This is a genomic window from Candidatus Villigracilis sp. (assembly GCF_057083605.1).
In genome coordinates this window covers 1-57671 of the sequence record NZ_JBXMTI010000122.1, presented here as the reverse complement: position 1 = coordinate 57671, position 57671 = coordinate 1, and the positions used below count along the sequence as shown (strand labels likewise).

The 57671-nt window shown below is 47.8% G+C and carries 53 protein-coding genes; 29 read left to right on the top strand and 24 right to left on the bottom strand.

Annotated features, from left to right (window positions below):
- Positions 1-81: 81 nt before the first annotated feature.
- The 13 genes from AC14M5_RS18495 to AC14M5_RS18435 form a co-directional block, all read right to left on the bottom strand.
- Positions 82-771, bottom strand: coding sequence for an ECF transporter S component (locus AC14M5_RS18495; protein WP_484031183.1), 690 nt, complete (start codon positions 769-771; stop codon positions 82-84).
- Positions 772-836: 65 nt separating this feature from the next.
- Positions 837-1784: a nucleoside hydrolase gene (locus AC14M5_RS18490; protein WP_484031182.1), complete on the bottom strand. Its 948-nt coding sequence runs from the start codon at positions 1782-1784 to the stop codon at positions 837-839.
- A 103-nt stretch (positions 1785-1887) separates the two neighbouring features.
- A complete protein-coding gene (locus tag AC14M5_RS18485; RefSeq protein WP_484031181.1) occupies positions 1888-2835 on the bottom strand; it encodes a nucleoside hydrolase in 948 nt (315 codons plus the stop codon).
- A gap of 38 nt (positions 2836-2873) precedes the next feature.
- Positions 2874-3812, bottom strand: coding sequence for a ribokinase (gene rbsK, locus AC14M5_RS18480; RefSeq protein ID WP_484031180.1), 939 nt, complete (start codon positions 3810-3812; stop codon positions 2874-2876).
- A gap of 20 nt (positions 3813-3832) precedes the next feature.
- Positions 3833-4882, bottom strand: coding sequence for an alpha/beta hydrolase (locus AC14M5_RS18475; RefSeq protein ID WP_484031179.1), 1050 nt, complete (start codon positions 4880-4882; stop codon positions 3833-3835).
- A 112-nt stretch (positions 4883-4994) separates the two neighbouring features.
- Complete coding sequence (locus AC14M5_RS18470) at positions 4995-5594, bottom strand: hypothetical protein (protein ID WP_484031178.1); 600 nt, start codon at positions 5592-5594, stop codon at positions 4995-4997.
- Between the two features lie 10 nt (positions 5595-5604).
- Positions 5605-6810, bottom strand: a complete 1206-nt coding sequence (recF, locus tag AC14M5_RS18465; RefSeq protein WP_484031177.1) for a DNA replication/repair protein RecF — start codon at positions 6808-6810, stop codon at positions 5605-5607.
- A 77-nt stretch (positions 6811-6887) separates the two neighbouring features.
- On the bottom strand, positions 6888-7358 hold the full coding sequence (locus AC14M5_RS18460) for a GNAT family N-acetyltransferase (protein WP_484031176.1): 471 nt from the start codon (positions 7356-7358) through the stop codon (positions 6888-6890).
- 4 nt (positions 7359-7362) lie between these two features.
- Complete coding sequence (gene def / locus AC14M5_RS18455) at positions 7363-7893, bottom strand: peptide deformylase (RefSeq protein ID WP_484031175.1); 531 nt, start codon at positions 7891-7893, stop codon at positions 7363-7365.
- Between the two features lie 90 nt (positions 7894-7983).
- Positions 7984-9786: a cyclic nucleotide-binding domain-containing protein gene (locus AC14M5_RS18450; protein ID WP_484031174.1), complete on the bottom strand. Its 1803-nt coding sequence runs from the start codon at positions 9784-9786 to the stop codon at positions 7984-7986.
- Between the two features lie 12 nt (positions 9787-9798).
- On the bottom strand, positions 9799-10308 hold the full coding sequence (locus AC14M5_RS18445) for a redoxin domain-containing protein (RefSeq protein WP_484031173.1): 510 nt from the start codon (positions 10306-10308) through the stop codon (positions 9799-9801).
- Positions 10309-10353: 45 nt separating this feature from the next.
- Positions 10354-11238 (bottom strand): NAD(P)-dependent oxidoreductase, encoded by an 885-nt coding sequence (locus tag AC14M5_RS18440; RefSeq protein WP_484031172.1) that lies wholly within the window; start codon positions 11236-11238, stop codon positions 10354-10356.
- Between the two features lie 227 nt (positions 11239-11465).
- Positions 11466-12188, bottom strand: a complete 723-nt coding sequence (locus AC14M5_RS18435; protein WP_484031171.1) for an SIMPL domain-containing protein — start codon at positions 12186-12188, stop codon at positions 11466-11468.
- Positions 12189-12407: 219 nt separating this feature from the next.
- On the opposite strand from AC14M5_RS18435, the gene AC14M5_RS18430 reads away from it, so the two are divergent.
- The 11 genes from AC14M5_RS18430 (at position 12408) to AC14M5_RS18380 (ending at position 20706) form a co-directional block, all read left to right on the top strand.
- On the top strand, positions 12408-13592 hold the full coding sequence (locus tag AC14M5_RS18430) for a DNA double-strand break repair nuclease NurA (RefSeq protein ID WP_484031170.1): 1185 nt from the start codon (positions 12408-12410) through the stop codon (positions 13590-13592).
- 125 nt (positions 13593-13717) lie between these two features.
- Positions 13718-14314 (top strand): hypothetical protein, encoded by a 597-nt coding sequence (locus AC14M5_RS18425; RefSeq protein WP_484031169.1) that lies wholly within the window; start codon positions 13718-13720, stop codon positions 14312-14314.
- A gap of 107 nt (positions 14315-14421) precedes the next feature.
- Positions 14422-14718: a GIY-YIG nuclease family protein gene (locus AC14M5_RS18420; RefSeq protein ID WP_484031168.1), complete on the top strand. Its 297-nt coding sequence runs from the start codon at positions 14422-14424 to the stop codon at positions 14716-14718.
- 123 nt (positions 14719-14841) lie between these two features.
- A complete protein-coding gene (locus tag AC14M5_RS18415; protein WP_484031167.1) occupies positions 14842-16539 on the top strand; it encodes an ATP-binding protein in 1698 nt (565 codons plus the stop codon).
- Positions 16540-16568: 29 nt separating this feature from the next.
- On the top strand, positions 16569-17897 hold the full coding sequence (locus tag AC14M5_RS18410; protein ID WP_484031166.1) for a hypothetical protein: 1329 nt from the start codon (positions 16569-16571) through the stop codon (positions 17895-17897).
- 286 nt (positions 17898-18183) lie between these two features.
- A complete protein-coding gene (locus tag AC14M5_RS18405; protein WP_484031165.1) occupies positions 18184-18492 on the top strand; it encodes a nucleotidyltransferase family protein in 309 nt (102 codons plus the stop codon).
- Complete coding sequence (locus AC14M5_RS18400) at positions 18479-18823, top strand: HepT-like ribonuclease domain-containing protein (protein WP_484031164.1); 345 nt, start codon at positions 18479-18481, stop codon at positions 18821-18823. The genes AC14M5_RS18405 and AC14M5_RS18400 overlap by 14 nt, the downstream gene beginning before the upstream one ends.
- 2 nt (positions 18824-18825) lie before the next feature.
- Positions 18826-19053, top strand: a complete 228-nt coding sequence (locus AC14M5_RS18395; RefSeq protein ID WP_484031163.1) for a DUF2283 domain-containing protein — start codon at positions 18826-18828, stop codon at positions 19051-19053.
- Between the two features lie 6 nt (positions 19054-19059).
- Positions 19060-19314 (top strand): BrnA antitoxin family protein, encoded by a 255-nt coding sequence (locus AC14M5_RS18390; RefSeq protein WP_484031162.1) that lies wholly within the window; start codon positions 19060-19062, stop codon positions 19312-19314.
- A 2-nt stretch (positions 19315-19316) separates the two neighbouring features.
- Positions 19317-20144, top strand: a complete 828-nt coding sequence (locus AC14M5_RS18385) for a transposase (protein ID WP_484031161.1) — start codon at positions 19317-19319, stop codon at positions 20142-20144.
- 46 nt (positions 20145-20190) lie between these two features.
- Entirely contained in the window at positions 20191-20706 is a 516-nt protein-coding gene (locus AC14M5_RS18380; protein WP_484031160.1) for a DinB family protein, read from the top strand.
- A 407-nt stretch (positions 20707-21113) separates the two neighbouring features.
- Here the strand turns inward: AC14M5_RS18380 and AC14M5_RS18375 are convergent, their stop codons facing one another.
- The gene (locus AC14M5_RS18375; RefSeq protein WP_484031159.1) at positions 21114-22175 is read right to left on the bottom strand and encodes a glycosyltransferase family 2 protein; all 1062 of its coding nucleotides are present in this window, start codon (positions 22173-22175) and stop codon (positions 21114-21116) included.
- 133 nt (positions 22176-22308) lie between these two features.
- Between AC14M5_RS18375 and AC14M5_RS18370 the strand changes: the two genes are divergently transcribed.
- From AC14M5_RS18370 to AC14M5_RS18360, 3 genes are read left to right on the top strand one after another with little or no spacing between them, the layout of a single operon-like run.
- On the top strand, positions 22309-23550 hold the full coding sequence (locus AC14M5_RS18370) for a glycosyltransferase (RefSeq protein WP_484031158.1): 1242 nt from the start codon (positions 22309-22311) through the stop codon (positions 23548-23550).
- On the top strand, positions 23547-25616 hold the full coding sequence (locus tag AC14M5_RS18365) for a sulfatase family protein (RefSeq protein ID WP_484031157.1): 2070 nt from the start codon (positions 23547-23549) through the stop codon (positions 25614-25616). The genes AC14M5_RS18370 and AC14M5_RS18365 overlap by 4 nt, the downstream gene beginning before the upstream one ends.
- Entirely contained in the window at positions 25613-26281 is a 669-nt protein-coding gene (locus tag AC14M5_RS18360; RefSeq protein ID WP_484031156.1) for a lysoplasmalogenase, read from the top strand. The genes AC14M5_RS18365 and AC14M5_RS18360 overlap by 4 nt, the downstream gene beginning before the upstream one ends.
- Positions 26282-26412: 131 nt before the next feature.
- Here AC14M5_RS18360 and AC14M5_RS18355 read toward each other — a convergent pair whose 3' ends face one another.
- The 4 genes from AC14M5_RS18355 to AC14M5_RS18340 form a co-directional block, all read right to left on the bottom strand.
- Positions 26413-28290, bottom strand: a complete 1878-nt coding sequence (locus AC14M5_RS18355) for a PX domain-containing protein (protein WP_484031155.1) — start codon at positions 28288-28290, stop codon at positions 26413-26415.
- A 66-nt stretch (positions 28291-28356) separates the two neighbouring features.
- Complete coding sequence (locus AC14M5_RS18350; protein WP_484031154.1) at positions 28357-29295, bottom strand: hypothetical protein; 939 nt, start codon at positions 29293-29295, stop codon at positions 28357-28359.
- Between the two features lie 408 nt (positions 29296-29703).
- Positions 29704-31227: a hypothetical protein gene (locus AC14M5_RS18345; RefSeq protein ID WP_484031153.1), complete on the bottom strand. Its 1524-nt coding sequence runs from the start codon at positions 31225-31227 to the stop codon at positions 29704-29706.
- Between the two features lie 123 nt (positions 31228-31350).
- Complete coding sequence (locus AC14M5_RS18340) at positions 31351-31884, bottom strand: class I SAM-dependent methyltransferase (RefSeq protein WP_484031152.1); 534 nt, start codon at positions 31882-31884, stop codon at positions 31351-31353.
- Positions 31885-31967: 83 nt separating this feature from the next.
- Here AC14M5_RS18340 and AC14M5_RS18335 point away from each other — a divergent pair, with 83 nt between their 5' ends.
- The 13 genes from AC14M5_RS18335 (at position 31968) to radC (ending at position 46725) form a co-directional block, all read left to right on the top strand.
- Positions 31968-32402: a DMT family transporter gene (locus AC14M5_RS18335; RefSeq protein ID WP_484031151.1), complete on the top strand. Its 435-nt coding sequence runs from the start codon at positions 31968-31970 to the stop codon at positions 32400-32402.
- 37 nt (positions 32403-32439) lie between these two features.
- Complete coding sequence (gene polX, locus AC14M5_RS18330) at positions 32440-34167, top strand: DNA polymerase/3'-5' exonuclease PolX (protein WP_484031150.1); 1728 nt, start codon at positions 32440-32442, stop codon at positions 34165-34167.
- A gap of 1 nt (position 34168) precedes the next feature.
- Entirely contained in the window at positions 34169-34411 is a 243-nt protein-coding gene (locus AC14M5_RS18325) for a hypothetical protein (protein ID WP_484031149.1), read from the top strand.
- Positions 34412-34705: 294 nt separating this feature from the next.
- Entirely contained in the window at positions 34706-35695 is a 990-nt protein-coding gene (locus AC14M5_RS18320) for a ribose-phosphate diphosphokinase (RefSeq protein ID WP_484031148.1), read from the top strand.
- A gap of 118 nt (positions 35696-35813) precedes the next feature.
- Complete coding sequence (locus AC14M5_RS18315) at positions 35814-36308, top strand: ferritin (protein ID WP_484031147.1); 495 nt, start codon at positions 35814-35816, stop codon at positions 36306-36308.
- 63 nt (positions 36309-36371) lie between these two features.
- A complete protein-coding gene (gene aac(6') / locus AC14M5_RS18310; protein WP_484031146.1) occupies positions 36372-36812 on the top strand; it encodes an aminoglycoside 6'-N-acetyltransferase in 441 nt (146 codons plus the stop codon).
- 185 nt (positions 36813-36997) lie between these two features.
- A complete protein-coding gene (locus AC14M5_RS18305; RefSeq protein ID WP_484031145.1) occupies positions 36998-38881 on the top strand; it encodes a sensor histidine kinase in 1884 nt (627 codons plus the stop codon).
- A 2-nt stretch (positions 38882-38883) separates the two neighbouring features.
- Positions 38884-40101 (top strand): hypothetical protein, encoded by a 1218-nt coding sequence (locus AC14M5_RS18300; RefSeq protein WP_484031144.1) that lies wholly within the window; start codon positions 38884-38886, stop codon positions 40099-40101.
- A gap of 84 nt (positions 40102-40185) precedes the next feature.
- Positions 40186-42198 carry a sensor histidine kinase gene (locus tag AC14M5_RS18295; RefSeq protein ID WP_484031143.1) on the top strand — a complete coding sequence of 671 codons (2013 nt, stop codon included), beginning with the start codon at positions 40186-40188 and terminating at the stop codon, positions 42196-42198.
- Between the two features lie 35 nt (positions 42199-42233).
- The gene (locus AC14M5_RS18290; RefSeq protein WP_484031220.1) at positions 42234-42875 is read left to right on the top strand and encodes a response regulator; all 642 of its coding nucleotides are present in this window, start codon (positions 42234-42236) and stop codon (positions 42873-42875) included.
- Positions 42876-43155: 280 nt separating this feature from the next.
- Positions 43156-44541 (top strand): cytochrome P450, encoded by a 1386-nt coding sequence (locus tag AC14M5_RS18285; protein WP_484031142.1) that lies wholly within the window; start codon positions 43156-43158, stop codon positions 44539-44541.
- Between the two features lie 119 nt (positions 44542-44660).
- Positions 44661-45767, top strand: coding sequence for a hypothetical protein (locus AC14M5_RS18280; RefSeq protein ID WP_484031141.1), 1107 nt, complete (start codon positions 44661-44663; stop codon positions 45765-45767).
- Between the two features lie 250 nt (positions 45768-46017).
- The gene (gene radC / locus AC14M5_RS18275; RefSeq protein WP_484031140.1) at positions 46018-46725 is read left to right on the top strand and encodes a RadC family protein; all 708 of its coding nucleotides are present in this window, start codon (positions 46018-46020) and stop codon (positions 46723-46725) included.
- A gap of 47 nt (positions 46726-46772) precedes the next feature.
- On the opposite strand, the gene AC14M5_RS18270 is transcribed toward radC, so the two are convergent.
- The 6 genes from AC14M5_RS18270 to AC14M5_RS18245 form a co-directional block, all read right to left on the bottom strand.
- Complete coding sequence (locus AC14M5_RS18270) at positions 46773-47072, bottom strand: acylphosphatase (RefSeq protein WP_484031139.1); 300 nt, start codon at positions 47070-47072, stop codon at positions 46773-46775.
- The gene (locus tag AC14M5_RS18265; protein ID WP_484031138.1) at positions 47053-48282 is read right to left on the bottom strand and encodes a peptidase MA family metallohydrolase; all 1230 of its coding nucleotides are present in this window, start codon (positions 48280-48282) and stop codon (positions 47053-47055) included. The genes AC14M5_RS18270 and AC14M5_RS18265 overlap by 20 nt, the downstream gene beginning before the upstream one ends.
- Positions 48283-48286: 4 nt before the next feature.
- A complete protein-coding gene (locus AC14M5_RS18260) occupies positions 48287-49204 on the bottom strand; it encodes an AEC family transporter (protein ID WP_484031137.1) in 918 nt (305 codons plus the stop codon).
- Between the two features lie 293 nt (positions 49205-49497).
- Entirely contained in the window at positions 49498-50841 is a 1344-nt protein-coding gene (gene miaB / locus AC14M5_RS18255; RefSeq protein WP_484031136.1) for a tRNA (N6-isopentenyl adenosine(37)-C2)-methylthiotransferase MiaB, read from the bottom strand.
- 56 nt (positions 50842-50897) lie between these two features.
- Complete coding sequence (locus tag AC14M5_RS18250; protein WP_484031135.1) at positions 50898-53264, bottom strand: histidine kinase N-terminal 7TM domain-containing diguanylate cyclase; 2367 nt, start codon at positions 53262-53264, stop codon at positions 50898-50900.
- A 153-nt stretch (positions 53265-53417) separates the two neighbouring features.
- The gene (locus AC14M5_RS18245; protein WP_484031134.1) at positions 53418-55463 is read right to left on the bottom strand and encodes a tetratricopeptide repeat protein; all 2046 of its coding nucleotides are present in this window, start codon (positions 55461-55463) and stop codon (positions 53418-53420) included.
- Positions 55464-55810: 347 nt separating this feature from the next.
- Between AC14M5_RS18245 and AC14M5_RS18240 the strand changes: the two genes are divergently transcribed.
- Both AC14M5_RS18240 and AC14M5_RS18235 read left to right on the top strand, forming a co-directional pair.
- A complete protein-coding gene (locus AC14M5_RS18240) occupies positions 55811-57334 on the top strand; it encodes a glycosyltransferase family 39 protein (RefSeq protein WP_484031133.1) in 1524 nt (507 codons plus the stop codon).
- A gap of 100 nt (positions 57335-57434) precedes the next feature.
- A partial coding sequence (locus AC14M5_RS18235; protein WP_484031132.1) for a hypothetical protein occupies positions 57435-57671 on the top strand: 237 nt, incomplete at its 3' end.

The following is a 57671-nucleotide window of genomic DNA, read 5'->3' as shown; positions in this document are numbered from 1 at the left end:
GTCTCCTTCTTGTTATACGATACGGAGTCCGAAGTCTCCTGACTTCGGTGCAAAATCAGGAGATTTTGCGCTCCCGCTTTATTATCCGCCCAAAATATTGCGGAGCATGAATGCTGCGAACAAAACCAGCAGGACAACCACGCCGATGGCAATATACAATTGATTCTTGCTGGCGCCGCCTTCAACTTCCACTTGCTCTGGTTTTGGCAGCCCGCCAATCGTGCGCTTGGGCAACCCAAGGATGATCGCGAAGGCAAGCATGGAGGTGGTGATCTTATCCACAGGTTCAACCAGGAAGCCAGTGCTCAATACAGCCTGCACAACGCCTTGCCCGGTCTGGAGTAGATAGGCAGTGATAAATGAAGAGCCGCTGGCTGTGATGCCGCCATAAAGATAAACAGCGATGGGGGTTGAAACGATTGCGGCGGTCAGTGCTACCACGAAACCAGTTACAACAACTTTCCACCACGATTTAAAGAAACCCCAGCCTGCCATGCGCCCGGCCATGTAACCGATGAAGAATGCCACAGGCCACCACGGTAAAGCATTCGGGTCAATTGCAATGCCCCAGATAATATTTGACAGTGCACCCGTCAACGCGCCTGCCCAGGGGCCGCACAAAACGGCCACCAGCACGGTGCCAATCGAGTCGAGGTAGACGGGCAGCTTAAGCACGAGAACGATTTGTCCCACGGCGATGTTAATCGCAATGGCGATGGGGATGAGCACCCACGTCTGAGTATTGAAATTGTTCTTGATTTTCTCTAGCATTTTATCCTCCGAAAAAATTTGGATTGGATTGCTTTGATTATCATAACACTTATCAAATTCAAAGGTCACGAAAGGGCGCGCGCCAGTTTTTCCATCCGTTCCAAAAACAATTCCATGAAAACACGCGGGCGCACACCCAGGGCCACTTTCATGTTCGCGGGTCTTTTGTTGTAGTTATAAAAATCTGCAAAGGTCTTGCCCATCGAAACTCCGCCTGAAATATCCACATCCACATATAGTTCCTGATAATCGCAAATCTCGGGCATGAAGGTCAGCGCCAGGGTCATTGGGTCGTTGATCACACAACCCTCAATGCTTTGGTATTCATCGTGGTACTCCATGTAAAAACGGGTTGCATCCGCAATGAATTTCGTGATCTGCGAATCAATTTTCAATAACCTGTTCAAGTCATCTTTCAAGAAGATACATTGATAGGTCACATCCAGCGGCGTGAGCGTGATCGGCAACCCCGAATGAAAAACAATATGCGCGGCGTGCGGGTCTACATAAGTATTAAATTCGGCCAGCGGCGTGGTGTTGCCCTCATGTCTTAATGCGCCACCCATAATGAACACCTCTTTAACATTTTTCACAATGCGCGGTTCCTGACGAATTGCCAGGGCGACATTCGTCAGCGGGCCGATGGCCACTAACGTGACTTCACCAGGCTTGGACATGATCTGCTCGATTAGAAAATCGCTTCCATGCCCCGCCCGAGGCTGAGCCAGCGATGCTGACAATTTTGCATATCCGATGCCTTGATCTCCATGGGTCTCAGGCGCCAACAGGGACGGCTGCACGAGAGGCAGGTCACAACCTTTGTAAACAGGGATATATGCGGCTTTCGCCATTTCTAAAACCGAAAGCGCATTGGTCACAGATTGCCCCGCTGAACAATTCCCGTGGACAATGCTGATTCCATCGAGAGCAAGCTCGGGTGAGGCAAGAGCGAGCAGGATGGCAAGCGAGTCGTCGATGCCAGGGTCAGAGTCTAGGATGATGTGTTTGGGCATGGTTTCTTATATGTCGTTGCGAGGAGCGATCCTGTCCTTTGCGACGAAGCAATCTCTTTGATATGTCGGAGATTGCTTCGGGAAGAACACCCTCGCAACGACATCAAATTTTGCGACTTAGCGCTTCCATCCTCTCAAGAAATAATTCTACAAAATCACGTCCGCGCACATCCAGCGCAACTTTTATGTTTGCAGGTTTTTTCGAGACCTTCATAAAATCGGCGAATGTGTTTCCCACGGATACGCCGCCTGAAATATCCACATCCACATACTGATCTTCGAAGCTGAGTAATTCGGGCGCAATGATGGTTGCCAGTGTAAGCGGATCGTGCATGGCACAGCCATCAAAGCCTTCGTACTGTTTATAAAAATCCATATAGATGGCGGTTGCATCACGCACAAATCTTGCAATAGGCGAGTCGATCTTGTTCAATCGCTCAATATCTGCTGAAGTAAGCAGGCATTTGTAAGTTGCATCCAACGGGATCAATGTGATCGGGATTCCTGAATGAAAAACGATATGTGCGGCGTGTGGGTCTTCATGGATATTGAACTCAGCCAGCGGTGTGATATTGCCGCCTGAGCGAATTGCTCCGCCCATAATGACCAGTTCCTTCAGGTTTTCGGCAAAGCGTGGTTCCTTGCGAATGGCAAGTGCAACATTCGTTAAAGGGCCGATGGCAAACAAGCTGATCTGGTTTAGCTCGGCCATGATCTTTTCAATTAAGAAATCAATGGCGTGCTGTTCGATTGGTTTTGATTTTGACTCAGGCAAATTAGCTTTGCCAATTCCGCTTGTACCATGCACGGCTTCCCCCGATCTATGCGGCGATTTAACAAGCGGATGAGAACATCCCTGCACAACGGGAATATGGCTTGCATGTGCAAGCTCCAGCACAGACAATGCATTGCGCGTGGCTTTTTCAATCGTCACATTGCCTTGCACAGTGGTCAACGCTTCGAGTTTGATCTCAGGTGAAGCCAGCGCAAGCAGGAAGGTGAGCGCATCGTCCACGCCGGGGTCGGTATCAATGATGATTCGTTTTGTCATGTTGGTAGGTAGGGGCGGGGCGGAGATTGTTTTGCGCGTTAATCGCTTCGCTGTGCCCCTACAAAAGTCTCCACTTCCTCTTTTGTGGGCAGGGATGGCTGTGCACCGAGTTTGGTTGTCGCCAACGCACCACATGCACACCCATAACGAACTGCGGAGAGCAAACTGTCCGACTCCAGAGTTGACGCCAAAAGTTTGGATGCGAACCCGCCTATGAAGGCATCGCCCGCGGCGGTAGTATCCACCACATCAACTTGATGTGCGTCCACTTGCGTCACTTGTACACTCGTTACCAGTAATGCGCCTTTGCTTCCCAATGTCACGATGACTGTCTTCACTCCACGCTTTAAGATTTCCTGCGCGGCAAGTTCTGCCGATTTTAAGTCTATGACTTGCATGTTTGTGAGCAGGGCAAGTTCGCTTTGGTTGGGGACGAGAATATCAACATTGGCGAGCAATTCGTTTGGGATCTGGCTGGCAGGCGCGGGATTAAGGATGACCGTTGTCCCTTTGGATTTATATCGCTTTGCGGCATATAAAACGGTGTCCATTGGAATTTCGAATTGCAGGAGCAATATCCTTGCATCAGGCGCAGAGTCTACATCCTGCACATCCACTTTGCCGTTTGCACCCGCTGAAAGAACAATTCTGTTCTGGCCGTTCTGTTCCACGATGATGATCGCGGTTCCAGAGGCAACATTATCCTGTAACACGTGTGATGTGTTTACGTTATTTGAGTTTAGGTTTTCGATAAGGAATGGAGCAAAATTATCTTTCCCTACTCTTCCAACCATCGCCACGCTCACATCTTGTCTGGCTGCCGCAACAGCCTGATTGGCCCCCTTGCCGCCAGGGATGGTCAGTAAATCGCCTCCGCTAATGGTTTCACCGGGTCTTGGAAAGCGAGGTGCTTGAACAACCAAGTCTGCGTTAAGTGAACCGATTACGAGGACATCGTACTTCAGCGTCTCTGACATTTACCAATTTTACACCATCGTTATCTTGTTACGTCAAACGCAAGATCGAAGAAATTTATCATGCGCGCTGAATATTCATCCGGGCGCAGGACAGGACCGTTACAATGCGTGGCTTCATCGATTACCCAGGCTTCGGCATTGGGGCCCGCTATTTCTGCAAAACGCAAAGTATATAATTCCGCTTCACTGCCAAGGGTGGGATGCGGTGTGCCGCCGCCGATAAGCATGACCGGACGTGGTGCAATGCAGCCTATAACCTCTGTTAGTGGAGCAGGCGCTTCAGCATCCAGCTTTATAGTGTACATCCAATCCAGCATGTAATTGCCTGCGGTTAATAATGCCATAATGGAATTCTTCGGCGCGGGTAAATCCTGTGCGCGGACTGATGAATTTCCATCACCCCACGCAGCGCCGAGTTCGGGAAATAACGCAGCACTGTATACTGCAATGCTTGCGCCTGTGGAGCAGCCCGCAATGCCAATGTTTTTACCCGCATTGTGTGATGAGAGGAATTGGATTGCAGCTTTTACATCTTGTGTATCTTCCCAGCCATACGAGCGATATTCTCCTCCGCTTTCACCAGAAGCGCGTTCGTCATACATTAATACGCCATAACCCGCGTTGACCAATTGCCTGGCGTGCCAGATCATCCCTGTGCGGTTGCCGCCATAGCCGTGAAGCAGAATAATTGTCACGCCGTTTTGTGAAGGGGTGAACCAGCCTGCCAGCGTGATCCCGTCTTCGCTTTTAAAGGTAATCTCTTCCACTTCAAACCCCAAATCGGGAGGGATGTTGACTTCGCTGGGTGCAGGTGTCGTCTCTGTGTAAACCGAAAGCATGCTTCGTTCGATCATGATAAATAATGAAATCGCGAGGAATGCACCAAGCCCCACGCCGAGGATGCGAAGGATGTATTTTGTGTAATAAGTGATTTTTCCTTGCATCGTTTCCGGTAATTTAGTTTTGCCCGTTCTGTTTTTTGAATTGTGCCAAAGCCTGAAAATAATGATCGACAAGAAAAGGATAATGAATATAAATTCACCGATCATCCAATATGGGTAGATGTTCATATGTTTTCCACTTTGCGTTTATGAAATTCTTTATTCAATGGTTTTAGATACTCACCCGCCAACTGAAGAACTTCAATCGCCTTCTCTTTTGGCATCACTAAATAATATCTGTTTATTCCGAATACAGGATCTCTCTCAAATTGTATTCTTTAGTTTCGCCAAAATGGAGAATGTAGGGTATTTCTCCATCAACAAATCTGTCTAGCAATTCCACTGCTTTCTTAATAATATTTCGATAACTCTCTACTCTAACAGAATATATTACATTGGGTTTGTTCCTCCACGACGTATGAGCATGTCTCTCATGGCGCGCGTTTTGAATGTGTCTGATCTCGGTCGCAAAAATATCTATTGCAGCCTCTATTTCTTTTTGCTCAGGCCAATCATGTTTTCTAACAGCATTTGTTAATTGATACAATGACCATGCCTTCTTGTGCTTATCGATCAACTTCGACAAAGTAATTTCCATATATACGTTGAACACCCTCTGAATAAAGGCTGTTTCCTGATTTTCTTTCTTAATTTCGTATACCTCGTGAGGTATCAGCTTAGAAATATTTCTTTTAGAATAGTAAAACGTCTCCAACAACTCGTTCACCATTGTCCATAAATAGAATAACCCAAGGTCGTAATCGGTTGAGCCCGTTGTCGGAACCATAACCCATTCCCCAAGTTTTTTCTTTTTGCTAATATTGTAAAAATGCTCATCCATTTTCAACACCCTATCTCCTCGGCTGTACCACCCCGCCGCTTACATCCCAGATATCCGAACCATTCACAAATTCTGGCGTGAAAAAACTCAGGTCGGTTGTGGTGAATAGAACCTGCTGGTCTTTGTTTACATATTTCAACAAGTCGGCGCGGCGGTTCGCATCCAACTCGGCCATCACTTCATCGAGCAAAATGACCGGCCATTCACCTGTGCGTTCCTTCATCCATTCCACTTCGGCGAGTTTGAGTGCGAGCAGGGTTGTGCGGAGTTGACCGCGCGAACCGTAATCGCTGACATCCGCTTTGTTGATGATGAAACGCAGATCGTCGCGGTGTGGGCCAATGGTGGTCACGCCACGTGCGATCTCTTCGCCACGAATCTGATTCAGTCGCAATAAAAACCCATCCTGGATTTCATCCAACTCAATGGACGAACGATCGATCACAGTGTCTAGCTTTAAACCAAATTGTCCGTTTGGCTTGGGGAGCGGATCGTAAGCAGGCTCATAGGCGAGGCGAAGGATTTCGGTTCCACGAGTCAGCTCGTTATGAATGCGTGAGGCGAAGCGCTCGATTTCCTGAACAGCCTGAATGCGCCACAAAATGATCTGAGCACCGAGCTTGACCAACGCTTCATCCCAGACTTGAAGTTGGTTTGCGTCCCCGCCACGCTCGTTCAACGCTTTGAGCAATGCGTTACGTTGCGTAAGCGCCTGATTGTATTCACTCTGCACGCGCGCATAAGATGGGACGGCCTGCGCGAGCGCGAGGTTAAGATAACGGCGACGCTCCTCAGGCCCACCCTCGATGATCTGCGACATTTGCGGCACAAAGATGACCGAGTTGAAATGTCCGATCACATCGTTGACCTGACGCTTGGCTCCATCCAGCAGAATCTCTTTGCGCAGGCGTTGACCATTGGTTCCTGTTGGTTCAAGAATCAGGCGCGCTTCGATGCGATGTTTTGTTTTCCCGCGGTGATAATCTGCGACGAGCCTTGTAACTGCCAGCGCATTCTTTGCCTCATGAAAATTAACGATCTGCCGATCTGCATGAGTTTGGAAGGAAGTGAAGGCCGCTAGAAAGTAAATGGCTTCGAGTATGCTGGTCTTGCCTTGCGCATTACTGCCCGTAAGCAAAACAGACCGCCGTGGAAGTTCTATATCCAGGCGGGTGAGACTGCGAAAGTTGGTGAGGGAAAGATGCTTGAGATGCATGTGTAATGTTTAAAGTCGAAAGTCAAAGGCCAAGAGTCAACGGTTGCAGGTTGAAGAGTCGACTTTCGACGTGTGACTTAAAGATTCATTTCCAATTCGATTTCATCACGCAATGGAATCTTATTCTCACCGATCAATGAAATGGACGGTTTAAGTTTTCTGGCTTCGTTCACTGCGCCGCGATGGAGGGCGGCTAGTTCAAATCCGCGACGTTGATAAAAACCGAGGGCCTTCAAATTATCGTTCGTGGTGATCAGGAACATGCGGCGGCACTTTGTTTCTTTCGCTTCGTGAATTACTTTATCAAGAAGGGCAGCGCCAATCCCTTTACCTTCACGCAAACTATTGAGGGATGTGATCTCACATTCCTCTCCGCGCACCATATAAGTGACCAGCCCATCCCAATCCGCGTGGATGAAGCCTTCCACCTGCCCGTATTGAATGACTTCACCATGCGCGATGATGATCTCGGCTCCCCATTGCCTGGTCCAAAATTCTCGCAGGCGGGGCAGGTCTTCCCTGGTCAGGCGGCGGATTTGATCTTGCATGAAGTTATTCCATATCTACTTTTTCATCTTCACTTGGTTTCCATATACGCGCAGCGCGGTCAGTGAATAGCACTCCATTTAAGTGATCGATCTCATGCTGAAAGATGCGCGCCATCCAGCCTTCCACTTTAAGCTTGACAGGTTTGCCGTGGCGATTGAGAGCCTTCACTTGAAGGGCTTCGTGCCGTTCCACTTCTCCAAGTAGACCGGGGATGGAGAGACAGCCCTCCACGCCCATCACTTTTTCATCCGAGGCTTTGACGATCTCAGGATTGATCAAAACAAAAAGTTTCTTGGGTTTGGGCGGCGCATCTTCGTTCTCTTCTTCATCATCTTCACCTTCTGCGTATTCAACAACCGCCAATTGTTGAGAGATGTTAACTTGCGGAGCGGCCAGCCCAACGCCGGGTGCTTCGCGCATGGTCTCGATCATGTCATCTATTAATGTTTGCAGTCCTTTATCGAACTTTGTTACTGGTTTTGCCTTGCGCCTCAAAATGGGATCGGGCAGGCTCACAATTTGTCTTAATGCCATTTGTTGATTTTCCTCTTTCACAATTTTATACTCGTTCAGGGATCAGGTATTCGAGTGACCGCTCATCCATTCAATAAATTACGTTTCGTGCTAGAAATCCCATCCGCCGTTGCTGTCGTTATCATTTCCTTTATCTTCGACAATGGGCGTATTGTTCAAATCCTGGTTTTGCGCATCCCGCGAATCGGTGGAAGATTCCTCGTCAGTCCTCACAGGCATGATGAATTCATCCTGATTTTTATGATATGCCGCCAGCCAGGTAGCAAAGCGTTCGCGATCTTCCTTGCCAGCGTTCTCGTTCTTTTTGGCGATGCGCCCTGCGCGCCTGCGGTTGATATCCGCCTGCACACTGGCGGGGTCCATCACATCTTCGAATGCCAGGCTTGTACCACCGACTGAAATACTTACCGTACCGTAGTTGAACATATAGGCAATAAAGCCGTTCCGTTTATAGGAGGTGCTCAGAATATTTTCGATCTGCGCGGAGCGACGTTCCTCCTGACCAAAAGGCCTGCGGTCAATATCGAAGATCTCTTCGCTGGTCACCATGAAGATGTCGTTCTTCCAATCTGTGTACTCATACCACAGCCAGAATAAGACTGGCGACATGAGCAGGGGAATGCTAACAGCAATAGTATCGGGGCTGTAAGTGCCAGCCGCATTCACCCGTAGGAATGATAGTTCAGGTGAGCGGACAAGGATGATGATCCGCCAAATAATGAGTGAGATGCCTAAAAGAAAAAGCAGGAAAGGCTGCCATGCCTGTTGCAGAAGAATGATCCAATGTTTACGATAAGTGACCTTGCCGGCATCCTCAATTCGCAATTGGAACAGGTTCTGCATTGCCAGAAGCCAAAGCGGCATCCTTGCGAGCTTTTCTTCATCTTTAGCGATAATCGGCGATAGTTCGGGCTCGGGTTTTTTGGGCACAGGCAGACCCAGCTTCTGCTTGATGGTATCTTTCATCACATCCATTTGGCTGCGCGTGGTGATGGCTTTGGTGCGTTCCCAATATTCGCGGATCATATCCGCCGCCTGCACGGGATGATCCACATGGTCGAATTCGAGTTTACCAACAAAGGTGCGCACAATGACGTTGCCATAATCGAGGATGCGCCCAAGCATGTCCGTTTCCACGCCGACGGACAGGATGGTTCCCAGCGGCGCTTCCTCTCGGCTATCGTACAACCCGATCACCTTCTCCAGCCAGATCACACGCTGATTTGTGACAATGTAATAATCGTTGCTCCAGTCAATTGCGTTCCATATGCCCCAGCCTAGGACGCCAATCAACGTGATTACTCCCAGTGCTACCGGTGTAGTGGCTCCAGTAACAATACCCCAGAAGATGAGCGCAATGGGAACAGCCAGCGAGAGAACGGGCCCTACCAAAGCATAATAAAGACGTATCTTGTGCCTGCGAGCCAGAAAGTAAATGACTTCGTTTTTGCCAAGCCACTTAAATTTCGCAGCACGCGCTAGCTTATGGCTCTTGATGGCTACTTTGAAATTAGGTTTTAATTTTTCATACTTTGCGATCAGGGCATCGAAGTTTTCACGCGAGAGGAAAAGCAATTCGCAATCTTCCAAGGCGGTGATGGTGGCGGAACGATTACGGTTCTCCAACAGAGCTTCTTCACCAAAGTAATCGCCAGGAGCGAGCCAGGCAATTTGCCTCTCTCCTTTATCCGCATCGGGCAGCGTAATCTTGACCCTGCCTTTGTATAACATGTAAAAACCGTCAGCCTTATCACCGCGCCTGATAATCACCGTCCCTTCGGGCGCGTGCGTTTCAACAAGTTTTTTCCCAACGCCTGCCAGTTGCTCCTGGTCCAGTCCGCTTAGGATGTGTAACTTATCTAGAAAGATAATACGTTGATTGAGGTCGATCACGGTTTTATTCTATCAAATTTCACGCACAATCGTACAACCGTAGGCGGGAGATTCTGTCAGCTCTGGCAAATGCCCTTCGAGCAGCGACTCAACTGCCAGGTCTAGATAGAAGCGGGTGGGAGTCCGTTGGCGAAAAGTGACGTCATCCACTGAGCCGCGGTAACGCAGGATTCCATCACGGTCAATCACAAAGATATGCGGAGTGGTCTGCGCCTCGAACAGATCTGCCACCTGACAATTCGCATCAATCAGGACTGTTGGCAGGCGTCGCGTTTCAGCGGCCTTTTTCACATCTTCGAGTTTCTCGTTCCGATTCGATGCAATGGACAGCATCGCCACATCATCACGCCATTGCACGAACATGGACATAACGGCTTTGTCCGTGCGCTCCGAGTGCGGACATTCACATGACCAAAAATTGACAATGATAATTTTGCCGCGATAATCACTGAGACGATGAAGCTTGCCGTGAAGATCAGGCAGTTCAAAATTAGGGACGAGGTGATTCAGTTGTAAAGTCATTTATGTTTACAGGTTTGAACGTTCGAACGTTTCAACGTTGAAACGTTAGACGATCTTCACGCCTGCCAATTTTTCGATCACGCCCACTACAGCCGAATTATCCAATTCACCCATGTCTCCATCGATCATTTGTTGGAAGAGTTTCGTATTCGCTTCGGCTGAAGAGATCGGGATATCAAATTCTTTGGCTGTATCCAAAACGATTTTCATATCCTTCAATTGCATGTGCGCCTTGAAGCCAGGGCTGCGATTGCCATCGAACAACCGCGGCGGTTTGACGTCGAGAGTCCAGCATTGGGCCGCGCCACCTTTGATGGCATCCACCACTTTACGCGGATCAACGCCTGCCTTCTTCGAGAAGACAAGCAATTCGCCCATCGCTACCATCTGCGCGGCGACCATGATCTGGTTCGCGGCTTTGGCAACCTGCCCTGCGCCCGCATCACCAACATGTGTGATGGTCTTGCCCATCGCCTGAAAAACTGACATTACCTTTTCCAATGCTTCCGCCTGGCCGCCGACCATAATAGTGAGCGTGGCGTTCCTCGCACCAATGTCACCACCTGAGACAGGAGCATCGAGAGCGAGCACACCTTTTTCTTTTAACTTCTCTGCGATCATGCGCGCGGAGGCTGGCTTGATGGTGGAGTTATCCACCATGATGAGTCCTTTGCGCGCACCTTCGATAATTCCATTTTCGTCAAGTGTCACTTTTTCCACATCAGGTGAATCAGGCAGGTTGGTGAAGACCACATCCACTTGTTCGGCAACTTCTTTGGGTGAGTTTGCGGCGACTGCGCCCTCTGCAACTAATTCATCCACTGCGGCGCGTGAACGGTTATGCACAATGAGGGGAAAGCCTGCCTTCAAAATATTCCGCGCAATCGACTTGCCCATTAATCCCAGGCCGATGTATCCGACTCTTAACATGAAAAGACTCCTTTATTTTTCGCATGGCGGAGTCCAAAGTCTCCAGACTTTGGACTCTGAGCGAGGTTTTAATTTGAGAATGATAGGAGATTATAACTCCCGATCTTCCTCCCCCAAATGCGACGAACTTCAGTCGCATTTGGGGGAGGTGCCCGAAGGGCGGAGGGAGTGGGCAAAAAAAACTGCCCCTCGAAAGAGGAGCAGTTTTATGGTCAAGAAAGAAGCGGTTACTTAATCGTATATGTGATGCTGACAGTTACGGCAATCGCTAATTGTCCAGGTTGGATCGGCACTGCTGCACCTTCGTAGGCTACACCGCCGCCGCCACCTTTGCCCTCGTAGTAGGGATAGGGGGTGCTGTCAAAGTAGTTGATGGTTTGAATATCCACAAGTGTTACACCAGAGGCCTCTGCCAATTCCTGGGCTTGTAGTTTCGCATCTTCCACAGCTTTCGCGCGGGCTTCTTTTGTGGCCGCGGTCTTATCATCCACATCGAACTGGATGCTATAGATGCTGTTCGCTCCCGCGCTGATGGCAGAGTCGAGCAGGTCACCTAGGCTATCGAGGTCTCGTACGGTCACCGCCACTGTGTTATCAACCACGTAGGTTGTGCCAGAGATTTGGCCAAGCTCATCATATTGCGGATTCGACCAGATGCTGAAGTTGGTGGTGTGAATATCCTTCGCATCCACGCCCGCTTCCTTGATGGCTTCAATCACAGCGTTGGACTGTTCCTTATTGGTTACCACTACCTCAGAAGCGCTGGGGCCCTGGCTGTTCACGCCGATATTGATATAAGCAATATCGGGGGTCAGGTAGACCTGCCCGAGTCCATTCACGTTCAGGGTGCGCAGGTTTTCGGGAGCCGCCTGGTTGACGGTGGTGGGTCCGCAGGCGCTCAACACGAGAGTCAGAACCAGAATTACAAAAACAAAATATTTCGTACGCATTTTTTATCTCCTTTAAGCGTTTTATCTTCTAAAGTATGACGCCATATATGCCAAAAAGTTCCCAAGTGAAATGGATACAAGACTTGTATTTTAATCTATTTAAAGCTAAAATTTTGCACAAATGTTCTAATTCGTCATTGTCTGACTTGGTTGTCGAGTAGCGCGAGTGCTTTTCCCGCGCGTATCGAGACCACCCCTCGCAATGACGAGAAAGTCACAATGCCAATCGACTATCAGCAAATCTACTCACGCATCAAAGAGATCGGTGCAGGCGCACGCGAGCGGAAAAAGACCCTCGATGAGCGTCGTGTTCTCGCGCGAAAGTTACTCGCTCAAAATTCAACTGAATTAGATTTCCTGCGCTCCAAAGTGGATTCTGTCAAACAAGTTGACTCAAACATCCGCTGCGCTCTCCCGCTTAACGAGGCACTCGCTTCTTTCCACCCCGTACCTGATTCTGTTATCCAAGCCACACTCATCGCCGCTGACGGTTCGCAAATCAACCCAGACCGTCACGCAGCAGTTCAGTTTTCAGTGGTCAATGTGGGTGCGATCACCATGAAACTTAACTCGGGTGAAGCGCCGAAAATTTCCACAGACAGTGAATTGCTTTATGGGGATGACCTGCTGCCAAACGGCATTCCATTATCTGACGGCATGGTAGCGCTAAAGCGAGATGTCGCCGAACGATCCAAGCTTGACGAGTTATCCAAAGATATCAAAGGCCCCGTGGTGACCTTTACCGACGGGCCTGTTGAACTCTGGGGCGCTAAGGGTGAAGATACACAGTCCTATTTTGATTATGTTGAAAAATACAAAGGTGTCCTCTCCCGCTTGCAAATGCGGGATGTGATTACCGCAGGTTACGTGGACAAACCCTCTGCTGATCTGGTTATTCGGTTATTGGAAATTGCATATGCCAATAATGAACAAGTCCAAAAACTGCGAGAGTTCCATCCCTTGCGAGGCGTTAGTGACCGTTGGCTCTTCGGCCAGCATGACAATCCATTATTGCCGCCTGGACATCGCTCGGCGGTCTTCAAGATCCAATCGAGTTCCGAAAAGAGTTACAAGGGCGTGCTTGAATTACATTTCTTTTATCTCAACGTTGGCACCGAAGGACATCCCTGGCCTGTAAGAGTCGAAATCCCAAGGTGGGTGGTGGATGATAAAGCGAAGCTGGATTTGCTTCACGCAGTTTTAGTGGAGCAATGCCGCATGATGGGTAGCAGGCCGTATCCATATCTATTGCACCGTGCGCACGAAACAGCGGTTGTGAAGAATGAAGAGAAACAACAGATCGAGAATTTACTGTCCATGGAGTTGCGGAAGAATAATGAAGAGATCGATGAAGGTTCGAATAAGAAATCTGCGAAGGATTTGAAGGGTAGAACGAGAAGATAATTCACCCCCACGACCCCTCCGCCCTGACGGGCACCTCCCCCAAATACGACATGGATATTTTGAATCATTTATCCTATTCCTTTCTGTCGTATTTGGGGGAGGACGGGTGGGGGCAGGAGAAAAAGATGAATCAACAAATCGAAATCGGACGTTTACTGCGGGCAGGGACGACGGGTTTTGTCGCGGGATGCCGCGTCAATCAATTGGATGTGCCTTCCTTCGGCGCATTGGTGCGCGTGCCGCTTGGCAATGCCTATCAAATTTATGGACTCATCCACGACATCCACATCGACGATGACGGCTTGGTGCGCCAGTTGGTGACAGCGGATAACGTCAGCGATGAGGTGATGAAGGACAACCGCGAGCGGCGCATCGTGCCAGTTGAGATGTCTGTGCTGGCGGTGGGATATGAACAGGATGGGAGAATTTTCCATCTTCTGCCGCCTCGTCCGCCGTTGAGTTTGGATGTAATTTATTTGTGCGATGACAAGGATATGGCCAGGTTTACCGAAAAGCTCGGATATTTTCGTCATATCCTGAATGGGAAGGATGTTCCCATTGGCGAAGTGGTCGCCGCCCATATTCAGCAGGCGGGGAGATCTCATGGAAAGAATGGCGCCATATGGAAAGAAAAAGCCACGCAGGAGTTGATCACTCTCTTGCGCGATGATTATCCGACCCTGATGGGTGTGCTTAGTGCGTTGAGTGATGTGAGTGTGTAATGTCGTTGCGAGGAGGGCAGTTGTTCTTCCCGACGAAGCAATCTCCTAATGGCTAGGGGCTGCTTCGGCAAGAACAAGAGCGCCTCGCAGCGACATGGGAGTTTCATATGGCAGTTGGTAGAGAATATTGTGTTTACATCATGACAAATGCTCATAACACTGTGCTATATACTGGCGTAACGAATAATCTTGCGCGCAGGGTGCATGAGCATAAAAATGGTTTAGGCGGTATCTTTACCAAAAAATATAATGTCAATAAGTTGGTGTATTACGAAGCTGGTGATAACGTACAAGCCGCCCTTGCGAGGGAAAGGCAGATCAAGGGTGGCTCGCGTAAAAAGAAAATGGATTTAATCGTGAGTATTAATCCTGAGTGGAAAGATTTGTTTGATGAAATAATTTGAAGCGATTGGGAGACTGCTTTGGGCGACGAGCAAGAGCGCCCTCGCAGCGACATGTAAATGGGAGATTGCTTCGGGCAAAGAACAAGAACGCCCTCGCAACGACATGTGAGATAAGGAGTTTTTATGCAACTAAATCGAACACAAATCGGATATCTGGTTGGCGGCGGGTTGAAAGAGAATTTCCGCGTGCGGCTGACTGTCTCTCCGCAGGAGATTCAGGAAGGGGCGTTTGTCGTGATCCAGAGCGGACCGTGGAATTATTACGGCATTGTGACGGATATCCAGCTCGGCGCAACGGACCCGCGTTTCGCGGACGAGCAGACCGAGGTGCGATTCCCTGCGCATATCGCCAAAGCCTTGCACGGACAGACTCTCTTTGCCAATTTGGAAGTGCTGCCGAATTTGATGCTGGAGGTGGGTCCTGATGAAGGCTCGCCCGAGTATGCAGCCTGGCGCAAGGGACTGAAAGAGGAGCCGCGCATTTTGCCAGTCAAGAATATCCCTCCGCACCATGCGAAGGTGTCGCTGGCGAATGAAGGTGATATCGCCGAGATCTTCGGCGACCCGAATGCGGACGGCAACTTCATCATCGGGTACACCCGCGAGCAGGGACATCCCGTCTGCATTAATCTGGATAAGTTCGTGCAGAGGTCATCGGGTATGTTCGGGGCGACGGGAACAGGCAAGTCGTTTTTGACAAGGCTTGTTTTGGCAGGCTTGATGAATCACAATAAGGCTTCGGTATTGGTATTGGACATGCACAACGAGTATGGGTTTGACGATGTGGCCTCAGACACGAAAAAGGCCGTGACGGGACTGAAGACCAAGTTCAAGTCCCGCGTGAACGTGGTGGGATTGGGCGGCGGCGCGACCATTCGCGGAGCGACTCCCGATTTCAACCTCGAGATCGCCATGTCCGATATTTCATCCAGTGACGTGGAAATGCTCTCGCGTGAATTGAATCTCAAAGAGACCACGCCCACCGTTTTGAATGCCCTGTTCACGACCTATGGACACAACTGGTACGCCGAGTTCCGCGCGATGAATCGGGACGAAGTGGAGATCGAAGATGAAAAGGGACGGATGAAAAAAGTGCCCGCCGAGGGGAGCGTGGCGAAGTGGTCGATGGCGAACGGCGTGAATGTGCTGGCGGCGGAGGGACTGCACGATAAGCTGCGCCGCCTGTTCAACAAGCATTACATCGTCCAGAAGCCTGCCGCGGACAGCGTGGTGCAGATCATCAATACGCTCGAAGCGGGCAAGCATGTGGTGCTGTCGTTCGGTGACAATGAAAGCGACCTGGATTATTTATTGGTTTCGAATCTGATCACCAGAAAGATTCGCAATGCGTGGGAGAAGAAGACCAACGAGTTCCGTTCGCATGGCAAGGCGGAACCGAGGCCATTGATCATTGTTGTTGAAGAGGCGCATAAATTGTTGAACCGTGAGATGGCGTCGCAGACCACCTTCGCGACCATCGCGCGCGAACTCCGCAAATATTATGTGACCCTGCTGATCGTGGACCAGCGTCCTTCGCAGATCTATGACGAGGTCATGTCCCAATTGGGGACGCGCATCAGCGGCTGGCTGGGCGATGACCTGGATATTCAAGCCGTGCTCTCGGGTCTTTCGGGACGCGAGGCCCTGCGCGGTATGCTGGCGCGACTCCAACCGAAAGAGGAAGTCCTGCTCCTGGGCTGGGGCGTGCCGATGCCGCTGCCTGTGAGGTCGCGGAGGTATGATGAGGCCTTTTGGAAGGAACTGCTTAAGGGAGGCAAGAAGATGTCTGAAGCGGAGAATTTGAAGGAGTTGGGGTTTTAGTGGGTAAAATAAAGTAAAAGGATGGTCATATGCTGAAGATTATTTCCTTGGCAACTGAATTCCCTGATATTGATGCTGCAGATTTTTTTAGCACTTCAAGCCTTACGGATTATGATGTAGTGATAATCGATCCAAATGATGTTGTTTCTTCTTTTCCAAAATCAGAACTTGACAACAACAATAAACGATATGTCTCGGGACAAAACGCTCATGTGTTGTTAGAAAAAATGGAAAGAAGGAGCTCTGAGATTTTGGCTTTACTCAATAAAGGTCGTTTGATTATTGTTTTTCTTGATGAATTATTTGACGTTAAATTGATAAGTCAAGGACTTAGGCATGACAATATTCACATTAATAATTATTCTTGGATTCCAGATGAAGGTAAGAAAAGATTTACAAATAGATTAATTAGCGGAACTGGTGCGGGTTTGAATTTAGTTCACAGGGAGCATATTTTTTCTCCCTATTTTTCTGCTTTTCAAAAGGAACTGTTTTTCACCGCTTATGTAGATATACCAGTTGCAGGTTTTGATTTAGGCGATGCATTTATTTCCAATTCTACTGATCTTACTGTAGGCTTTACATTAAGAATATCCAATGGGACTGTAGCGTTTCTGCCAAGATTTAACTTTAATGAGGAGAACAACAAAAAGTTCTTAGGAGTATTGCTAGGAATAGCTAAAAAATATTTTGGTGCAGAAATACCAACTCCTCCTCCTGATTGGACAAATGCTTTCCGCGTTCCTGGTATGGCTGCACTTGATGAGAAAATTCGTGAGATTGAAAAGAAAATTATAGAGCTTGAAATAGGAAAAGTCGAAATTGAGAAAGAATACAGCGAGCTCAACGATTACAAGTTTCTGCTCTATGAACAAGGGCACCCATTAGAGAGAAAAGTTTTAGATACTTTGAGATTAATGGGCTTCAAAGCTGACACTGTTCCTGGCGAGAATACTGATTTTGATGTGATTTTAGAATCAGAAGAAGGTCGTGCAATTGCAGAGGTTGAAGGAAAGGACGATGGCGCAATTCATAAGGATAAAATAGATCAATTGCTCTCAGCTATAAATCAAGATGCAGAACAAAGGGGTTCTTTTGCCAAAGGTGTTTTGGTCGGCAATCATTTTCGGTATAAAAAGCTGGAAGAAAGGGAAGAGCCATTTACCAAAACTGTGGTTAACCTCGCCAAGCAATATCATTATGCTTTGGTGGCTACTGTTGATCTGTATAGAGCAACCATCTACTTTTTACAACATCCAGAAGATGAAGATTGCAAAAAAGCTTGCAGAAAAGCAATATTTGAGGCTGATGGTAGTGTGGTGAAGTTTCCGATTCCAGAAGAAAAGAGTAAGGAATAAATTTCCTTTCAGTTAAATCTCTCAAACATATATGCGAGGGGCTGATTAATGATGAGTCATGTCCGCGGGAGGGGAATCGGTGCGGGCTAAAGCCCTGCCTTAGTTCGTGAAAGTCCACTGGCGTGGACTGGCGCAATTAGTGCGAAGCACTTCCATGTATTGAGCGAGGGATTCATCCCGAACGTGAGGCGGAGACCTATGCTCGTACGAGGGGCTGATTAATGATGAGTCATGTCCGCATGAGGGGGATGGTCAGCAGCGGCGGGGCAGTGCTATAATTTAAGCCATGAAAGGCAAGAAGTTTAGAATTCCCCGCAAAAAAATCGCGGCGTTTTGTCAGCGCTGGAGCGTTAATGAATTTTCACTGTTTGGCTCCGTCCTGCGGAACGATTTCCGTCCCAAAAGCGATGTGGATGTGCTTGTGAGCATCGATCCCAAAGCGCGTATTGGGCTGTTTGAAATTATTGACATGAAACTTGAGCTTGAAGAAATGTTCAAACGCCCTGTCGACCTGGTTGAAAAAGAAGCACTCCGCAACCCATATCGCAGGAAAGAGATTCTCCGCACGGCGCAGGTAGTATATGCCGCACAATGAAGAGGTAAAAGCCTATTTATGGGACATCCGTGAGGCGGCCCGTGAAATCGATGGCTTTATGAGCGGGGTCAAATTCCATCAATTTGAAAACAACAAAATGTTGCGTTACGCTGTGGAGAGACAATTACACGTCATTGGCGAAGCGGCAGTTCATATTTCTCCGCAATTTCGCGGTAAGCATCCCGAAATCAATTGGAAGAGGTTGATTGAACTTCGCAACGTTATTGCGCATGAATACGGGGAAACCTTGATGAATCGTATTTGGCTCGGTGCGACAGATGGCTTATCTGAGTTAATCGAGACGTTAGATGGATTGCTGGCGGAAGAGTAACGATGAGTTTGAAAGAGATTATTGAAATAAAAGTTTGTTATGACCGTGAAGGAAATACACTTACAGTCCGGTTTGGAAATCCCGCCGATGAATATGTTGCAGAAGAAGCAGGGGAAGAGATCGTGCTGATGAAAGACCGTGAAGGCAAGGTTATCGGGTTTGAAAAACTGAATTTCACAGGTCATGTCGGAGATGCTATAAAAGTTGCTTTCGAGACAGTTGCTGTTTAATTGTAGATGAAAAAAGAATACAATTTCAGTAAAGGGAAGCGCGGTGCAGTTGTCCCTGCGCCAAAAGGGAAAACCCGCATCACCATCCGCATTGATGATGATATTTTGGACTGGTTTCGCGGTCAAGTGGATGAGGCTGGTGGCGGGAATTACCAAACCTTGATCAACGATGCCCTTCGAGAATATATTACAAATCAACAGGAACCCATCGAAGTCATACTTAGGCGGGTGGTGCGTGAAGAATTAACTGCTGCAAAATAAATTTGATAGAGATCCGAGGTGGCGAGGCTTCGGATTTTTTTGTTGGTGAGTCTCAGACAAGTGAAGGGCTGATTAATGATGAGCCATGTCCGCGTGAGGGGAATGTAGGGGCGACCCGCCAGGGTCCACGCAGGTTGTGGTCAGGCACAGAATCCTTGCGAACCATTACATCTTACGGCATGGACGGGTCGCCCCTACGCACATGGTATGTCTCATTTATAATTTCCTCCATGACCAAATTCGACCCCAAAAAACATCATCGTCATTCCATTCGTTTGAAGGGATATGATTACGGACAGGCGGGGGCGTATTACATCACCATTGTCACGTGGCATAGGGAATTTTTGTTTGGGGAAATTGTGAACAAGGAAATGAAATTAAACAAGGTCGGAAAAATTGTTGAATGGGAATGGTTGGAATTACCCAAACGATTACGTTATGTTGAATTGGGTGCTCGTGTTGTCATGCCTAATCATTTTCATGGAGTTTTATTTATCCATGAACCCGTAGGGGCGACCCGTCAGGGTCAGACATGGCCCGACCCAAACATAAAACCATTGCAGGCCATCAACCCTGTCTGTATGGACGGGTCGCCCCTACCTCGTGGACCCAAACCCGCATCCCTTGGCGCGATCATTGCGCAATTCAAATCTCGCGTTACAAAACGAATATGGAAATTTCCTGAATTTAACAACACACCCATCTGGCAACGCAATTATTACGAACACATCATTCGCAACGAGAAAGACCTGCAAAACAAAACCGATTACGTCGAGGCCAATCCGCTGTTGTGGGATGAGGATGACGAGAACCCCACCAACATTGGCTGATTAACGATGAGTCATGTCCGCGTGAGGGAATGGTATGATAAAGAAAATGAACATAAAAGATTCCATACAGGCCGAACTCGATGCGATCCGAAGGACATTCCATACCTTGCTTGATTCGCTGACCGAAGAAGATATGCACAGGCAGAGTCTCAACCCTGGCTGGACGAACGGCGAGATCATCGCTCACATGACCTTCGGTTTCCTCATCGTCAATGTGCTGATGCCCATGGCGCGCTTGTGGGGACGATTGCCAAGAGGCTCATCCAAACCATTTGCCTGGTTGTTGAACGCGTTTACAGGTCCATTCAACTGGATCAATGCCCTCGGTGCGCGTGGGCAAGGCAGGGTATTCACTCACCAACGCGTTGGGAGAATCTTTGACCGTACGTATGCCGCGCTATTGAAACAGGTCAACTCGATTGGGGACGACGAGTGGCAGAGAGGGATGTATTACCCTGTCAAATGGGATTCCAATTTCGACGAATTCATGACCCTCGAAAAATTATTTCATTATCCCGTGGTGCATTTTAATTTTCATTTGGGGCAGATCGCCAGACCGTAGGGGTACGGTCTACACTTCTGAAATCCGAGATTCTTTGCACATTGCACTGCAACGAACACAGTTCGTCACACTGTCACTCAGAAAGACGCTGACACGGTGAGAGGTTTCCATGATCCGTAAACTGAAATCTGGTAAATACAGGCTGTATTCAAAAAAGAAAGATCCAAAAACAGGAAAGCGGCGCAATCTTGGCACGTTCAATACACGTGCCGCAGCATTGAAACACGAGAAACAAATTCAGTTTTTCAAACGTCGCTAAGCTTTGTGTTCACGTCAATGACAAGATGGGCTGATGATTGGCATGTCTGCATGAGGGAGGTGGAGAATTCCAAAGAAAACATTTTTCTGGTTATTTTCCACAATGTGACGTGTTACAAAGTTGCGGGCAGGTCGATGGGTTGAGTCACCTACCCTGACCTGCGCCTTTTCTCGCGACATTTCCGTACTGCAAGGATAAACTTGATAAGCAATTTTGGGATAAATACAAGAACACCCAGCGGGTTCTTGATTTTTTGCCTGGAAAATTTGATTGCGCGCATCACTTCCTGGGGATCCACTTGGATATTCGCCTGGATCTCCCGGCGTTTTCGCAGAGTAGATGGAATGCCAAGAAATGCATCTTTCATGGCTCTCATACTTACGCATGGGCAGCAACAAAATCCATAGAACAATGCGTAACCAACATTCATCAACAGATGCACAGGCAGATATTTCCATAGATAGGGAGATGGCATGTTCTTAAGGAACATCCATAGCATGTTGCGCTGGCTTTGATAAATGGCGAATTCGCTCTCCTTTCCCAGGCTTGCCGAACCAACATGGTATACCCTGGCTTGTGGAACATATAAGCAGCTGTATCCTGATAGTCTTAAGCGGAAGCCAAGGTCTACATCCTCCAGATATGAAAAAAAGTCCTCATCGAATCCCCCAGCGTTCAGAAACATATTCCTCTGGTAAAATGCCGCGGCTCCGCAGGCGCTAAAGACCTCATCAACGACGGGAATCGCTTGTTCAATAGGCTCGTCATTTTGTCTGCGCCATGCGATTCCGCCGATGTTATATTCATCTCCTGTCCCATCCAGTTTGCTGGGGTCGTTTGCCTGTATCTGGCAGGATGTGAAATAGAAGAGGTCAGGATGTTCGCTTGATGTAGTGAGCAACGCCTCCAGCCAGCCGGGCTCAGGGAAAGCGTCACTGTTGAGTAATGCCAGCCATTGTCCCCTGGCGGATTTGGCGGCGATGTTATTTGCGGCGGCGAACCCCATGTTTTTTTCAAGGTGTATCACCTTCGCCAAGGGCCAGCGCAGATCCATATCTTTCAATGCGCTTTCAGTGGAGCCATTATCTACGAGGATCACTTCAAAATCCTGAAAGGTCTGTGCAAACACAGCTTCTAAACATCTGTCAATTACTTTAACCCCGTTCCAATAAACAATGATTACAGACACAAGTGGGGTCGATACATCCATTTTATTTCCAAATCACAGAATGAAATATAGTCTCAAAAATCCAGCAAAAGCTCTTAGTTTTCTCGCGCGGTGAAATCAAATTGTCCTATGCTACAATTCGAAACCAAACGTTGTGGCGTTTATATTGCAAATTATGCACATTGTCTACTTAACTCACCAGTTTTTTCCAAAGCACGTTGGGGGAGTTGAAGTCTATACACTTGCCCTTGCAAAACACGCACTTGCCGCAGGTCATCAGGTTACGGTGGTCACATATCACGAACCTGCCTCTTTAAACTACGCAGGTTTTGGCCCACACTACACATCTTATCAGGATATTCCTGTTGTGGAAATTCACTATAACCTTTCCAGGGCGCCTCATCCCATGCAATATGAATATAATAACTCGTATACCGCCAACGTCCTGCGGCTCATCCTGCCCAAATTAAAGCCCGACCTTGTGCATGTGATGCACGCCATGAAATTATCCGCTTCAGCCTTGAACGTCTGTAACAAGCTTCAGATTCCCTTTATCGTTACCCTGTGTGATTTCTGGTTTATATGTCCTCGGCATACTTTATTAAAATGGAATCTGGATTTATGTAATGGTCCCGCTCATCGTCTATACTGCCTGCGATGTGTTCAGGAACTTCACGGTTTCGCCAAAGGCGCCCAAATGTTCCGTGACCTGCCAGTTATGGCGAAACGAAACGCCTTCATCAAAGATGCACTCCTAAAAGCACGGCGTATTATCGCGCTTTCGGAATTTCAAAAGAAGATGCACGTCCAAAATGGGATTCCCGTACAAAGGATCGAAGTAATCCAGCATGGGCTGGAACAATCAATAGACATTCCCAAACCGCATTTGCCTGTTAAGCCATATTGCATTGGCTACATAGGTTCATTGGTGGAACATAAGGGTGTCCATATTTTGCTCCAGGCGCTTGCCCGTATCCCGAATGCTGATCTGCAATGCAAAATTTACGGAGCCATGCAGGCCTCCCCATATGTCTCTCGTTTGCATGAATTAGCGGAGCGCGACCCAAGGGTGAAATTCATGGGAACATTTGACCCCTCAGAAATGTCGGAGGTGATTCATACGATCGATGTGCTGGCTGTGCCTTCCCTGTGGTATGAAAATGAACCCCTGGTTATCAAATCGGCACTACAGGCGGGAATTCCAGTTCTCTGCAACGATATTGGTTCTCTCTCAGAAATGGTCATCCACAAGAAGACAGGCTGGCTTGTGCCATCTGGAGATGTCAGCGCGTGGACCCAAGCGATTCAAAACGCGCTTGCTCAACTTCCCCAATTTCATATGCAGCCCGTTGGAATAAAAACCATGGAAGAAAATGCAAATGAAATGCTTTCGATTTATTCAGAGGAAATGCAATGATCGATGGCAACCCTTCAATTTCTGCATCTTCCAATCTAGTCCATGAAACAATCCATCTTGTTGATGAGCTTTGGAATGCAAAGGTAAGGGCACCACGCTCTAATTTTACGGGTATTCATAATGTATCCATTCGACGGGATGCTCGTCCCTCCATTTTTCAACACCCAACCTCACGCATCGAACTTCGACCGATCCTGCTCGGCAAAAGCCCCAGGCTTCACTTTGCCTGTGGCATCAAGCAGAAAGTCTGGACAAAATTTGATCATGCGATCATATTTGAAATTTTCATAAAAAACACCCTCGGGAGACCGACACGGATTTTCCGGGACGAACTTTCACCGGTTCAACATTTGGAGGGGCATGGCTGGTTTGAACACGAATTAGACTTATCCCAATACAGTGATAAAAAAATAAGGCTTGTCTTTTCAACCTCTGTGCCAAAAGGCGATGGCACTCAATATTGCTGGTCTGTATGGGGCGATCCTCAAATAGAACACGAATGCCCACAACTGAAGAGTCGTAGATCCATTCAACCAACCCCTGCCCATGTATTTTTAATCACATCAGATGCGCTGCGGCCCGATTATCTCGGCCCGTACGGCAATACAAGTGTTAGTACTCCAAATTGTGATCAATTGGCTAAAGAGGGAGTTCTTTTCTCGCACGCGCGGGTCCAAACGGCAAGTACGCTCGGATCTCATGCATCCCTGTTATTAAGCCAGTCTCCGCTCACACACACAATCACTACAGAGTGGGGGAACATTCCGGCAGGTCTGCTTTCGCTGCCGAAGTATCTTCATTCGCATGGATATCATACTGCCATGGTGCCGAGTGAATTGGAATTGATAGATCCCAAAGCGGGGCTTGTCCCTCTGTTTGAAGAGTATTCCCCCTGCCACGGCGACCCCATGCAGGATGGGAGTCTCACCACACGTATTGCCATTGATTTGATCGACCGCCAGAAAAAGCCGACTTTTTTCTGGCTTCAGTATTTTGACACCCACCCTCCCGTCACACCACCGGAACCATACCGCTCCATGTATTATTCTGGTGATCCTACGAATGAAATCAACCGCCATCGCCCTGAAAACGTTTCGAAGATCAAAGGCACTGAAGTATGCCAGGAATTTTCAATAGCCTTGCCGTCGCTGATGCAAGGCAGGACGGATGCATTCATCACCGCGAAATTAGAGGCAACAGCACTGTCGTTTCGTCCGCACAATTTCAGCGATCCCGATCTTGCAATTCATTTGAAGAACCTTGGCCCAAAATCCTATAAATACATGACCCCCGATCAATTTGCTGCCTGGTTGGAAGAACAGGTTCTACAACTGAAGAACGGGAATGTTCCCAATGGCCTGCTTGATTGGATGAATGAAGTCCTGCCCATGCTCCAGGAGATAAATGACGATATTACCAGCTGGCTGGATGGTGTGATCGATTTTCGTTATCCGCTTCTGCAATATAGCGGCGCGGTTTCCTATCTCGATTCTCACCTGGGTAAACTGTTTTCATACCTGAAGGAGAGCGGCCTTTACGAGCAGAGTCTAATTGTTCTGACCTCGCCTCATGGTGAGATCCTCGACGAACATGGGGTCTATTTGCATCACCACACCCTCACCGAGTCCTGCGTTCGTATTCCAATGATCATAAAGCCGCCCAATACAGGACGGCCGTTCAAAGTTGGAAGCAGGATCAACGGTATCTTCGATTCGCTTGACCTCTTCCCTACCATCATAGATCTGCTTGGCTTGCAATTGCCTATAGGGCTTGCAGGTCTCAGCAGGGCCTCTCATGTTTATGATGGCTCGCCCATTCCTGAACATGACAGCTTTTCAGTCAATAATTCTTATACTATGGCATCGGTCACGCGCGGACATTACAAATTCATAAAAGTGGCTAAAGATCACATGAACTCGCCCGAATGGAGCTGGCGCCGGGGTGATAGAGTTCTATTTGACCTGCGCAAGACGCCCGCAGACGTAACGAATCTAGTTAATGAGTTGCCAGATTTAGCAAGGGAAATGGAACAAAGTCTGGATTTGTGGTTAAAGGAATCAGTATGAACGTCCTATTGATCGCCGCGCTAATATTTGCTGCGCTTGAAGCGCTGGCTTTATCAAAGAACTGGTTGAAACTGGAATATATTGCCAAGCCCGCTGTGATGCTCTCCCTTTTCTTCTGGCTGTGGACTACCGCTGGGTTGAATGGAGCTTTGCTTTGGTTCGGATTAGGGATTCTGCTATCGCTTGTGGGAGATACATTGCTGATGATCTCACTTGACCGTTTGTTCCTGGCAGGGCTTGTTGCTTTTATGTTGGCGCACATCGCCTATGTGATCGGATTTAATATCCCCGTGCCAGAAATGTCATTCTTTGGGATCATCTTTGCCGTGATGATCGGGATCGGCGGCGCGCGCATCATTCGCAGGATCATTGAGCCGCTTGTTACAAAAGGACAAGGCCACATGCGAATACCGATTTTGGTTTACGGAACCGTCATCTCGCTAATGATCCTGTCTGCAATGTTGAAACTGACCGACGTTAAGTGGGAAGCGGGAGCGGCACTCCTCGTCAGCCTGGGCGCTTTCCTGTTCTACATCTCCGATATTATTCTCGCGTGGCATAAATTTGTGGCCCCCATCCAGCATGGCCGCATTTACAACATCGCCGCCTATCACCTGGGTCAAATTGCATTGATCGCGGGTGTGGTGATGCAGTATTCGAATTAATCCAACTCTCTTTGTTGTGTCATGCTGAACGCAGTGAAGCATCTCTGCCAATTTATGAGAGATCCTCACCGCACTGCATCCGCAACGCGGTGCATGTGTCGCTGCCGCTCAGGATGACAGCGAAAAGGATATTATTCCAACGTCACAATATATTGATGGATCAAATGTGCGTAACGGTTTTGCAAACGGATGAAATGATTTTGGATCGCATCCGCTTCGGAGCCTTCCAGCACCAGAAACTTTCCCTTCTCCACACCATTGCGTGCGATCTCGCGGCAAACTGCTTCAGTGATCAACTCTGCCAATAGCACCTGGCCCTGCACGGTGGTGTCGAGGCGGTTGTTTGCATCCAAATAAATTTTTACCGAGGGCGCGGCAGTTGCGATCACAATGCTCGAATTGACGCGGTCAAAATAAACACGCTGACGCGGATCGGTGCGATCATCAAAACGAATATCGGTGAACAAAGCATTACTGCCTCGCGGCGGCGGCACAGGCAGCGTTTCTTTTTTGGAATGCACCTGAACGAATGCCTGCGCCCTGTTCCTTCCAAGATACGCGGTAATTACACCTTCACCGCCTACCTGCCTGCCTTCTACCTTCACACGTGCTTCCAAAATGGTCGGTTCAGTTTTATGGGGCTTGAGCACAACCTGCGGAGTTAATACAATGATTTCAGGGCTGTTTGAAATAACCGTCACCGTTGCCCCCGCTCTTCCATATTCGCCCAGCCCAACACGTAGCAGCAATGTGGCAACTTGCCCTGTTTGCACATATTGACGTTCGGGGAAAAATCCCATTCCAGATTCTGGAAGTTCAATAACCTTATGAACATCGCTTTCTTTTGGCTCGCGCAGCTCAGTGAACGCGATTGTATTTAACTCGTGCAAGGCACGGTTTATTTTTTGGCGTAACTTTTTATCCAGCTTCGTCTGCTCATCATGGACGGCATGTTCACGTTCGGCTTGAATGAGCGGATCGAGTTTGTTTTCGACTGCCAGTTTTAGCGCCTTTGCAAACGGATGCGTCCAGTTAATGCCATCGCGTGTGGCGGTCAGCACGGGCTCATCGTTTTTCAACAAGTCGTGCAAATGATCGCATTGGATCGAGCCGTAGAAGTAAGCCGCATACGGGTCGTTCTCGTACTTGAGCATAGTCAGCGAAACCACCGTCGCCTTGCTGATCACCAGCAAGCCGCCATCTGCATAATCGCCTTCTTCGCTGCGTGTTGATAATTGGATTCCCGACCGATAGACTTCCAGTTTCGCTGTGGCAGGGTAGCCCTCAATTCTGATTCTCTCGCTCAGAACTTTCTCGCCTCGCGGTGACTTGTAGCTGAGTACGTGTTCCTGACGAATTTTCCCGTCTGATGCTATATCCCGCAAAATGATCTTGCGCCTCGGGTTGCTCATAATGGGACGAAGCTCAAAATGCCGTTGCAGGTAATTTCTAAAATTATCGAACTGCGGCACTTTTACATCGCTGCGCGAAATTATGATCTCCAGGATCGTTCCATTCCCTTCAAGGATTCCATACTTCTCACGTAAAGGCATGTTGGCTTTGATGGGCTCATCCAGCTCGAAAGTTGGCACGCCTTTCTTGATCAGCAGCGAGCACGAATAAAAATTGCCGCCCTTGAACGAGCGCACGTAGCCATGCCCTAAGCCAAAAATGGAATCTTTCAATCCGCGACCCCACATGCCGCGCACGTGTTTGTCTTCCTTCAATCCGCTGGTGGCTTCGCCGTACGTGCCAACCACTTTATCCATGCGGATGTCGGTCATACCCTCGGCATGATCCCTCACGCGGATAATGGAATTTTTATGCTTCCGATGCACATCAATGATGATCTCGCCGCCCACTGCCCAGCCTGCATGTTCCAGGCGTGAATAACTGTCGTTGCAATTGGTGATAACTTCCACCAGCGCACGCAGGACATCTTTTCTGATAGCCTGGTCTGCCTGTTGTAGTGCAACTCGGTCTGCGTATTGTAACTTTCTACTACTCACAATAAATATGCCTTTCCAATTCACAAGTCTTTTGTGTCACTGTGGTAACCCATGATGAACAAAAAACTATTTCTTCTTTGTTTTTATTTTCTTCCCAATTGGTTTCAACAGGGGAGCGAAACTTTCCTCGCTGAAATTCAGGAAGGTCGCCAAGTCTTGTCTGTTATGCATACCTGCATATCGCTTGAATAATTCGACGTTTCTCTTCAACGTCTCTGCCGAGGATTCCATGGTGGCGAAGAGCATGTTCCTGAAATCGAACTCACTGATCTTCGCCCTTTGGCCGACCTTCTTATACTGTCGATATGCATCCGAACGTTCCAGCGTGTGCAGCACTTTCCCAGCTTTTGCCTTTTCCTCTTTTGATACGGCAGCAGTGATCTGTAAGATCGGCGCGGCTGCCTTTGCAATGCTGACAGTTTTCTTCGCTCTTACAATTTTCACTTTGGCAGGCGCTGCTGCAATCTTTTTCTTTGCTGGCTTCGGTTTGGCTGTCGCAGCCGTTGGGGTCGGCAAAGGCAATTGCCATGCAGATTGCGCCTTTCGTGCCTTGTGTTTCACCTGCAGTTTATCTTTTTTCCGAGCAGGGGTCGGGAGTTTTTTCTTCGCCGTTTCTTTTTGTTTCTGTTTAGGCTCGACCATCGCCTTTCGCTTTATTGGGACGGAGCTTGCCACAACAGGAGCCTTCTCAGCCTTACCTTTTTTGAGAAGAGCCTTTTTCACAAGCTTAACTTTTTTGGCTGTTTTCTTCTGCTTCGGCGCAGATTTCACTTTAACAGTTATCTGTTTTTTTGAAACTATTTTCTCACTGGCATGTGGTTTTGATGGCTTTACAACTTCAGCTTTCTTTTGCGCTGTCCTAGGTCTCTTCACTTTTATGAATACAGGCAGGGGAAGCCCCATTGATATTGCAACCTGTTTTGCAACCTGCCTTCCCAGAACCTTAAGGGCAAAACCATCCGCTGGATTTCCTTTGAGGTATCCCTTAGCCTTTGCTTCATTCAAATGGTGTGTGACCAGAGCCGAGTCAGGCCAGTAGAAATAATTCTTCAACGAAAAAACATGCGGGAACAGCCTGAAGCAGGCTGATATGACCTCCTCCACGGTGGCAGTGACTCCTTGCTCGTGCAGATATTGCACGGCATAAACGATGAGTTCATTCAACGCGATCTTTGAGTAAACATCCGCTTCGATTCTTGGGAGTTCCTTCTTTTCCAAATCAGGTGTGTCAGATGCCGTGGCTGCCATTCTATTTTTTCGCCTTCTCCGTTGTTGTGTGATGGTTATATTTTAACGCCTGTTTCCCGAATGAGACAGCGCCAATCTGCCAACATCCGATGCAATAGACGGGAGGTTGGCAGATTTATTCACTTGATACGTTCTGTGGGGCAGTCCATCGATTGCAGGCCGCGATCATTCTTCCCCGCCTAGATACTCATACACGGTTACATTATGCTCGATATCGGTAAAGACCGCAATGAATTTATCAGGCTCTGAATCAAGAATGGGCAGAACTTGATTTTCAATAGACTCATCCAACTCTATACTGCGCGGGGATTGAAGTACTGGAGAAACAACAATGTAATCGATTCCCTGATTGTTCAGGTACTTCTCCAGGTCCTGCCCCGCATTTGGGTAACCGATGGTTTTTCTTTGCACATGCACATAAGCGGGGACAGGTTCATTGACCATCACAATTGCATCCGATGGTGCGTACTCAGCGACCCAACTTCCCCCCACAGATAAATCCGTCATCTGCTCCATGATGGGATTGCGCCAGTCTTGAACATTACGTACCAGCAATGTCAATGCAATGACTCCGCCCACACTCGCTGCGATACCCGTGCGGAGGTTGATTCTGTTTCGAGTGAATTTCGTTGCCACCCAATCCACCCCCTGCATCAAATAAAAATACAGAAATGGAATGATTGGAATCAGAAAACGCGCTTTCACACTTCCAACTCTGGGATTCCAAAAGGCCAGAATTCCCAAAATGTAAATGATGAAATATATATCCATCACATGGATTTTTTTAAGCGATAACAGAACTCCGATAATAATCAGGAGTATGATCGCCACATTGATGACAAGCGGCAATATCTGTAATCCGTAATTACTCAATAACGCTGTCAACTTTGAGCCGAAGATGGGGAACAACGAACCCGCCAGAACTTCGTTGAAATAACCCAGCGCATTCGACCACATCTGCCCGATCTTTTCGATGACAGAACCATTGAATACCTGCGATTGATAGCCCGTGGAAATTAACGATCCGCTTATCCATCCATATAATAGTGTGCTTGCGATAAATATGCCAGCAGTGATACCTGCTTCACGGTAACGGCGCGTGAATAACAGAAAGAGTATGATGGCAATGAACAATGCAATCCCGATGGTTCGAATCAACTGGGTGTAAAAAGCAAGAACTGCAATCAGAATAACGAGCCAGTTACTTTTGCTGTTAACCTTGTTGTTCCACATATCAAAAAGATATAGCGCAAGCATTGAGAAGAATAGATAAGCGGACTCAGACATCACCGTAACAGATGTGCCCACCAGCAATGGATTCAGCGCGACAAGGCCAGTGACGATCTCACGATCTGGAGATTCCATCCGTCTGGAAAAAATTTTGTAAATTAATAGAATGGATGCCAGCCAGAGCAAAAGCGAAAATAATTTTAAGATCGTGTAATTGCCAGGAAACAGGAAGGTGAGTGGCGCAAGCAAGATCGGCCAGCCAGGTGGAAAGGCCCGTTCGATTTGCGGACGTGGAAAGTTGATCAGTTGATAGCCTTGTCCGCTGGAGAGGCTTTCGGCGAGGATGATGTAATGCGCGTCGTCGTAGGATGTGCCTAATTGAAGAGAATTGAAGCGCATTAATCCCAGTATTGCGCTGAGGATGACAAAGACTGCCAGAATATATTTTGTGCGAAGCATGATGGGGTTAATCTTATCAGGTTTGATTCTGGGAGAGTGGTTGGAACTCAACCTGGAAACAGATTCGTAGAGGCACAGCGAGTCGATTCATGATTTTGACCATAAACCGTTTTCGCTGCGCCCTTACAGTTTCTGAACGGATGCTGAATAAAACTCACGCAGAAAACTGGAGGGAATTTTTGCAAGCAGACGTGGTTCACTAAAACCTGTCTGCGCGGCCAGTTTGCAGAATGTTTCAAACGAGAATGGATATGGAACCCATAGGTTACTTGAATCAACGTTGTATTCAACCACCAGCAATACGCCGTTTGGTTTGAGGAATGACTTTATATGGTTTAATACCTTGGGCTTGTCTTTAAAAAAATGCAGAGAATTTGCCATCAAAATGCCATCAAGAGTTTCTAATTCAAGCGCTCGTGAAAAATCCCCAACTATAGTGTGCAGGTTTTTGGTATCACCAAAGCGTGAAGAATATTCCTGTTCCAAATGTTTGAGGTTGGCACGGTCTTTGTCAACAGCATGAATACTCGCGGTTTCGCCGATCAGCTCTCGCAGGACAAACGTAAAAGCACCGGAACCAGCTCCCAAGTCCGCCCATGAGCCGCCTTTATCCAGATTTGCAGGTCTTAAGAGATTAACGTGGTCGTTGTGATCCATGCAGTGAATCGTATCATAAATAAATATTCAACTAATTTTCAGCGTGTGAATGCAATATATAATCAAACAAAAAAGGATAAATCATGCAGCCAATACTTTTAATAATTTTTATCGGTTTAATGGGTGGTGTGGCAATCGGGATACAAGCGCCGCTTTCCAGCCTGATGAGTCAGCGTATGGGTGTGCTTGAAAGCATATTCGTTGTTCATATAGGTGGCGCACTTGTGGCGCTTGTTCCGCTTTTTATCTTTGGCAGTAAATTCAGTCAATGGCGGACTCTGCCCTGGTATACGTTTGGTGCAGGTGTGTTTGGGTTGGTTGTGATCTTTGCCATGAGTTATATGATCCCACGAGTTGGGATCGCGCCAGCGTTGATCACCCTGCTGGCAGGGCAGCTTTTGATGGGCTCGATCCTCGATCACTATGGATGGTTGGGTGTGGTTCAGCGTCCGCTTGACCTTGCGCGTGTATTTGGTTTGTCTGTAGTTCTACTGGGCGTCTGGCTAACAGTGAAGTAAAAAGCGTATAATCTGAACAAGCGAAAGGATTATCGTTATGATGAACAACCGTCAACTTGCAGATACGTTTACGTTGATCGCCAATTTGTCCGAGATCAAAGGTGAGGTCATATATAAAACATTGGCTTATCGCAAAGCCGCCGAAAATCTGATAGGGCTTGGGCGTGAAGCCTCGGAGTATTGGAAAGAGGGCAAACTTGAAGAGATACCCGGCGTGGGCAAAGCCATCGCGGAAAAGATCGATGAACTGCAGCGCACGGGCAAACTTCAATTCCTCGAAAAACTTAAGAAGGAAGTTCCTGAAAGTTTAGCTGGATGGCTGCAAGTACCCGGGCTTGGACCCAAGAAGATCGCATTGATCTGGAAGACGTTAAACATCACGGCTCTTTCCGAGCTGGAAGCTGCAGCAAAAAACGGACAGCTTCGCGACCTCCCAGGCATGGGCACTAAGTCCGAAACGGCCATTCTTGAAGGGATCGCATCCCTCTCACGCAGGTCAGGCAGGCTTCCGCTTGGGCGTGCGTATCCGCTGGCGCAGGAGATCATTAGTCAACTCAAAAAGGTGAAGGGAGTCGTCGCGGCAGAACCAGCAGGCAGTTTAAGAAGGATGCGTTCCACAGTCGGTGATCTTGACATTTTAGTGGCGGCCAAAGATTCATCTACTGTGATGGAAGCCTTTGTCAACCTCAAAGGTGTGAGCCGTGTTTTAGGAAAAGGCGAGATGAAAGCCAGTATCGAATTTTCTAATGGTGTGCGCGCGCAACTGTGGGTGCATCCGCCTGAAAAGTTTGGCACGGCTTTGCAATATGCGACGGGTTCAAAAGATCATAATGTTGCGCTACGTCAAATTGCATTGGATAAAGGTTTATCTTTATCTGAACATTCATTGACCAAAGTTAAAGGCAAGGGTGAAATTCTTTGCGCAACGGAAGAGGAAGTTTATAAAACTTTAGGCCTGCCGTGGATTCCGCCTGAGTTGCGTGAAGATCGAGGTGAGGTGGCTGCGGCGAAGGCCAATAAACTTCCGAAGTTAATTGAAGTAAAAGATATCAGGTCCAATTTGCAAACTCATTCCACATGGAGTGATGGAAAGTTAAGCATGTTGGATATGGCGCGCGCTGCTGCGAAGCGCGGCATAGAAGTGATTGCATTTACCGACCATTCTGTGGGGTTGGGCGTTGCGGGCGGCATGAAAATGGAAGACCATAAAATGCAGGCCGCTGAGATCAAGAAGATTCAAAAACAACTCGGCGATGAAATCCTTGTTTTACATTCCACCGAAGTGGAGATCAAGGCCGATGGCTCGTTGGATTATCCCGATGAGTTTCTCGCCACGCTTGATATTGTGGTGGCTTCGCTTCATTCCAGTTTACGTCAGCCGCGCGAGAAGATCACGGAAAGATTACTAAGGGCGGTGAAAAATCCGCATGTGGATATTATCGGTCACCCAACTGGCCGTGAAATTCCAGATCGGGAAGGGGCAGACCTGGATATGGAAGTCATTTTGAAAGCGGCGGCAAAATCTGGCGTGGCGATGGAGATCAACGCTCACCCCGTCCGCCTCGATCTTGACGATATGTATGCGCGCCGCGCGAAGGAATTGGGTGTGCCTATCAGCATCAATACCGATGCGCATTTCGAAAGTGACCTAGATATGCTGCATTATGGTGTTGCCATAGCGAGGCGTGCATGGCTGGAACCAAAGGATGTGATCAATACCTGGTCTACAAAGAAGTTGTTGGACTGGTTGAAGAAGAGAGGTTAAGATGTTGAATCCATTTGCATCAAATAATTCTGGCTCGTATTTTGATCTAAAACAAAAGATCGTTAGGAAGATAAAATTATCCAGGGTTGATGAGCAAATTTTTACGATTGTTCAAGGCGCATATGAGGAAGCATTAAAGTCTGAACATATTATGTTGAGCAAAATCGAACAGAAACGCCTGTTGGCAAATATTTGCGTTGAACTTCTGGATGATCTTGCAAAACAAATGAAAACAGGTCTATGAATTCGTTCTATAAACCTGCGGCTGTAAAGTTTGTTGTTGCCTTCATCTTGTTAGCCCTCTCCAGTTGGCTATGGAGAATATACGTGACATCGACCATCTCGGATACATTTCCACTTGGTTTTCCTTTGCAGTTTTATCTGGCCTGGGGACCCTGCCCGCCAGGAGAGAATTGCTCTGAATCTAATCTATTGTGGTTGCTTCTTGATCTCGGATTTTGGTATTTTGTAAGCGCATTTCTTGTGAGCAGATTTCAGAAGAATAAAATTAAGCAAGGTGAATAAGGTTGATTATTTTATGAGCACAGAACCAATGACAAATGCCTCGATCCCTGCTGAAGAGGTGCGTTTTTTCAGCGGAAGTTCCAATCCGAAGTTGGCGGAGGATATTGCCTCAAAGTTAGGCGTTCCTTTGGATGCGACCCACATCTCGCGATTCAGTAATGACAATATGTATATTCAGTTGGGCGCGAGTGTACGTTATCGCCGTGTTTATATCGTGCAATCGCTTTCTCAGCCAGTCAATGATCATTTGATGGAATTGTTGATGATGATCGATATTGCACGCGGCGCAGCGGCTTCTGAGATCCATGCGATCATCCCATATTATTCGTTTGGGCGCTCGGATAAAAAAGATGCGCCTCGCATTTCGATCACGGCGCGCTTGGTTGCAGACCTGTTAAAGACTGCCGGGGCAACCCACGTGATGAGCATGATGTTCCACTCGCCACAAGTGCATGGTTTCTTTGGCATGCCCACTGATCCGTTGAGTAGTCGCTTGGTGTTTAAGGAATACCTTTCCACCTGTGACTTGAGCGGCGCGGTCATCGTTGCGCCGGATATGGGTCAGGCAAAATCTGCGGCACGTTTTGCGCGGACGCTGGGTCTGCCCGTTGCGGCTGGGAATAAGGAACGCATTTCGGATACTGAGGTTATCATCAGTGGCTTGGTGGGGAGTCAGGTACGTGGGCATAGACGCGCTTTGATCTATGATGATGAGATTGCGACAGGCGGATCCATCTTGGAGTTGAGCCGTGTGTTGATTGGCGAAGGCATTGAAGACATTATTGTCATTTGCACACACGGGGTGTTCAGTCGAGGTGGATTGGATAGGCTGACGGCTGTGCCTCAGATCAGCGAAATTATCACAACGGATACTGTCCATATTGCGCCTGAGAAAATGCATCCAAAACTCAAAGTGCTGTCTGTGGCGCCTGTTTTTGCGAGTGCGATCCGTCATAACTTTAATCACGAGTCGATTAGTGATTTGTTTGTCTTTGGAGATTAGCTGACCTTGTGCTAGTCAGCAGGATATTGATTTTCTTGCACAAAGAGAATAAACCAAGTTATTACTTATTCTCTTTTGCCGAAATATATGTATAATTTAATTACGCAAGGAGGCACTTATGATAAGCAAAACGATGCAAGATGCAATAAATGACCAGGTCAACAAAGAGTTGTATTCCTCTTATCTGTATCTCTCAATGGCTGCCTATTTTGAAAACAAAAACCTGATGGGTTTTGCCCACTGGATGCGTGTACAGGAGGCTGAAGAACGCGTTCATGCCATGAAGTTCTATGACTTCCTTTTGGAGCGTGGCGGAAAAGTAATCCTCAAGGCCATTGATGCGCCGAAAACTGAATGGGCCTCCAATCTGGAGGTTGCTGAGGAAGTAGCTGCACACGAGGCTATGGTTACATTTTCCATTAATTCATTGTATGAAATTGCGCTGAAAGAGAAGGATTATCCCGCGCAAATTTTGCTGCAGTGGTTCATTACAGAACAGGTGGAAGAAGAGAAGAATGCTGCCCAGCTCGTTGCAGATTTGAAGTTGATCGAAGAGCGCGGCACAGCCGTGTTGATGCTTGATCATACCCTCGCAAAACGCGGCGAAGAATAGGTTTATACTAAAGACCCTAAAGGTATTCGATACCTTTAGGGTCTTTTTTTATATCGGAGATATATGGAAATTGTGCTGCACCGCGTCACATTTGAAGACAAGGCTGAGTGGTTCAAAATGCGCAAAGGCATTTGGCCTGAAGCGCCTGATGAATATCTGGATTTTGATTTGGATGATATCCTGGCAAGCGATAATGATGCGGTCTTCTTTGCATTGGTGGATAGCAGGCCAGTTGGGATGATCGAGGCACGTATCAGAGAATATGGGGAAGGGTGTGAGACTAGTCCAGTTGGTTACATTGAAGGTTGGTTCGTGTATCCAAATATTCGCGGTCAGGGGATTGCTGGCTTCTTAACTCATGCAGCGGAGGATTGGGCACGCAACAAGGGCTGCACTGAGATGGCTTCGGATACCTGGCTGGATAACGAGGCAAGCATCCAGGCGCATTTGAAACTAGGGTATTTTGAGGTGGAGAGGCTTGTGCATTTTGTCAAACAGTTATAGGGGGAGGGAATGCACGGGTAGGTGGAGCTAGTTCTCAGGTCAAAATTGAAGCGATTAAGTTTGTGAAACTAGGTATAATTTAGAAATCGTTCCCGTTTTAATTGTCTTGCAGTATAAAAAATCGGTCATTTCGCTCTGTATAATGATTTCATAAACCTTTGCGCTCCTTGCGCGAAGGGACTTTTATGAGCATACGCTTAAAAGTCATCCTGCCTTATTTAATACTGACCGTGATCGTAGCTGTGATCGGGGTCTATGTTGTTACGCGCCTGGTGGCGAATAGTATGAGTGATCGCCTTACAAATCAATTGCTTCAAGCTGGGCGTGTCGTCTCTGATAGTTTTGTGCGGCTTGAAACCGAACATGTTGAATTAGCACGTGGAATTATTTATACGGAGGGAGTTGCACAGGCTGTTGTGGATGGGGATAGGATGAAGGCGTTTGAATTGGCGGGGCCGATGCTTTTAGGGGAAGGAGGTGCCCAAAATTTGATCTTGATCTCAGCTGATGGAATTGAACAACTTCATATTTATGTCAATTCAAATGGGGAAGTGCAATTGGTGGAACAGGATACCGGCGCCGCAAATTTGCCGATAGTTACTCCCTTCTTGAATCATAAAGATGTGGATGAAGCGCCGCGCCGCGCATTAGGCATCAACCTGGTTAACAATGAGACTTATTATTACACCTCCATGCCATTGCGTTTGGACGGCAGGTTTTCCGGGGTAGTGGTAGTTGGCACTTCTATTCGCAGTATTCAGTCTTTGCTCAAGGGTTATGTACTTGCTGACCTTATTTTTTACAGCGGGAATGGGCAAGCCATAGCAACCACATTGGGTACGACAGGTTCAGAAACATTGAATATGCTTGCAATTTCAGCGGCGGAATATAAGGAGACTATTGTTTCAAACGATATTGTAAGAGGCGAGGATTTTGAATTAGATGGGCACAAGTACAGGCTGGTGCGCGGCCCCTTGCAAGTGGGGAATGACCTTATTGGCGTATATGCTGTGGTATTGTCATCCGAATATGTGCTGCAATCTGGCGAGTTAAGCAGGGATACTTATATAAAAATATTTGCAGTATTGTTTCTCTTTGTGATTTTGATCGGCTTTTTTATCTCACGAATGATTACCGGGCCGTTATATTCCCTTGTGAATACATCGCAGGCTATTGCCGGCGGTGATCTTGATCAACGCACACGCATTAACTCAAAAGATGAAATCGGAGAACTCGCGAATAGCTTTAATGAAATGACGGTTCGACTTCAGGAGCGTACTCGTGAATTGGAGCGGATCAACGAGACCCTCAAAAGAATCGACAAGACGAAGACTAATTTTATTCAGATCTCTGCTCATGAACTACGCACACCCCTGACGCTTATTATGGGGTATTCCCAAATGTTGGAGCAGGATTCAAAGAATGACCCGGAATTATTTAAATTGGCACAGGGAATTTTGGAAGGCTCGGAACGCATGGCAGATGTGGTGGATAGTATGCTGGATGTTTCCCGTATTGACAGCAACGCGCTTGTTCTTAAGAAAACATCGATACAAATGGACGCGGTTATCAAGAAAGTAAACAAGGGATTTGCTGATTCGTTGTACGAACGGAATATCAGCCTTGATACTTTTGGGCTTGATGATTTGCCGCCTATTTCTGCCGACCCTGATTTGATCCAGAAGGTTTTCTATCACCTTATTATGAATGCGATCAAGTTTACGCCCGATGGGGGTTCGGTCAAAGTGTTGGGAAGATATCTGAACGGAGACGTAGTGCCACAGGTGGAAGTGACTGTTTCTGATACGGGAATCGGGATTGACCCTTCCTCAACGCAATTGATATTTGAGAAGTTCAATCAAACGGGCGAAGTGCTTATGCATTCTTCTGGAAAGACAAAATTCAAAGGGGGCGGCCCAGGATTAGGCCTTGCTATAGCGCGAGGGATTGTTGAGGCGCATGGAGGCCGTATCTGGGCGGAAAGCCCGGGACATGATGAGCAGAAGAATCCCGGAAGTAAGTTCGTTGTATCTTTGCCCGTTAAGAAGGCAAAGGAGGGTCCATCATGAGAATGACAAACCGCGACCGGCGAGATTGGAGCCTGCTTATCTTTATTGTGCCAGTTGGCATCCTATTAATGATGATAGCAGGTTGGTTTGCGTTGTGGGCGGTGCCGCAATGGAGTTTACAGGCGGGAATGGGATCAAGTTTGGAAATTGGTGCTGATGACGGTCGGGGTGGTCCACGCCCCCTCATTAACCCGCAGATACTTACCCCATTTTCATGGCTGGGCAGTTATCTTACGCCTTCTGGTGATAATCCTTTCTTTGTCCCTTTTGTTGTAATCCAGCCGAGCGCTACACCATCAGCAAGTGTTGTGCCTATAACTACTACAGAAACCCCGCCAGTATCGGTAACAGTATCACCTCCTGTTACGGTGGTTACTACCCCTCCCGCGAATACTTCCACAGCTACTGCAACCAACAAGCCTCCCAATGATGAGGGGACACCACCTATACCCACCACTTGCCAGGACTCTGCGGCTACCAACTTTGGCGGTCCCCTACCTTGTGCCTATCCGCCGATAACTTGCCAAGACCCCGCTGCCAGCAACTTTGGCGGACCTTTGCCTTGCACCTATCCACCGACAACTTGCCAAGACCCCGCAGCCACTAACTTTGGTGGGCCTTTGCCTTGCATCTATCCACCACCGGGAATAACATCTACTCCAGATCCTTCATGGGTTTTAGCAACGGTGCCGCCGGAACTGAATATTGGCACACCCGATGATGATGTCGGCGAAATTGTGCAAGATTATGTTAATACTCCACCACCTCCTCATTATGTGGCTTCATACATTATTGTAGATATCAGTGGAAATCCGGTATACGTGGCCGCCACGCCGGATGATTATTACGATATAGTTTTTTATGAATTCAATAATGGCGGTGCAGTATACATGGATCACATCATCATAGGTATTTCCAATTCCGACGTGGGTGACTATTATTACGAGGTATTTTACTGGGGCGATGGTCTTCCTGACGACAATTCTAATGTCGGACCGCTCGCGGGCCCCGAGGATGTAAATCAGGAAGTTCAATTGACGGATCTGTATCCCGATCCTGGCACAGGCATTCTTATAGATGTAGACAACGCGACAAGCTTGCCGCCAGAAGGAGCCTACAACTATATTATTATCATTGCTCCGACAAGTGGTGCACCAGACCCAGCCGAGGTGGATGCGATCCAAATAACGGAAGTCCCAATCCCTACACCAACGCCATAACATCGAAAGAAAAAAGAGACCGAGCAATCGGTCTCTTTTTTTCTCCTTGACCCTTCCCCCTTCACATCCTACAATTCAATCATAATGAGGAAAAGTATCGCGTTATTTTCTCCAATCATCGCGGCTCTTGTTTTTAATACCGCGCTTCTTGGTTGGGCAGCCTACGACAGCGGACAACCTGTTTATGAAACCTTCACACCCTTTTCTGCAACCGTTTCTCTGCTGATCCTCGTTACGGGACTTATTCCTGCTTTCGTGCGTCCGCAGGAGAGCCATGCGCTTGTTGCATGCTTTTCAATTTTCTTCGCATTCTTTTTACTCATCCCATTTGAGTTGAGCGACCTGCCTGCCATTCAACCGGGCAGGCCGCTGGTTTATTTTATCAATGCCTATTTGACTCTGCGTCTGATACAGGCAGCGATCCTGCTCCCAATGGCATTGCACGTCAGCGTGCGATTTCCACGCCGTACAGAAACACCCACCCGGGCGGTTGCGAGCGGGTATATTTTTTCAGCGCTACTGCTCACAGTATTTTTATTCAGTTCATTCGCCTGGCAGCGCATTATTACGATTAGTTTATTATTTTTATGGTTCACATTCGTCATTATTTTCTTTATCAGAAATTTACTTCTTGTAGTGCGCGATACAAACCCTGACCATCTTTTGGATGCGCAGCGCGCGCGGGTGGTAGTCTTCAGTATGCTCCTCGCGGAGATTCCACTTTGGCTACGTCCGCTCACGCTTGCCCTTGGCTGGGATATTTTTTCCTACAACCTTTTGCTCATCTTTCAGCTTTTTGTCCCGATTGGAATTTCATATGCCATATTGCGACATGACCTCTTTGGCATTGACCGAGTCCTCAGGCGGACTCTGGCTTATGGGGCCGTCTCGCTTCTGCTCCTGACCTTATACCTGGCCCTCACCACAAGCCTGACCAGCCTTTTTGCAGATTCGCTGACGTCACGTCCGCTGGCGCCATTGATCAGCGTTTTTGTAGCGGCGCTTCTTTTTGAGCCAACCCGCAAATTCATGCAATCATGGTTGGATAAACTTTTGTACCCAGACAGGATCAAGTTTGAATCAGCAATTCACTCCATGCAATATTTGTTGGCACGCGCAAACCGACGTGAAGAGATCATCCATTTGCTGAATGATGTGTTTCCAAACCAGATCGGTGCGGAGTGGGGTGCATTGAAGTTATTCCCAGAACCTGATGTGCCGCCTGCTCATCTCATGCCCGCCTGGAATACCCGCCTTGTGGCAGGCAATGTTTCAGTTGGCGGCTACTGGCTAGGACCACGCCGAGCAGGCCCAGTCTATGACACGGATGAAATAAATCGTTTGAATGCGCTGGCAGGACAAGCAGCACTGGCACTGGCTTATGCAAATGCGTATGAGTCGCTCTATGAATTGAATCAAAACCTTGAACTGCATGTAAAGGAGAAAACCGAGCAGATCGTTGCGGATCAAAAATCCATTGCGGCTTATGAGGAGAGACAAAGGATTGCGCGCGACTTGCATGATTCGGTGACACAGCAAATGTTCGGGATGCACCTCATGGCACGCGGACTCAAAGCCTCCATGCCTGATCCTCTAAAGGGAAAACTGGCCGAGTTGGAAGAGTTGGCAGGCAATACGTTGAAGGAAATGAGATTGCTGCTCGATCAACTGCGGAATACTGCCAGCGAGGGGAACGTTGATTTTGCTGAATCAGTTCGCAGTGAGTGCGAAGCGTTTTCACGCCAAAGCGGACCAGAAGGCGGGGCCTTGCTTTCCATCACGCTGAAAATGCCCGAGCGAGTCATCATCCCAAATCAAATTGCGGATGAGGCGCTTTGGGTGCTGCGGGAGGCTTTGCAAAATGTGATGAAGCATAGTGGCGGCAGGAATGTGCGCGTTGAAATCAAAAATGATTCGATGCTGCATGTGACGATCACAGATGATGGAAATGGTTTTGACACGCGCGCCGTGCCCGTGGGACATTACGGCCTGCGCGGAATGCGCGAGCGCGTCTTTGCACTGGGCGGTGAGCTAACTATTGAGTCTGAAATCGGACACGGTACAATATTGTCGTTCAAAATTCCATTACCAGCCTAATTGGAGTCCAAAGTCTCCAGACTTTGGAGAAAGATATCATGCTAAAAATCCTCATCGTTGACGATCATCAAGTTGTGCGCCGCGGACTCCAAATGACCATCGACGCGGAGAAAGATATGCGTGTGGTAGCCGAAGCCAGTAACGGATCGCAAGTGTTGGCGTTGATCAAGAAGCACAAGCCTGATGTGGTGTTGATGGATTTGCAGATGCCCGAAATGAACGGCGTGGATGCGTTGAAACAGATACGGCCTGTTTACCCCGAACTGCCTGTTTTGATCCTAACTACTTTCAGTGACGAAGCCCATGTATATGCGGCATTACGTGCTGGTGCAAGTGGATTCTTATTGAAGGAAATGAACGGCGATGATCTGGTCGCTGCGATTCGTGGAGCAGCGCAAGGCAAGCCGCAATTGCACCCTGACATCGCCCGCCGATTAATGGCGCACGCTCCCATGCCCGATGACCCGTTTGACTCACTCACCGAACGCGAGCGCGGAATCCTAAAATTGCTCGCGCGCGGAAAAAGCAACAAGGAAATTGCAAGCGAATTGGTGTTGACCGAGATGACCGTGAAAGGTTACGTCAGTGATTTGTTTGCGAAGTTGGGGGTGAATGATAGAACCCAAGCCGCGTTGATGGCGGTGAGGTATGGGTTGGTGCTGCCTGAAGAGTTGTAACCGTGATGAACAGAGATGAACGGAGATAAAAAGCGATGATTTGTTCGTCGCTTTTTATCTTATCCGCTGATGTCGTCCTGAGCGAAGCGACACTTGCGCCGTGCGCCAGTGTGGTGAGGATCTCTTTCATCATTGTCCGAGACTCTTCGCTCGCGAAAAACGCTCGCTCAGAGTGACATGGCTTTCACCCACCAAATAGGGGGAGATATTCCCCACCACAACGGGCGGACAGTATTACAGCAAACCAGTATCCTTTGGCTATCAATAAAGGAGATAGCCGATGGAAACAAATTTAATTCTTGAACCGCCCAGTTATAAAACATCCAATCTTGTTTTTTTGTGGAAGGTCTTTCGCAACCCGCTCGATGCGCTGACCGAACTTGCGCGCGAGCAAGGCGATATGGCGCATGTCAAACTCCGCAAGCGCGACCTATTTTTGTTGAGCCACCCTGAATTCGTCGAACACGTCTTGGTGAAACAGCAGGCCAACTTTATCAGAGGCCCCAGCTTGCAGCGAGCGCGCATCATTCTTGGCGAAGGTCTGCTCACCAGCGAAGGCGGGGAACATCTCGCGCAGCGGCGGGCATTGCAGCCCGCATTTCATCATCAACGCATGGAAGAGTACCTGCCCTTGATGAATGAAAACACATTCACGCATATTTCAAAATGGCAAAATGGCACGCAGGTGGATATGTCTAATGAAATGATGCGCCTCACATTGAACATAGCGCTCTGGTCATTCTTTGGCAGCGCACCCACAGGCGCAGTTGAACGTGTGAGCGAGTCGATGCAGACGCTGATCAAACTCTTTCCGCTTGCTCAACTTCCGCTTTCGGATTCAATGCGAAGTCTATTTCCAAAATTCCAACAGGCAGGCACAGATCTACGCCAGGTGACAGAGTCGCTCTTGAAGAATCCGCAATCGGAAAGTGCGAAACACGCCCTCATCAACATTCTAAAAGAAAACAATAACGGGCAATTCACTGATGAACAAATCCACGCGCATATCCTCACCTTTTTGCTGGCAGGCCACGAAACAACCGCTCTCCTTTTGGCATGGTGTTGGGATATGCTCGCGCATCATCCCGAAGTGCAACTGAAACTGCAAGCCGAAGCGGACTCGATACTTGGTGATCGTTTTCCTACTTCCGTCGATATTCAAAATTTATCCTACACCCGTATGATCGTGAAAGAGACTCTGCGAATTCGTCCGCCTGCCTGGGCAATGGGACGACAAGCCATTCACGATTGCGAGATCGGCGGACAGCACATCCCCGCAGGCTCAACTGTTTTGATGAGTCAATGGGTGACGCATCATGACTCGCGCTTTTATGACAATCCGCTTCAGTTCCGACCTGAACGCTGGTTCAGCCTCGAAGGGCCTTCCTTTCCGCGATATGCATTCTTCCCCTTCGGCGGTGGGAATCGAATTTGCATTGGCGAACACTTCGCAATGACCGAAGCCATCGCCGTACTAGCAATGATCGCCCGCAGATGGAATATCCTGCCGATTCAAACCAACCTTGCAAAACCGAAACCCAGTGTTACTCTGCGCCCGGACAAAAGTGTAAAGCTCATTGTTCATCGCCGCGAGTATGATGAAAATAAATGTGGTGGGCGAGTAGTTCCGAGCGAAAGCGAGGAACGTATCGCGAAGTCCCCGTAAGGGGGAGACCACATATTGAAACGTAACCAAGAAATGGGGGTCGATATGGCAGACCGCGTCGCGTACTGCCCACTCGACCACCAGATAAATACTAATCGAATTATTTGGAGGAACAAAAAATGAAAACCATGCTTCGAACCGTTTTGAGTGCATTCCTATTGGCAGTCCTGCTCGTCGCTTGTGGATTGCCTGCAGGCACAGCTTCAGAAGATGTTGTCAACACCGCTATAGCTGGTACACAACAGGCACAGGCTCTTGCACAGGCAACCGTCAACGCCAATGTGTTGACTGCCATGCCTGCCACACCCACCCCGGGGCCTACAGTGGAATACGTCAACCTGACTGAAGAAGAACTTGCTGCCATGATCGATGAGGCTGTGGCAGAAGCCATTGCCGCTACTGAGCAGACCAGCACTGCTGTTACATACACTACTACCGATGATGCCGTCACCAGCGAAGAAGTTGTATATGTCTATGATTATTATTACTACGCTGATTACTATGTGGAGTATGCAGAAGATCTGCTGGCCGAATACTACGCTTTGTACGGCGACCTCGCGAATGAAATGATCGCGGAATTGAACGCGATTGAATCAGAACTATCTCAATTGAATGACACGCTTTCATCCATTGACTCATCCTTGCAGGAGATCAGCAGTACGTTAGAGCAGGGACTGGCGGTAGCAGAAGAATCAATTGCCCAGTTGGAATCCGCTGCGCAAGAGGCGCAAACCAATGCTCAGGAATTGCAAACACAGGCGCAGGATATGATCTCCGTTTTGCAAGCCGACCAGCAGGGACGTGTGGATCAAATTTCACAGATCCAGGCAAATAATATTCCCACAGATAAACTGTCTGCACTGCAATCAGCCTTTACTTTCGTAGATGCCGCAAATGCCGCAATGGGCGATAACAAGCTCAGCACTGAAGAATTGCTCAACCTTGCACAGCTTGGTAAAAACGCACAATCTGGCTTACAAAGTTTTGGCGGTGCAGATTCCAGCGGCCCTGATCTGACTCAGTTCTCTGGCAAGTTTGATGAAATCACCACCCAATTCGCCCGCGGACAAATGCCTCAGGCGCGTGGAAACGTTGCAGGCTTTGAATCTTCCCTCGGCAGCCGACCAGACTTTGGCGGCGCTGGTGCTGGTGGCCCAGGTCTCCCTGGAGGTGGCGGGCCCGGCGGTGGTGGACCTGGAGGTGGCGGCGGACCTGGTCGCCCATAGTCGAGCAAACAAAAAAACTGGCGAATTTTTCTCCAGTTTTTTTGTTGTTTTTGTCAGATAGAAAATGAGTTTATTTTTTCAGGTTCTCTGGAAGTTGCCGTGATAGAACGCCATATTATGAGGCACAATGTAAGTCGGATTACCAATCCGACTTACAACCACCACGATTTCCAATAAACAATTTCAACAAAAAGACAACCAAAAGGAAATTGGTTGTAAAATAAGCCAACCTTTTAGCCGGGAGAACACTGTGACCGAATCTAATTCCAAACCAACCTATCGAATTTCAGACTTGCATGAATCAGACCGCCCGCGCGAGAGGCTGGCTTCGCTTGGCCCGCAGGCATTAACCAATGCGGAGTTGATCGCTATCTTACTGCGCGTTGGCGTGCAGGGTGAAAATGCTGTGGAGGTGGGTCAACGCTTGTTACAGGAGTTTGGCGGATTGCGCGGACTGCATCGCACGCCGCTCAAAGAGTTGATGGATCAGCATGGGATGGGCGAGGCCAAGGCTTCGCAGATCAAGGCCGCGATTGAATTGGGCAGAAGGTTGACCTTGGAATCTCCTGAAGAGAAGCTTGCCATTAATAGCCCAGCGGATGCGGCGGCCCTGGTGCAGTACGACATGTCCGCTTTGGAGCAGGAACATTTGCGTGTGATCCTTTTGGATAGACGGAATCGCGTGCTGGAAATCGTGGAAGTGTATAAAGGTTCAGTCAATTCTTCGCAAGTGCGTGTGGGAGAGTTGTTCAAAGAAGCGATCCGTACCAATGCTTCCGGAATCATCGTTACCCATAACCACCCCAGCGGTGACCCAACCCCCAGCCCCGATGATGTGGCTGTAACGCGTGCTATTGTGCAAGCAGGAAAATTATTGGATGTAGACGTGCTCGATCATTTGGTGATCGGCCAGGGTAAATGGATTTCGTTGAAGGAAAGAGGCTTGGGGTTTGCGTAACCCAACGTTGAAACGTTCAAACGTTTGAACGTTTCAACGTTGTACTGTTACATACTTCTTTTCACTGTAAACCCTTCCAACTGACCCGTCGTGGGTTCATACTCGATCTTTGCTTCATCCACACGTGAAGAGAGCGGACCCTTTTTGACCACCTCAATGAATTCATCAATTTGAGCGCGCGTCCCTTCAGCTACTGCTTCCAGCTTATCGCGCCCAATGTTGCGCACCCAACCGAGAACGCCGATGCGCAGCGCGTTGAATTCCACATGGGCGCGAAAGCCCACAGCCTGTACGCGTCCTTTTATAACGATGTGCACACGAATGATTTCATTTGGATTGGTTTCCATTTTTTCTCCTTTGACGCAGCATGTTGATTGCACCCCATATCGGCACGACCAATACCATTGCCATGAGCAATACAAATGGCGCAAGGTTACGCATGGCAACGCCCGTAGTATTTTGCCCCAATACACTCTCGCGCCAGCGCGCATCCAGTTGACTGAGCGGAGTGCCGAGCGCGTTGGTTGCGCCAAGTTCACAGGTGAACCCTTCGCTGTACGAATTGGTTAACCTTGTCAATCCGGAGGTGCCAAACGAATTGCGGATGTAGGTAACGAATGATTGGGATTGGGCATAAGCCAGAAACGCTGAGCCAGCGTCGGCGGGGAAGGAGGCGCATAAGTCATCAAATGCAAGTAACGAATTATTTTCGCTCGCTATCTCCAGCGCGTGAGCATAATCTGGATTCGGATAGAGTTCCACCATCGAAGCGATGCCCTCGATCAACCAGGTGGGCTGGCCTGTATATTTTTCGCCGAGCGAACGATACAACATGACGTGGGCAAGTTCGTGTGGGATCTTTGTTTCCATTTCAATCGATTGGCTTGCGCCGGGCGCGATGGCAACCAGCACAACACCGAGTTCGGGGCTAGCATGTCCGCCTGCCCATTCTTCGCCGCCCAGCAGTAATGTGTTTTGCAGGTCGGTGACATTTGAATAAATATAAATTTCAATCGGGTCGATCAGCGAGATCGGGATGATCTCATTCATCGAAAGCATGCCCGCACCCGCGGCGTCCAATGCGGCGGCGCCAAAGGCGTCATCACCCGCATACCAATGCACCGTGACATTAGCCTGGGTGATATCGCGCCACGGAAAACGATCATCCTTATATTGAAATTGGATCGGCGCGCTGGTGTAGATTTTGTTGTCATTCAGTGTGGCTTGAAACCAAAACACGATCCAACTGAAAGGCGGGAAAACATTCAGCGAAGCGTCATACGTAAAACTCACCGAGCCGTCTTCGGCCACCTGCACCGTTTCAACGCGCGTCACATCTTCATTCACGCCGCGAAAAAGAAGTGATACCTGCTGGGTTGGGATCGGAGATTTGATCCTGGCTTGAAATGTGATCGACTGCCCAAAGTTGACCACCACGTTTGGATTCTCCACCTCGATTCCACCCTGACCCTTTACCTGCTCGGGTTTCATAGACATGGTCGCCGCTGTCAGCATGATCATGAATATCTGTAATAAAAATTTCCGTAGGTTGAGCATTTCATCACCTCGATAAAAACACGATCAATGGCGTGAGCGTAAGCGGACTTAATATCGTGCCGAGAAAAACAATGGCTGTGACCAGTGAAGGCTCCAGATGATATTCCGTTGCGACGACAGTAGTTGCAACTGCGGCAGGCATGGCCGCTTCGATCACACTGCCTTGGTGGCTGTGCCCCTGCAAGCCAAATAAACTGGCAAGCAAAAGACCGACTACGGGGCCAAGGATCAATTTTGTGAACACACCTACACCCATTGCGCGGAAGCTATGCGACCATTGAATTTTGGTTAATTCCAATCCCAGCAAAACGATCATAAGCGGAACCGCTCCACTGGCGGCAATCTCAATCGTGCGTGAAAGTGGAATTGGGATCTGAAGCCCTGTAGCCTTGACCAATAATGCCAATATCACGCCGTAGACGATGGGGAGTTTGAACACACCCAGTATAGCGGATTTCAAGTCAGTATGTCCAAGCGAAGCGATGATCACCCCAGCGGTGTTGAAGAGGATGGTGGTGGTCACATAAAATATGGAAGCAACCGCCAGCGCCTCATCCCCAAATGCAAATTTGACCAAAGGTAGCCCATAATTGCCTGTGTTACCGAATGCAACGGTGAGAATGACTGCCAATAATTGTGGTCGATCGAGTTGAAATATCTTTCCGAAGATGAGCGCAAGTAGCCCCATTGCGATAACGAAAATGGTGGTGTATGCCACAGTGGTAAAGGCCTGTCCCAAATTCAACTGGCTGGTAACCATCAAATTAAAAACCAACAATGGACTGAAGATATAAAAGACAATGCGCCCTATGGTACGTGAGTCAACAATGAGGGTTTTGCCGAGGACGTAGCCTGCGGTTGCGATGAGCAAAATGGGAAGCAGGTTGTTTGCGAAGGTACTGAATAGTTCGTTGATGGACATAGGATGTGACGAAATTATAAACCCCGATAAATAATGTAGGGGCGCGGTCTCCGCGCCCAAATCATAGCTTTTGCAAAGTCAGGAATTTCTTAACGCGAATAATACGAATGTGCGAATGGTGCGAATAAATCCTGAAAAATTGGCAAAATTCGCCTGCATTGTGCCCGTTGGGGTATTTGCGCGCCGGGGTACGACGCACTTTTTAAGCCGCTTGCCACCCAACATATCCATCAGCTAGCTAATGGATTCCAGAGTTAAAAAAGGGGCACAGCACCGCTGTGCCCCTACGGGGATTACAAGGAGATCAAGGCAGGTTGTTTGAGCAACACAGCTTGCATCGACCACGGCCCTGTCCATGTGACGGTAACAGGGATAGTTTTGCCTCTTAGCTCATCATCTGATTCAACGAAAACGATCTTGTTGGTAGGAGTGCGTCCACGCCAGCGGCCTTTGACTTGATCCTCGAACAAGACTTCGACAGTTTCGCCGAGGTATTTCTTATTGATCTCAGCCACGATTTCTTCCTGCAAGTCATCCAGTATGTGCAGGCGGCGGAGTTTATCCTCTTCGAGTACGTTATCGTCCATGCGGCGGGTGGCGACGGTTCCCTCTCTCAGCGAGTAACGAGCCAGATGCGCCACATCCAGTTTCAGGTCAGAAAGGACGCGGTAGGTTTCCATGAACTGTTCCTCGGTCTCGCCGGGGAATCCTACGATGATGTCCGTCGCGATGGAACAATCTGGAATTTGCGAGCGGATTTTTGCCACAAGATCACGATATTGCTGTTGGGTATACCCGCGTTTCATGTTGACCAGCACTTCATCATCGCCCGCCTGAATGGGGAGTTCGATATGCGGCATCACACGCGGAAGTTCGGCGATGGTTTGAATGAGGTCGTCATCAAAATAGTTTGGGTGCGAAGTGAGGAAGCGGATACGCTCAATGCCTTCTACTTCATGCAGAACCCGCAAGAGGGCCGCGAGATTGGGCCCGTCGGGAATATCCTTGCCGTATCGATCCACGATCTGACCCAGTAGAGTCACTTCTTTCACACCCTGCCGCGCCAGCGAGCGGACTTCTGACACAATATCACCCACAGGACGCGAGCGTTCACCGCCGCGTTTGGATGGGATGATACAAAACGTGTAGGCATGGGAGCAACCATAAACAATCGGCACATGCGCACTGACAAGTTTGCCCTGCTCCGCAATGGGCAGTATCAGTTCATCATCCATCATGAGGAAGCGCCGTGTGGTTTCAGAATCTTCCAGCGAACGGATTTCACCTTGTGTAAGGTGTGAGATTAATGGGCCAGGGTCAGAGGGTGGAGAAAAGACATCCACAAATGGAAGTCTCTCGCGCATTTTTTCCGCACCGCGCACACCGACCATACAGCCCATCACATTAATAACAAGGTTGGGATTTTTCTTTTTTAGCGGCGCAAGCGAGGTAACACGTCCCATTGCTTTGTCTTCTGCTGACTGACGCACGACACAGGTATTTAAAACAATAACATCCGCTTCTTCGATGGTTTGGGTAAGGGTGTAGCCAAGATGCTCCAATGAAGAACCAACCCGCTGAGAGTCGGCCACGTTCATTTGGCATCCTTCGGTCCAGATGTGGTACTTTTTATCCATAGGCGCGAATTATACCAAGAGTGGTCGGGATTTGATGCTCAATATAGTGCAGCTGGTTAATTACTTTTGATCTTCGACCAAAGCGCAACTTGATTCCGCCCGTTTTGTTTGGCGGCATATAGGGCTCTGTCTGCCGCTTCAAGCACTTCTTTTTCAGTGGAACCATCAGCTGGAAATTCTGAAATGCCACAGGATATGGTGGTCGTTATTTCTCTGTCGTACTCAAGAACGCTTGATTCTTGAAATGCGATCCTCAGCCTCTCGGCAATTTGAGCAGCAGTGTCGAGCGTTGTATTTGGCAGAACAATGAGAAATTCCTCACCTCCATAGCGACAGACGATATCCCCCGTACGTGTATGTTTGATCAGATAGTTCGCAAGGTTTTGTAAAACATTATCGCCCGCTGCGTGACCATACATGTCATTTATATTTTTGAAATGGTCAATATCTATCAAAGCAAAGCAAATTGAATATCCCTCCCGCTCTGTACGGGCGAGTTCGCGTCCCAAAGTCTCTTTGAGGAAGCGTCGGTTGTGCAGGCCCGTCAGGGAGTCTCGTAGTGCCTGTTCACGCAAAATCATTTGTAAATCTTCAATCTCTGTTATTTTTTCTTCAAGTTGAACATAGGCACTTCTTAGTTGATCTTCTGCCTGTTTGCGCTCTGTGATATCGCGCATGAAGGCAATCACCAACGGTCCTTTTTCTGTTGTTGAATAACTTAGATTAATCTCCACGGGGACTTCGCTACCATCCTTGCGCTTTCCACTCAATTCAAGGCCAGATCCCATCGTGCGAGTGTGAGGATCACCGAAATAACCGGCACGATGTAGAGCATGTTTATCACGCAGGCTTTCCGGTACCAGGATCTCGACGGGTCTTCCAAGCATTTCATCATCTTCATATCCAAGCAAGCTGGCTGCCTGGTGATTAGCGAATACTATGCTTCCATTTTCGTCAATGCCAAAGACCGCATCTGGAGCAGACATCACGAGTTGACGAAAACGCTCTTCGCTTGCCCGCAAAGCATACTCGGCCTGTTTGCGCTCAGTGATATCTTCCTTGACGGCAATGAAGTTGAGGATGTTCCCTTCGGGGCCCAGAACAGGGGATATAACAGCCTGTTCCCAGTACAGTTCTCCATCTTTTTTCTTGTTTAAGAACTCGCCCCGCCAGGCGTGCCCTGCTAGGATACTTTGCCACATATCCCGATATACCTCATTTGGCGTGCGCCCTGATTTTAAAATGCTGGGTTTTTTTCCGATAGCTTCTTCGTAGGTGTAGCCAGTGAGCATAGAGAAGTAAGGGTTGGCATATTCGATGTTGCCGTTTAGGTCTGTAATGATCACCGAGGTCGGGCTTTGTTCAACCGCCTGAGTCAATTGTAGGAGGCGCAGCTCGTTTTCCTTCCGGTCTGTGATGTCGCGAAACATGATGAGGCGTCCGATCAAATTTTTGTTGCGCCCCTCCGTCAAAGGCGAAATGACCAGATCAAAATAGTGCTTGTTTGCCGTGCCAACTGCCAACTCAGTTTTGAATTCCAGTTCAGGTGGCCGCTCCAAAAAGGAGCTGGCAAGCGGTGCCAGTTCTGTCAGTGTTTTGCCTACAATTTCTTCCATTGCGGACGAGAACATGCCCACTGCCACATGATTCATATCGATAATGCGGTTTTGCATATCCAGCACGATCATGCCGTCGCCCAGACTGTTTACCAGCTTATCGCGGGCAACCGGGACAATATCCAACAAGCGTATACCGTGTAGTGCGTACAAAAATAATAAACCGGATACTGAAAAGGTGATGGAAGTCCAGTCTACACCTTCCACGCCTCCTGCCCCAAGGCGGTATAACAAATTGATCGCAACTGGAAAAAGGAGGGCGAACATAAGAATACGTGCCTGACGCCGCGCAAAATCTGATCCTTTGCGGGAGGCCATCCACAAATTTATGAAAATGAGAATGATAAACAAATAGCCGCTGACGACAAGCCAGTTGAATGACGGCCCATGCTCGAAAACGACGATATTATTTGCTTTTCGCACAAACCCTATCCAGATCCACTTGTGCAGTTCGTTGGTTGCGGTCAAGAGAATACTTGTAATTGGGATTAAAACAAATAGAGCTTGGACCCATCTTTTTTCAAGCCAGTGGTCATTTCCTGCATATTGCATGGAAAACAATGCAAACAAGGAGAAGGCACTGTAGTAACCTATCGCTTCGATCTTGGCAAAGAAAATCTTCAGATTTAGCGGAACCGCTGCGTAATCCAGTGCGGCTGCAAGTGTCCAAAGCGTCATCCCACTTATGCCCAGCCAGAAGAACATTCCGCCTTTTGTTTTTCTTCTTTGCCAGCTAATATAACAGACTGCGATATTGATCGCAGTCGTGATGAAGAGAGTTATGGCAATGGGTGTGAGCTTGAACATGAAGATTCGGCCTTGGTATTAGTCTACTCGATTCAAAGCTTGACTTCAATGATTTAGAGAACATCAACCCTGGGTTTGTAGGGAATTGGGGAATTGGGAATTTGGGAATCAAAAACGCCGTTTCAAACAGCGTTTTCAGCACTACCGCTAAAATTATGGTTCGCACTCACCCTTCAAGATAGCTTCAACATCAGCCGAAGAGCCCTTTGTCTGTGAGACACGGCCCCAAAGTGTATAAAGCGCCGGACACAGAATTTCCTGTGCCTTGATCGTGCGCTCGGTCAATTTGATTGCCATGTCTGCATCACCTGTCATGGCGAAGGCCTCAATGAAAGCTAAATTTTCAACAGGCATGGACGCATTGAATCCATCTTGCTGTGCCTTATTGTAAAGTTTTACAACCTCTTCCCAGTCATTTTGCTGGCGCGCCGCCTCCGCTTTTTCATAGTAGTAGCACCAGTCATGCACGGGTTCAGCACCAAACAAGGTCTTATCCAAAGCAAGTTCGGGCGCATCTATTTTGATTAGATCAGGATTGGAAAGTGAAATCGCGTTGACTAAATAGATATTCGCGCCCGGGACGGTCTCTGCATTTCCATATATTGGGTCAAGCACTCGCAGGCAGCCATCCGCTTCTTTGTAAATCACCACGCTGTTGGATGTATTTCCGCTGAATTTCACTGTACGATACGTAAGCTCAATGGGCATATCCGCGCGAAGTTCTGTTGGAGTAAATCTCGTCTTGAGAAACATCAGAACGTGGGGCAGGTTGCGGCTGTTCAGGTCGGGCGCATACATCCAGTTGAGTGGGGCGATCAGTTGAAAATCCGAAACGTATTTAAGGGGCAGTTCATAAGTCAACAGGGCTGTGCCCTCTTGAAGTGCGTGTATGCGCCATGCAAGCTGCCAGAAAAAGTTTTGCTGATTGGCCCAGTCACGCCGATAAGTATTTGCGACTGTGAATTGATAAGCGGTGGACATGCCAATCAAAATGCTCAAGAGGATGACTTTCGCACGCCCCTCTCTTAACACCAAGTTTGCCAGCCCTACGATAAATAGACTCGCCCCGAGCATGATCGAGACAAAGAAACGGTCATAATCGAATTCGATTTTCAGAGGCAGTCCCGCCGCCCAGGAGGGGAGTCTACCCGCGAAGATGGCAATGAGACCGATGGCGACGGCCCACCAACCGAAGGAGTCTGCTGCATGTTGCGTAATATGTGATTCGGAATCAAAATTGTTTGGTGTGTTTCCTGTTTGTGCTTGTATTACAAAGAAAACGGTAAATGAAGTAACTAAAAGAATGACAAATGCGATGGCCTGTGTGGCTGAACCATCCACGGTTGCGAAGATGTTGAACGTCCCAAGCCATGAGGTGAAGCCAGAAAGTGAAAGCGTGGTAATAAATTCGTTGATGAGCGCCAGCGGCGAAAGCGTTGAACTGGATAACAGGCTGAAATCATATGAGTTATAAGCCGTGGATTGATGATAAGAATATGTCCACACGGCATTGAGCACCCACACAATTAAGTATGGAAGCCATTGCAAACTTGTTTTTTGCAATAATTTCTTTCGGTCTGGTATTGTCTCGGTAAAGATGGCTAGCAGTAAGAAGAAACGCAAAATTTCAAGACCGAAAAAATATTCAGTTGAGAAAAGTCCCATAGCTTGGAGGATGATGGCGAGGACGGTTAGGCGTTTTTGGTAACGCCCATTTCTTACCAGCCACATCGTTACAATGAATGAAGAAAGAAGAAAGAGAAGGGGAATTAATTCCTGATTTACGTGAGTCAATGTAACCCATTGCTGTCCGTAGGCAGGATAAACAGTAAAGAGGAAGACCACCCACATGGTGTTTTGCTTCTGGGTAGGCCATATCAATCGAAGCAGGAACCAGACTTCGAGCGAGAGCAGGAAGCGGATTATTAATCCGATCACCTGCCAGGTAAGAGGATCACCCCCAAAGAGAGTAGTGGTCAGTTGGAAGATCGGTCCCAAAAATGGGCGGAATGGGCGGAACGATTCGATAAATTCAGCGGGGCCAAAAAAGCGCAGGAACCATGCGAAAGGCCAGTCATCCCAATAGAAACCCATCCAAGGGATGAGGAAGCCATAAGCCAATAGCACAAGCAAAAGGATTGTGCCGGGGGTTGTAAATTTCTCCTGCTGTAAATTAATTGAAAATATTTTTTTTAGCACTAAGCAATTTCCCATATGAAACAGATTGGCAGTTATATTCCAATTTCATCCCTGATAGACCGCGGGTAGTTTTATTGAAGCAGTATGCTTATGTATATCTCATTACTTCAAAAGATTGATTGAATAATATAGGAAAGTAAAAGTATTGTTTTTCTGAATTATTTTACCACCAACGAGATGGTTCGAAATTCACTAAACAACAGTTCGTAAATATTTTACAGAAACATTACCCATCTTTTGGTGCGATTGCTCTGCTCTGGCAGATCAGATGCCCTTAGAAAACAGGATATAATTCTGACTACGAATTGAAAGTAGTTCAATATTGAATGAAGGTTAGGTCTAGCAGAGTGTTTTATGAAAAAGCTTTAAATCGATTGAAATCTTTCTATACGCCAGATTTTTTCTGGGGTGTAGCAGTCGCAGTGGGAATTATTCTTCGCCTTCGACAGTATTTTGTTAATCGTTCCCTATGGGTTGACGAAGCCAGCCTGGCCCTCAATATAGTAAACCGCACATTTTATGAGTTGACCCTGCCCCTGGATTACGATCAGGGGGCGCCCATAGGTTTTTTATTTATAGAGAAATTCATTCTCTTGATTTTTGGGAATCATGACTTCATCCTTCGTCTTTTCCCCATATTCTCAGGAATACTGTCAGTTTATTTGATCTATCTCATTGCCAGCAAATATTTCGGAAAATCCGGTATGTTTGCTGTTTTATTGTTTTCAATTTCGGCTTCGATGATCTACTTTTCTTCTGAACTTAAGCAGTATTCCAGCGATGTCATGTTGGCGTTATTGCTTACCTACCTCTCGACCCTATGTCTTGGTAAAGAACCATACACACGAAATTTTATCCTGTTAGGGATTGCAGGAATTTTTTCCATTTTGGTATCCCATCCGTCCGCTTTCATATTGGCAGGCATTGGTCTCGTGTTAGTAATTGATAGATTCCTCAAGAAGGAATATTCCCAGATTGGCTGGCTCCTTGGCATAGGCATGGTATGGGGGCTAACATTCCTGGTGACATACTTGATGTCGCTACGCTATTTGATAGGTAACGAATTTCTGAAAGATTACTGGCAGAACCATTACATGCCCTTACCGCCCTGGGGTCATCTGGATTGGTACAAAAGCGTATTTACTTCCTTGTTAACTAATATTAGCCCGAATTTCAATCAAGCATATTTAGTTGTAGGTTGTTTTGTGCTCATCCTGATTGGCATCGTATCCCTTTTTTTACGAAACAGGGAAATTGCCTTACTTATGGTTTTACCCTTCTTGATGGCATCTGTTGCATCTGTCATGCAACGATATCCGTTAAGTGGAAGGTTTATGCACTTTCTGTTCCCATTTGTAGTTTTACTTATGGCAGAGGGGCTGGGTCGAATATATTCCATTTGCGCCAATTTGAATCGTAAAGCCGCTTTGCTTGTGTATGGATCTATGGTAATGATAATTCTCTGGATGCCCATCACTACCGCATTTGATAATGTTCTTACACCTCCAATGGGCGAAGACATTAAGCCTGTTTTGGCTTATATCCAGGCAAATATGGAAGAACAGGATATTGTTTATGTCCACTATGGCAGTGTGACTCCCTTTAAATACTATGCTTCTTCTTATGGGCTTAATATAGATAATGCTATCATTGCAGAAAACTCAAGCAGCGTCAAACGTTTCATAGCGGATATAGAAGATCTCAAAGGGATAGACAGAATTTGGTTCATCTTTTCTCATGTTACTGGGTGCGATGATTGTACAGGAGACAGGGTGCAGTTTCATATCCAACTTATTGACAACTATGGTGTCCAGCAAGATCATTTTGAGGCCCCAAAAGCGGGTGTATATCTCTACGATCTAAATCCCTAAATTCTTATATCCTGATATTGGAATTACCTTTGTCGAAAAAATACATTTCTCGGCCGTCACCTTTTGTCACTTAAAGAATACACTCTTCAAAAAGGTTTTTATGTCGAATCTTATTATTCCTGTTCTATTATTAACTGATGGTATCGCCCTTACCCTGGCAGGGGTTTTCGCTCCAAATATTGGCCTTGACCCTAACACGTCCTGGGGACGGTCTAGATTGATTTTGACAGGTTTGGGCATAGTTCTAACTTTCATATCCTTATTAGCGATCTTTTCCAAAAAGCGGGATGACCTTTTTTTTGCGGCAATAATAAAATTAGAAGCTGCTAAAACGATA

What these genes read in the sequence shown, in the direction of transcription:
- AC14M5_RS18285 (WP_484031142.1), top strand. Translation starts at nt 43,156, where the DNA reads ATGGAAACAAATTTAATTCTTGAACCGCCCAGTTATAAAACATCCAAT.
- AC14M5_RS18430 (WP_484031170.1), top strand. Translation starts at nt 12,408, where the DNA reads ATGCCAATCGACTATCAGCAAATCTACTCACGCATCAAAGAGATCGGT.
- AC14M5_RS18470 (WP_484031178.1), bottom strand. Translation starts at nt 5,594, where the DNA reads ATGGATGAGCATTTTTACAATATTAGCAAAAAGAAAAAACTTGGGGAA.
- AC14M5_RS18435 (WP_484031171.1), bottom strand. Translation starts at nt 12,188, where the DNA reads ATGCGTACGAAATATTTTGTTTTTGTAATTCTGGTTCTGACTCTCGTG.
- AC14M5_RS18295 (WP_484031143.1), top strand. Translation starts at nt 40,186, where the DNA reads ATGAGGAAAAGTATCGCGTTATTTTCTCCAATCATCGCGGCTCTTGTT.
- AC14M5_RS18410 (WP_484031166.1), top strand. Translation starts at nt 16,569, where the DNA reads ATGCTGAAGATTATTTCCTTGGCAACTGAATTCCCTGATATTGATGCT.
- AC14M5_RS18315 (WP_484031147.1), top strand. Translation starts at nt 35,814, where the DNA reads ATGATAAGCAAAACGATGCAAGATGCAATAAATGACCAGGTCAACAAA.
- AC14M5_RS18260 (WP_484031137.1), bottom strand. Translation starts at nt 49,204, where the DNA reads ATGTCCATCAACGAACTATTCAGTACCTTCGCAAACAACCTGCTTCCC.
- miaB (WP_484031136.1), bottom strand. Translation starts at nt 50,841, where the DNA reads ATGGATAAAAAGTACCACATCTGGACCGAAGGATGCCAAATGAACGTG.
- AC14M5_RS18425 (WP_484031169.1), top strand. Translation starts at nt 13,718, where the DNA reads ATGAATCAACAAATCGAAATCGGACGTTTACTGCGGGCAGGGACGACG.
- AC14M5_RS18485 (WP_484031181.1), bottom strand. Translation starts at nt 2,835, where the DNA reads ATGACAAAACGAATCATCATTGATACCGACCCCGGCGTGGACGATGCG.
- AC14M5_RS18360 (WP_484031156.1), top strand. Translation starts at nt 25,613, where the DNA reads ATGAACGTCCTATTGATCGCCGCGCTAATATTTGCTGCGCTTGAAGCG.
- AC14M5_RS18335 (WP_484031151.1), top strand. Translation starts at nt 31,968, where the DNA reads ATGCAGCCAATACTTTTAATAATTTTTATCGGTTTAATGGGTGGTGTG.
- polX (WP_484031150.1), top strand. Translation starts at nt 32,440, where the DNA reads ATGATGAACAACCGTCAACTTGCAGATACGTTTACGTTGATCGCCAAT.
- AC14M5_RS18280 (WP_484031141.1), top strand. Translation starts at nt 44,661, where the DNA reads ATGAAAACCATGCTTCGAACCGTTTTGAGTGCATTCCTATTGGCAGTC.
- AC14M5_RS18405 (WP_484031165.1), top strand. Translation starts at nt 18,184, where the DNA reads ATGAAAGGCAAGAAGTTTAGAATTCCCCGCAAAAAAATCGCGGCGTTT.
- AC14M5_RS18375 (WP_484031159.1), bottom strand. Translation starts at nt 22,175, where the DNA reads ATGGATGTATCGACCCCACTTGTGTCTGTAATCATTGTTTATTGGAAC.
- AC14M5_RS18345 (WP_484031153.1), bottom strand. Translation starts at nt 31,227, where the DNA reads ATGCTTCGCACAAAATATATTCTGGCAGTCTTTGTCATCCTCAGCGCA.
- rbsK (WP_484031180.1), bottom strand. Translation starts at nt 3,812, where the DNA reads ATGTCAGAGACGCTGAAGTACGATGTCCTCGTAATCGGTTCACTTAAC.
- AC14M5_RS18460 (WP_484031176.1), bottom strand. Translation starts at nt 7,358, where the DNA reads ATGCAAGATCAAATCCGCCGCCTGACCAGGGAAGACCTGCCCCGCCTG.
- AC14M5_RS18270 (WP_484031139.1), bottom strand. Translation starts at nt 47,072, where the DNA reads ATGGAAACCAATCCAAATGAAATCATTCGTGTGCACATCGTTATAAAA.
- recF (WP_484031177.1), bottom strand. Translation starts at nt 6,810, where the DNA reads ATGCATCTCAAGCATCTTTCCCTCACCAACTTTCGCAGTCTCACCCGC.
- AC14M5_RS18415 (WP_484031167.1), top strand. Translation starts at nt 14,842, where the DNA reads ATGCAACTAAATCGAACACAAATCGGATATCTGGTTGGCGGCGGGTTG.
- AC14M5_RS18390 (WP_484031162.1), top strand. Translation starts at nt 19,060, where the DNA reads ATGAAAAAAGAATACAATTTCAGTAAAGGGAAGCGCGGTGCAGTTGTC.
- AC14M5_RS18320 (WP_484031148.1), top strand. Translation starts at nt 34,706, where the DNA reads ATGAGCACAGAACCAATGACAAATGCCTCGATCCCTGCTGAAGAGGTG.
- AC14M5_RS18495 (WP_484031183.1), bottom strand. Translation starts at nt 771, where the DNA reads ATGCTAGAGAAAATCAAGAACAATTTCAATACTCAGACGTGGGTGCTC.
- AC14M5_RS18370 (WP_484031158.1), top strand. Translation starts at nt 22,309, where the DNA reads ATGCACATTGTCTACTTAACTCACCAGTTTTTTCCAAAGCACGTTGGG.
- AC14M5_RS18250 (WP_484031135.1), bottom strand. Translation starts at nt 53,264, where the DNA reads ATGTTCAAGCTCACACCCATTGCCATAACTCTCTTCATCACGACTGCG.
- AC14M5_RS18265 (WP_484031138.1), bottom strand. Translation starts at nt 48,282, where the DNA reads ATGCTCAACCTACGGAAATTTTTATTACAGATATTCATGATCATGCTG.
- AC14M5_RS18490 (WP_484031182.1), bottom strand. Translation starts at nt 1,784, where the DNA reads ATGCCCAAACACATCATCCTAGACTCTGACCCTGGCATCGACGACTCG.
- AC14M5_RS18325 (WP_484031149.1), top strand. Translation starts at nt 34,169, where the DNA reads ATGTTGAATCCATTTGCATCAAATAATTCTGGCTCGTATTTTGATCTA.
- AC14M5_RS18395 (WP_484031163.1), top strand. Translation starts at nt 18,826, where the DNA reads ATGAGTTTGAAAGAGATTATTGAAATAAAAGTTTGTTATGACCGTGAA.
- AC14M5_RS18420 (WP_484031168.1), top strand. Translation starts at nt 14,422, where the DNA reads ATGGCAGTTGGTAGAGAATATTGTGTTTACATCATGACAAATGCTCAT.
- AC14M5_RS18380 (WP_484031160.1), top strand. Translation starts at nt 20,191, where the DNA reads ATGAACATAAAAGATTCCATACAGGCCGAACTCGATGCGATCCGAAGG.
- def (WP_484031175.1), bottom strand. Translation starts at nt 7,893, where the DNA reads ATGGCATTAAGACAAATTGTGAGCCTGCCCGATCCCATTTTGAGGCGC.
- AC14M5_RS18305 (WP_484031145.1), top strand. Translation starts at nt 36,998, where the DNA reads ATGAGCATACGCTTAAAAGTCATCCTGCCTTATTTAATACTGACCGTG.
- AC14M5_RS18440 (WP_484031172.1), bottom strand. Translation starts at nt 11,238, where the DNA reads ATGTTAAGAGTCGGATACATCGGCCTGGGATTAATGGGCAAGTCGATT.
- AC14M5_RS18400 (WP_484031164.1), top strand. Translation starts at nt 18,479, where the DNA reads ATGCCGCACAATGAAGAGGTAAAAGCCTATTTATGGGACATCCGTGAG.
- AC14M5_RS18365 (WP_484031157.1), top strand. Translation starts at nt 23,547, where the DNA reads ATGATCGATGGCAACCCTTCAATTTCTGCATCTTCCAATCTAGTCCAT.
- AC14M5_RS18475 (WP_484031179.1), bottom strand. Translation starts at nt 4,882, where the DNA reads ATGAACATCTACCCATATTGGATGATCGGTGAATTTATATTCATTATC.
- AC14M5_RS18300 (WP_484031144.1), top strand. Translation starts at nt 38,884, where the DNA reads ATGACAAACCGCGACCGGCGAGATTGGAGCCTGCTTATCTTTATTGTG.
- AC14M5_RS18340 (WP_484031152.1), bottom strand. Translation starts at nt 31,884, where the DNA reads ATGGATCACAACGACCACGTTAATCTCTTAAGACCTGCAAATCTGGAT.
- AC14M5_RS18445 (WP_484031173.1), bottom strand. Translation starts at nt 10,308, where the DNA reads ATGACTTTACAACTGAATCACCTCGTCCCTAATTTTGAACTGCCTGAT.